We start from the raw sequence: 57,671 nt of genomic DNA on the forward strand, positions 1-57,671 counted from the left end.
TACACTATTTTTTTGTTGTATTTGTTCTGTGAGCTGCTGGTTTTTTTGTTCAAGCGATTTCACTACATCTTGTTGCTGTTTTAACGCCAATTGAACATCATTTTTTTGAGTTTGTGCTAACTTGAAATCTTCTTCTTTCTGCTTTAACAATTCTTCTTGTTTTAGCAGGTTTACATTAAGTAACTTCAATTGCTCATCAGTCTTACCCGAAAGCTGTAGTTGCTGTTGAGCGTCAGACTGTAATTTAGTAATTTCTGTCGTTAGCTGTTCAATTCGCTGATTAGCATCAATGACGTACTTATCTTTTTCTATTAATTGCTGTTTTGCATTAGCAAACTCGGCCACACCATCGCTCAGCTGTTTTTCGAGCTGTTGAATAGTTTCCTTTGACTGTTTGTTCTCTACGCTAAGTTCCGTTAGATTATTTTGCTTTTCGGCAATTTCTTTTCTAACTTTAACTAATTCTTTATTTAACTCATCGACAATTAGTTTGTTATCAACTGATTTAACTACACCCTGCAATTGTTCAATTTGCTGTCTATTTGCAACAAGCTCTTCATTTAATTTATCAATTGCAAACTGCTTTTCGGTAATAATGTAATTTAATTCTGCAACACTCTTATTATGATGTATCAGTTGAGAAACTAGCTGCCCATCCGTTAACAAATTATTGTACGAGATTAATTCACCAATACCTTGGGCAATACCAAACCTATAAAGATTCTTTAATTGCTGCTGCTCAATTAGACTCGCCAATTGCGCAAGATAAGCAGAATTATCTATCCCTGCTTTTTTAGTAAATTTCGTGGAATATAAACCAAGTGGATCAAGAACAACTTGGTATTTAGCAAAATCTTTTGCCAAATATTTAGGATTCCATTGGTTATTTTGGAATATGCTAGGATAGGATGAGAGTATTATTGGTTGATAAGATTGAGTGTTTGTCGCTAATGGATAAACTTCAGAGACAGTACTTATTTCTGTCTCTGAAGGCTTAATTTGTTCTTCGCTTTTTATCTTTAGAGATTCAGATACCACCACTGTGTTCAATGGACGTTTATCGTTCTTTTTCTCTTTAATTTTTTGCTGTTTAACCGTTGAGGTTTGGCGCTTTTCTTTCTCCTTAGCTACAGGAACAGGGGAAAGCGTAGCCAAAACATCATAACCTTGAGCCTGTGTACTAATATTCAGTGGCACTTCTGCTGGTAGTGACTTTGTTTTTTTTCCTTCATTTTCTGATTGAAGGTAAGAATCGAAATCATCAATGACATTATTAAAACGTTCCGCATGGGAAACTTGAGAATAAAATGTCGAAAACAGTGCCAGAGAGACACACAGCCTTAGGTTAAGTCTCATAATCCATTAATTTTCTGCAAAGTAGATTCAGTTGATAGTACAGCGCTATAACGCACTTTTGCGCAAAGTACTTTTGTTTTAGATTCTATCGCCATCTGTAATAGCTCAATAGTATCTGGGCTAGCGGTTGCTTCAATTTGCTTATACAGTTGGTTAATATCACTCACTTCTTTGAATGAACCCACTAAGCGATTGTAATCTTCAGGGGATAATGCTTTTAGTGAACTTAATTCTCTAATACACACATTCAGATTTTCTGATCCTTGCTTCCCTAAACCATTAGGAGAACGCTCCAATGCATTATTTAAAATGTTTTGGGATTCAGGATAAGAATTATCGGATTTTTCTTGCGCTACAGGCTCAGTTTTCACTGCCGCTTGCTTACTTTCACTATTCATTGATGCAGTATTCGTTGAGCTTTGGTTAGCCGTGCAGCCTGCAAGAAATGCTGTACTTACCAAAAGTAAAGATGCAACATTAAATTTATTTAAAAACATATAGTTACCTTAACAGTACTTTTCTTCGCTATTATTATGATGTCCCAGAAACCTAGTGTAAGCTAAAAATCAGCTATTTTCTATAAGTCACAATAGAGAAATAGAGTCGCCGCATAAATTTAGTGTTTTGTTATTTTGCATCAAAATAATTTAATCGCCAGAATTTAGTTATTCCAACACACTAATACCAACAATTACCCTAAATAAGAGATAATTCACCAGAATTTTCTAAATTTATTACGCATTAATTAAGTAAATCTTCTCGAGTGTACTACCAATCTAGAATAACAACAGACCAATAACATACTCTCACTAAAAACTTTCATTTTTTATTTTAGTTTGTTATCTGATCATTAAATATCTGTTTATTTGGAGGAGCTACAAGACTAATAAAATAACATCGTATTAAACTAAAATGAGATACCCATCCGCTTTTATTCGATTTTTATAAGTGCTCGTATTTATGAGCAAGCTATTTCAGTGCAACTATTTTTATAAATAAAAATACTTAGTTATAAAAATAATTCGACACTCAGTAATATACTGAGTGTCGATAGAAAACTGTTATGCTTTGCTAGGACGTAATGCAGGGAATAAAATCACATCACGAATAGTATGGCTATTAGTAAACAGCATAACCATACGGTCAATACCAATACCTAAGCCTGCTGTTGGTGGTAGGCCATGTTCTAAAGCGGTAACATAGTCTTCATCATAGAACATTGCTTCATCGTCACCTTCATCTTTTTGACGAACTTGCTCAGCGAAACGTTCAGCTTGGTCTTCAGCATCGTTTAACTCAGAGAAGCCATTACCAATTTCACGTCCACCAATAAAGAACTCAAAACGGTCTGTGATGAATGGATTATCATCGTTACGACGTGCAAGCGGAGAAACTTCAGCTGGGTATTCAGTGATAAACGTTGGTTGAATTAAGTGGCTTTCCGCTACCTCTTCAAAAATTTCGCACTGAATACGACCCAGTCCCCAGCTCTTTTCAATCTTAATACCAATAGACTGAGCAATTGCTACCGCTTTATCCATATCATCTAAGTCTGCTACATTCGTTTCAGGACGATACTTACAGATAGCTTCTTTCATAGTTAATTTGGCAAATGGTTTACCAAAATCGAACTCTTGTTCGCCATACTTAACAACCGTATTGCCTAACACTTCCTGAGTCAAAGTACGGAATAAATCTTCAGTCAGTTTAATTAAGTCACGATAATCCGCATACGCCATATACAGTTCCATCATAGTAAATTCTGGATTATGGCGTGGAGATAGACCTTCATTGCGGAAGTTACGGTTAATTTCGAATACACGTTCAAAGCCACCCACAACTAATCTTTTCAGATACAGCTCAGGAGCAATACGCAGATACATATCGATATCTAACGCATTATGATGTGTCACGAATGGACGCGCAGATGCACCACCAGGGATAACTTGCATCATTGGTGTTTCAACTTCCATAAACCCTTGGCTTACCATGAAGTTGCGCACTTCTGCTAAGATCTTAGAACGGATGATAAATGTGTTACGAGATTCATCATTCGCGATCAAATCTAAGTAACGTTGACGATAACGCGTTTCTTGATCGGACAACCCGTGGAATTTGTCTGGTAATGGGCGTAGAGCCTTGGTCAGCAAACGAACTTCATGACAGTGAACCGTCAATTCGCCAGTTTTAGTTTTAAACAAACGACCTTTAGCCCCTAAAATGTCACCTAAATCCCATTTTTTGAACTGCTCGTTATACACACCTTCTGGCAGATCATCACGAGAAACATAAATCTGAATACGTCCGCCAACATCTTGTAATGTTGCAAATGAGGCTTTCCCCATAATACGGCGAGTCATCATTCGACCAGCGATGGTAACGTCGATATTTAAGTCTTCCAGCTCTTCTGCTGTTTTTTCACCAAATTCAGCATGCAGCTTGTCAGAAATATTTTCACGACGAAAATCATTAGGGAATGCGATACCCTTTTCACGTAATACAGCAAGTTTTTCTTTACGGACTTTTAGTTCGTTATTCAAATCGGGAGCTTGTTCCACACCCTGTTGTTCCTGAGACATTTTTTCCTCACAGGCCAGCTTTTAAACTAGCTTCAATGAATTTATCCAAATCACCATCCAGTACGGCTTGCGTATTACGCGTTTCCACACCAGTACGTAAATCTTTGATTCTTGCATCATCAAGGACGTAAGAACGGATTTGACTTCCCCAGCCAATGTCCGATTTATTCTCTTCCATCGCTTGCTTATCTGCATTTTTTTTCTGTATTTCCAGTTCATAAAGCTTTGCTTTTAACTGGCGCATGGCTTGATCTTTGTTTTTATGTTGCGAACGGTCGTTTTGACACTGAGTCACAATATTTGTCGGTATATGGGTAATACGTACCGCTGACTCAGTTTTGTTAACGTGCTGACCACCAGCACCAGAGGCGCGGTATACATCGATACGTAAATCAGCAGGGTTAATCTCGATATCAATATCATCATCAACTTCAGGATAAATAAACGCTGAACTAAAGGAGGTATGACGACGACCGCCTGAGTCAAATGGACTTTTACGGACTAAACGGTGAACTCCCGTTTCTGTTCTTAACCATCCGTAAGCATAGTCACCGATAATTTTTATTGTGGCTGATTTTAAGCCTGCAACATCACCATCTGACTCTTCAATAATTTCTGTTTTGAAGCCTTTTGACTCAGCCCAACGTAGGTACATACGCATTAGCATACTTGCCCAATCTTGCGCTTCAGTACCACCAGAACCAGCTTGTAAGTCAATATAACAGTTAGCACTATCGTACTCACCAGAGAACATTCGACGGAATTCAAGTTGCTCTAACTTACCTTGTAGCTGCTCTAATTCAGCTTCCGTTTCATTGAAAGTTTCTTCGTCATCAGCTTCTATCGCTAACTCTAGTAACCCTTCAACATCCTCAATACCTTGCTCTAATTGGTCAATCGTATCCACGATGGCCTCAAGTGAGGAGCGTTCTTTGCCTAGTGCCTGAGCGCGTTCTGGTTCATTCCAGACATCCGGCTGCTCAAGTTCTGCGTTAACTTCTTCTAAGCGTTCTTTCTTGGCATCATAGTCAAAGATACCCCCTCAGAACCATTGTCCGTTCAGACAGGTCCTGAATCTTATTTTTTACTGGGTTTATTTCAAACGTCATTTTCGCTATCTTATAGTTGATCAATAAAGATAAATATTTTCTTTCACGAACCGTTTAGTATAACGGAATTCCTATCAGTTTTATAGGGCGTTGCTACCCTATTTCTGCATGAAATCTGCTGTCATTTTATTCCGGCCAAATATGTTCAATCATTAGCTGGACATTTTTTTGACCTCTAAATTCATTCACATCCAGCTTAAAGGCAATTTTTGCTTTTTTAACACTATTATCTGGCCAGCGGCGAACATCAATATTAAACATTATTCCATCTAACATAGGCCCGCCATTGACGGGTTCTAACATTAATTTTAAATGTTTTTCGCCTACTATTTTTTGCTGTAATAGTTGGAAATGCCCATCAAATATAGGCTCTGGGAACGCTTGTCCCCATGGTCCGCTTTCTCGTAGTAGCTCTGCTGTTTCCAATGAAAATTGGTTGCGCAGCAATTCGCCGTCACTCCAAATAACACCAGATAGTTGCTCTGGCTGAATGAGTTCACCCATTAAACTTTCAAAATGGTATTTGAACGTTTCGAATTTACGCTCTTCCAAACTTAGCCCCGCAGCCATGGCATGTCCCCCAAACTTTTGCATTAACCCTGGCTGTAAAGTATTTAACCGCTCGAGGGCATCACGCATGTGAATACCTTGTACTGAGCGTCCAGAGCCTTTTAGTATGCCATCGCCAGCGGGCGCAAAAGCGATAACAGGCCGGTGAAATTGCTCTTTTATGCGGGAAGCTAATATTCCAACAACACCTTGGTGCCATTCAGGATGATATAGCGCTAAGCCATTCGGTAGTTGGCTATCGCTATAATTAATTTTGTTAAATAATACTAACGCTTCTTGCTGCATACCCGCTTCTATATCGCGGCGAGTTTGGTTTAAGCCATCGAGTTCATTCGCCAATTCACGGGCATATGCCATATCATCAGTCAGCAACAGCTCAATGCTAACAGACATATCATCAAGCCGCCCTGCGGCATTGAGCCGGGGCCCTAGTGCAAAACCAAAGTCATTTGCCACCAATCGTGAAGAATCTCGTTTTGAAACTTCAATCAGTGCTTTAATTCCCGCACAGCAACGCCCCGCTCTTACACGGTTTAATCCTTGGTGAACTAAAATCCGATTATTCATATCAAGAGGAACAACATCGGCAACAGTCCCCAAAGCAACTAAATCGAGATATTCTGCTAAATTAGGTTCACTTATTCCTTGTTGTTCAAACCATTTTACTTGACGAAGATGTGCTCTAAGCGCTGACATCAAATAAAAAGTAACACCCACTCCAGCCAGCGATTTAGAGGGGAATTGGCATTCATGCAAATTGGGATTAATAATCGCATCCGCATTCGGTAAGGTTTCACCCGGCAGATGGTGATCCGTAATAATCACTTTCATACCATATTGATGGGCAGTTTCTACTCCTTCATGGGATGAAATACCGTTATCCACCGTGATGATCAGATCGGTTCCCTGTTTATAAGCTTCGTCTACAACCAGAGGCGTCAACCCATACCCATTTTCAAAACGATTTGGCACAATATAGTTTAAATTCGCATATCCCATTGCCTTTAAAGCACGCATCGCCAGTGCTGTGCTCGTAGCTCCATCCGCATCAAAATCCCCAACAATGGTGATTTTTTGATGTTCGGTTAATGCGCGATAGAGTATGTCTAGCGAATTATCAATCCCAGATAGAGATTGATAATTCAAAAGATGAGAGGCTTTACGCTCCAATTGAGTTCTATCCGTGATCCCTCTGGAAGCATAAATACGTTGTAATAGTTCGGGGATATCAGACAAGGCCCCAGTATTACCCGTTAATTCTCTTTGACGTAAAAAAGTTTCTACATTCACAATAATTGGCTATTTCTGTTCGAGTAATTGAAGTAAATCATCAGGTTTTACAAAACCGGGAAGCACCTGCCCATTTGATAGCACGATAGCTGGAGTCCCTGTCACTTTAAACAATTGTCCCAATTTTAAATGGTTCCCTAAATCAATTTTACAGCTATCAATAATAGCGACTTCATCCCCTTTAAATGCTTTACTCAGCGCATCTTGAGGTAAACCATTACACCAAATTGATGCCATTTGTTTTGCTGTATCACTTTTTAAACCTTGGCGAGGGAACGCAAGGTAACGAACGGTAACCCCCTTGCTATTTAGTTCACCCACTGTTTCATGCAGTTTTTTACAATAACCACAGCTGATATCTGTAAATACAGTAACCACATATTTCTCATTTGGCGCTTTGAATATAATCATTTCATTTTTTAGCGCTTCCATTTTCTTCAAAAGTGGTTGGTTGCTAATATTCAGTGGTACTTTACCGCTCATATCATAGATAGGACCTTGCAGCAGGTATTTACCATCGTCAGTGATATAAATAACCCCGGTATCTGTTTCTACGGTATTTAAGCCAACAATGGGTGATGGCTTGATTGACTCAACCTGCATATCATATTTTGCCAACGTTTCTTTAATCAATTTTTCTTCCGTTGCGCCATATACAGACACCGTGAAAGAGGCAATACAAGCCGCCAATAAGAGTAATTTACGTTTCATATCTGTCCTTTAACATCAACCCCTAGGATGATGTTGCTCATGTAAAGTACGTAGCCGCTCAGTAGCGACATGCGTGTAAATTTGGGTTGTTGAAAGGTCACTATGACCTAATAACATCTGAACTACGCGTAAGTCCGCGCCATGATTCAATAAATGAGTAGCAAATGCGTGTCTTAGTACGTGAGGAGATAACGATTCTCCATCAATATTGGCTAAAACGGCATAATATTTTATACGATGCCAAAATGTTTGCCGGGTCATTTTTGTACCACGTTTACTGGGAAATAGAACATCACTGGCCTTGCCATTTAATAGATCGGGGCGACCATATTCTAGATATTTTTCGACCCAATAGATCGCCTCTTCCCCTAACGGAATCAAACGTTCTTTATCTCCTTTACCCACCACTCGAATAACACCCTGACGTAAGCTGATATCCGAAAATGTCAGTCCGATCAATTCAGAAACGCGTAAACCACAAGCATATAATACTTCAAGCATCGCTTTATCTCGCAGCTCAAGAGAATCTTCTGTTGCTGGCGCATTCAATAAATCTTCTACCTGTTTTTCACTCAAATCTTTCGGTAAACGCTGAGGGATTTTCGGTGCGGCGATGACAGCTGATGGGTCATCAAGCCGAATTTTTTCACGATAAAGGTATTGAAATAGCCTACGCATTGCACTTAATAAACGTGCAGAGCTAGCCGCTTTATAGCCGCTATCAATTCGTTCAGCTAAAAAGGATTGTAAATCAATTGATTGAACATTTTCCAGATGCAACTGTTGCGCATCTAACCAACGATCTAAAGATTGCAGGTCATTACGGTAAGATGCTAACGTATTTTCAGCAAGATCTTGCTCCAGCCAAATTGTATCAAGAAACTGTTCGATTAACGGATTTAGTTGTTTAGTTTCCACTCCAGATCCTACCCCTCATTTCTATTATCACAACAATCTATTATGCCTGATTGTAGCCCCATCTGTTACAATACTTTCCTCGTGATGAAAACCATAGCTGGATATAGTAATAATATATGAAAATAGGTCTTTTTTACGGTTCAAGTACCTGCTATACCGAAATGGTTGCAGAAAAAATCCGTGACATTCTTGGTGATGATTTTGTCACCCTCCATAACGTTAACGATACCCCCCCCGAATTAATGGAACAATATGATGTTTTAATTTTGGGAATACCTACGTGGGATTTCGGTGAGATTCAAGAAGATTGGCTCGCTATTTGGGAAGCGCTTCCCAAACTGAATCTTTCAAACAAAATTGTTGCTATGTATGGCATGGGCGATCAAGTTGACTATAGCGAATGGTTTTTAGATGCTTTAGGCATGCTTTACTATCAGCTCAAACCGACAGGAGCACAATTTATTGGTTTTTGGCCCACTGATGGTTATGAGTTTGAAAGCCCTAAACCATTAACTGAAGATGGCAAAATGTTTGTCGGTTTAGCACTAGATGATGTAAACCAATTTGAGCAAACCGATGAAAGAGTTGCTATTTGGTGCGAGCAGATTCTCCAAGAAATAGAAGCTGCCCTTTAATAATTTAAAACTGAATCACTGCAATATTAAATATCAGGATATTGCAGTAATAATTGGTTCAGGTTACGCCAATTTTCTTCTGAAAGCGCATCTTTCGCAATCCATAAACGCAATTTTCGAGGTTTACCCTGTAGTGCATTCAACGTCAGTAAAATACCAAACCGGCTACACCATGGCGTTTTTACAATTTCCCACTCATTTTTCTTCCATTGAAATTTATTACCATTGACCAGTACAGCGACACCTTTCACTTTACTGATATTTTTTTGACTTTTAGCCCAACTGGCTACAAGTACAACTAATAATGGCAACCAAATCATTGAATTACCAGGCTGCCATGGTGCAACAAGCAATAGAATGCCTGTTACCCCATGAAAACAGGTCGAAAAAAGCTGAGTTTTCCATGAGATGGCGAGATTAGATTTCCACAGGACCACGATTTTTATTTTTTTCCTGAATCAGCTTAATCATATTAAACAACTTTTCGTCATCCGGACGCCCATGATTCATTAACCAATTAAATAAGTCTGGATCTGGACATTCAAGCAGACGCACAAAAGTATATTTATCTTCATCGGTCAGTTGGTCATATTCATATTCAAAAAACGGCATGATAGATATATCTAACTCACGCATGCCACGCCTACAAGCCCAATGAATCCGTGCTTTATTTTTTATATCGATTTGACTATGTCCATTATCCATTTCACTACGACCTTTTGATGCAGTTAACTGATAAGATTGATTATTTTACATACTCTATCAGATTATCAGTCAATAAAACATGTCATACTCTACATAGTTAGCATTTTAGGTTGTAAAATACCGTTTTTCTACAAACTATTTGTGCCCTAATGTTGAATAATAACAGAGTGAGTTTCTTGCGTTTACTTAGATTGCTAGACTCTCACCTAAAGACAGGCAGCTACTGATTGAAGTATAAAGAAAAATTCACAATAACTGCTTGCATTGTTATCTAGCTATTCTACCATTAAGCACCATTATCAGATAAAGAACAACAGGTGAAATCATGACGACCGTAGTAGATAATACACAACAGTTTCCTCTTGCTTCTCAGTTCCTACCACTTGTTTTGATTTCACTGGAAAACTGGGAACTTATTCATCTTCACGGTGCCGACGCCGAGAAATATCTACAAGGGCAAGTCACCGCAGATATCAGCACACTCAGCCATGCTCATACCCTAACAGCCCACTGTGACCCAAAGGGAAAAATGTGGAGTGACCTACGTTTATTCCATCATTTAAATGGCTATTCGTATATAGAAAGACGCAGTGTCAGTGACATCCAGCTGGCTGAGCTAAAAAAATACGCTGTTTTTTCAAAAGTTACCTTTGAAAAAAAACCAGAACTTAAATTGCTAGGTGTAGCAGGGCAAGGAGCAAGACAGGCTTTAGAAGCCGTATTTAATTCCTTACCCGATGACCAAAACCAAGTAGTTGTTGATGGTGAAACGACCATCCTGCACTTTGCTTCACCAGCCGAACGCTTCCTACTCATTACCGATGATGCTACTGCGCTAAAAATTGCAGATACTTTAAAAGCTGTTCAGGTCGCCGATTCTCAATGGTTAGCATTAGAAATTGCAGCTGGTTTTGCCGTTATTGATCAAGAAAATAGCGGGCAACACCTTCCTCAAGCAGCTAACTTACAAGCACTTCCACACGGTATTAGCTTTCAAAAAGGTTGCTATACCGGCCAAGAAATGGTGGCTCGAGCTAAATTCCGCGGTGCCAATAAGCGAGCTATGTATTGGCTAACAGGAACAGGTTCAACACTTCCTGTTATAGGTGAAGGCGTTGAATGGCAGCTAGGTGAAAACTGGCGTCGTACAGGTACCGTACTTGCGGCAGTGCGTTTAGGTAATGGTGAGCTCAGTATCCAAATTATTATGAATAATGATATGGAAGCAGATAGCGTTTTCCGTATTCTTGGTGATGAGCAAAGTAAACTCACCATTGCCCCACTCCCGTATTCATTAGAAGAAAAATAATTGAGGTTTTTATGTCATCAGCATCAGGTACTAAGCCACTAGAGGTTTTGAATTTTGGGGCTTTTACCGAAGTCATCCAATTTTTAATGGAACTCGATAAACTGAAAAGTATTTATCGTAAAAATAAACTATTAAACCGTGAGCGTCATGAAAATACGGCGGAACATAGCTGGCAATTTGCTGTTGCCGCGATGACTTTTGCACCCTATGTGCCCGGTGTTAATGTAGAGCGAGCCATTAAACTTGCGCTGATCCATGACATTGTCGAGATTGATGCTGGCGATGTACTGGTATTCGATAATGCTGCCCGTGAAGCCATTCACGATGAAGAGGTCAAAGCTGCAAATCGTATTTTCAACCTACTGCCAAGCCCACAAAACGCTGAATTTTTAGCTCTTTGGAATGAGTATGATGCAGTTGAAACATTGGAATCTAAGTATGCTAATGCCATCGATAGAGCGATGCCAATGCTATTGAATTTACACAATCAGGGACAAAGCTGGGTTGAAAACCATATTCGCCTTGAACAAGTATTCAGTAAATGCGATTACATCCAGCAAATTCTTCCTGAATTTTGGCTACAGTTAAAATCTCAGTTGGAACAAGCCCATCAGAAAGGATGGCTGTTGTAATTTTTACTTCAAAAAAAACGCCAGATATCAGTCTGGCGTTTTCATATTAAAAGATAAGAATATTAATTACATATAATCTTCAATCGGTACACAAGAACAATGTAAGTGGCGGTCGCCATAGACATCATCAAGACGCTTCACTGCTGGCCAGTATTTATTAACCTTAGTTGCATGAGATGGGAACACAGCTAGCTCACGGCTATAAGAATGGCTCCACTCTTCCGCCAGCTCAGTTTGTACATGAGGTGCATTTACCAACGGGTTATCTTCTAGTGGCCATTGACCTTGGACGACCAGATCAATTTCATCGCGGATCGCTAGCATCGCATCGATAAAACGATCAATTTCAACGATGCTTTCTGATTCTGTTGGCTCAATCATCAACGTACCGGCTACTGGGAATGACATAGTTGGCGCATGGAAACCATAGTCAATTAAACGCTTCGCAATATCTAATTCACTAATTCCCGTGTCTTTCTTAATCGGGCGTAAGTCAACGATGCATTCATGTGCTACATAACCCTCTTGCCCGGTATACAGAATGTCGTAGCGGCTGGATAAGCGCTTCGCAATATAATTCGCGTTTAAAATGGCAACTTGGCTAGCTTTTCTTAATCCATGAGAGCCCATCATGCGGATGTACATCCAGCTAATTGGCAGAATCGATGCACTACCAAATGGTGCAGCAGAAACGGCACCTTGCTCCGTTAACATTTCTTGAGTGACTACAGAGTGACCCGGAACAAACGGTGCTAAATGTTTTTTCACACCGATAGGTCCCATACCTGGCCCACCACCACCATGAGGAATACAAAATGTTTTGTGTAAGTTAAGGTGGGATACATCCGCACCAATAAAGCCCGGAGTGGTGAGTCCCACCTGCGCGTTCATGTTCGCACCATCTAAATAAACCTGCCCACCATATTGATGAATGATCTCACAAACTTCACGAATGCTCTCTTCATAAACCCCGTGAGTGGAAGGATATGTCACCATCACGCAAGATAGTACAACGCTGTGTTCTTGTGCTTTTTCTCGTAAATCAACAAGGTCAATATTACCTTCATCATCACAGCGTACAACCACCACTTCCATTCCAGCCATATGAGCAGAAGCTGGGTTAGTTCCGTGAGCTGAGGCTGGGATCAAGCAAATATTACGATCACCTTCATTACGGCTTTCATGGTAACGACGAATCGCTAAAAGTCCCGCATACTCTCCTTGTGCCCCAGAGTTTGGTTGCATACAAACCGCGTCATAGCCTGTCAATTGCACCAACCAATGAGAAAGCTGCTCAATCATTTGATGATAACCCTGAGCTTGCTCTGGTGGACAGAATGGATGAAGCTCGCCAAATTCAGGCCATGTAATCGGGATCATCTCCGCGGAGGCATTCAACTTCATGGTACAAGAACCCAGTGGGATCATCGCTTGATTCAACGCTAAATCTTTACGCTCAAGGCTATGCATGTAGCGCATCATTTCCGTTTCGCTATGATAACGATGGAAGTTTGGATGAGATAAAATAACATCGTCGCGTAACATGGCCGCAGGAATAGAACTGGTACCTTCAGAAACTTGCTTGTCTAATTTTTCGAAATCAAGTTTTTGCTCATTGCCTGTAATTACCCAAAATAGTTGGTTCAAATCTTGTCGGGTGGTTACTTCACTGAAAGTCACACCAACCGCACCATGGATATCAGTGCGCAGGTTTAGATTGGCTTTCTCTGCACGAGTTAATACTGCGGCTTTATCTGCGACTTCGATTGTTAGCGTATCGAACCACGTTTTGTGGCGCAGAGAAACACCCGCTTCAATTAATGCTTTAGCAAAAATAGAACTGAAACGATGAATACGCCCAGCAATAATTTTTAATCCTTCAGGACCATGGTAAACCGCATACATTGCAGCAATATTGGCAAGTAAAACTTGCGAGGTACAAATGTTAGAGTTCGCTTTTTCACGACGGATATGTTGTTCACGGGTTTGCATCGCCATACGCAGTGCTGTATGCCCCGCAGCATCACGGGAAACCCCGATGATCCGTCCCGGCATTGCCCGTTTGAACTCATCCTTGCAGGCAAAGAATGCGGCATGAGGCCCACCGTAGCCCATAGGTACACCAAAACGTTGTGCAGAACCGAAAACAATATCGGCTCCTTGTTTTGCTGGCGCAGTCAGCAGTACCAATGCCATCATATCCGCAGCAACACAGCTGACAATCTGCTTCTCTTTTAGCTTCGAAAATAATGCACTATAGTCGTGGATATTTCCTGTTGTGCCAACCTGCTGTAGCAATGCACCGAACACCCCTTCATGTTCCAGCACTTTATCTGCGCTATCGACAATAATTTCAAAACCAAATGTACCAGCACGGGTACGAACCACATCTAAGGTTTGAGGGTGTACATCATCCGCAACGAAAAATCGCTCAGCATTTTTCAATTTACTAATACGTTTTGCCATCGCCATTGCTTCGGCAGCGGCAGTCGCTTCATCAAGCAACGATGCAGAGGCTAAATCTAAGCCTGTTAGATCAATTGTAAGTTGCTGGAAATTCAGGAGGGACTCGAGACGACCTTGGGAAACTTCTGGTTGGTATGGTGTATATGCAGTGTACCAACCCGGGTTTTCTAATAAGTTTCGGAGGATTACCGGAGGAAGTATCACAGGAGCGTAACCCATTCCAATATAACTTTTATAGCGCTTGTTCAATGAGGCTATGCCCTTTAATTCAGCAAGCGCTTCTTGTTCTGTCGCTCCACCACCAACTCGTGGTGGCTCGGGCAATAAGATGGCTTTAGGGACAATTTTATCCATTAAGTTATCGAGGGAGGTCGCGCCAACAGTGCCTAACATGGTTTTTATTTGTTGTTCTGAAGACCCAATGTGACGCGATATAAATTCTGAACGGTTCTCTAATTGACTCAGTGACATCGACATATCTGTGTTCCCATCCTGTTTGCTATGCATAGCGTAGGTTATAAGACTCTAGCGATGATAAAACCTATTAATAAACTGCGAGATTGGTGGATTAATCGAAACTAATCCTCAGTCTTGTCTCTATAATTTGCAGGGTAGCTAGACAACAATCAGCTAATCCCTAGGGGCTAAAATCACACTGCGGCTAGGGCTAGCTGACGTAATCGGTATTGCTACTGTGTAAAATTAATAGAAATTTTTATTCTTCAGCAGCAATCATTGAAAGGTAACCTTGAGCATCTATCAAATCTGCCAGTTGCGCATCATCCGTCATCTTAATACGGAAAATCCAACCTTCTTGATATGGAGATTCATTCACCAGCTCAGGAGAATCACTTAATGCATTGTTTACAGCAACAATTTCACCACTGATTGGCGCATAGATATCTGAAGCCGCTTTGACCGATTCAACAACAGCGCAATCGTCCCCAGCATTCACCACATCACCCACAGTCGGCAGATCAACAAATACCATGTCACCTAATGTTTCTTGGGCATGTTCTGTAATACCCACGGTATATTCACCATTACCTTCATCACGCAGCCACTCATGTTCACGGGTATATCTTAATTCTTTAGGAGCATTACTCATCTTTTGCCTCTCTTGTCATTCTGAGAATTTGTTTTTAAGAATATCGTTGTATTGTAAAACTAAACTAAAGGTTTACCTTCGCGAACGAAGCCCGGTTTAACTACTTCAACCGGCATTTCCCGATGGCGAATCTCAACAATTGCACTACTTTGAATATCGTTTGGCACACGTGCTAACGCGATACTAAAACCTAAGGTCGGCGAAAATGTTCCGCTGGTAATAACACCTTGCTGTAACTTGCCTAATTCGTCAGTAAAACGAATGACTTGTTCTGCACGCAAAATACCTTTTTCACGCATCACAATACCGACTAATTTTTCGGTTCCTTGCTCCCGCAGTTTTTCCAGCGCTTCACGACCAATAAACTGTCTATCTTGAGGTTCCCAAGCAATCGTCCAGCCCATGTTGGCAGCTAATGGCGAAATACTCTCATCCATATCCTGCCCATAAAGATTCATTCCTGCCTCAAGACGCAGCGTATCACGAGCACCTAATCCGGCTGGATGAACGCCTGCGTTTAACAGCTTACGCCAAAATTCTACCACCTGTTCCTTTGGCATCGCTATTTCATAGCCTTTCTCACCGGTATACCCCGTAGTTGCCACAAACAGGTCACCCGTTTGTACACCATAAAATGGCTTCATATCTTGAATCGCAGCACACTGTGCATCGGTCAGTAGAGAATGGACTTTTTGTTGGGCATGTGGACCTTGAACGGCTAATAATGCCAAATCATCACGAACGGTGATTTCAACAGCATAACCTTTTGCGTGCTCTTCAATCCATTCTAAGTCTTTTTCACGAGTCGCTGAATTGACCACTAAACGGTAGAAATCATCATCGAGATAGTAAACAATCAAGTCATCAATTACGCCACCGGACGCATTCAGCATTCCTGTATAAAGTGCTCTGCCTTTAATGGTTAACTTTGCAATATCATTTGCGAGGAGATAGCGGAGGAAATCACGGCAGCCTTCGCCATGTAAATCAACAATTGTCATATGAGAGACATCAAACATCCCTGCATCGGTTCGGACAATATTATGTTCGTTGATTTGCGAACCATAGTGCAATGGCATCATCCAGCCATGGAAATCCACCATCTTTGCGCCACAGGCTATATGCTCATCATATAGCGTCGTTTGCTTTACCATGAATACCCTCTTTACATTATTTGTTTGATAGGGTGATTGCGTTGTGAATTAAGCGGCAACATCAAATATCTGATAACTATTCCACAAGACGCAAACCAGTCGATTTGATTCAAAACCAGTGACACTCAAAATAGAATGCTATAAAAAAAAATAGGGTGACTTCCCTTCTGTATTACTGATTGCGCCACCAATTATCCAGCTATTTTTGTTAAATAATTGAGAACGATCACTCAATCCACATATATTCAGCCAATAACTGGTTACATTGTCATCAATAAATTTTTCATATTAAAAAAATCTTCAGGAATATACAGAGCTCCGAATTAGAAAAAGTAATCCGAAAAATGCGTATAATTAGTTTTTTTCAAGTGGAATAATCAGTGAAAAATAGATATGAAGATGAGATATCATCAAATAATGATGACAATTGAAATAAAAAAAACCTGAAAGTTAATATGTGCTTTCAGGTTTTAATCGTTGATGAGAAAAATCTATAGTAGGTTATCAGCCGGTAATTTTTGCAACCATTTCGGCATATCAGATAACCCCATGGCATGGTTCAATAACTGCGGTTTTATACCCGGTAGGCTATCCGCCAGAACCAACCCAATATCTCGCAATAACTTCTTAGCGGGGTTATTGCCCTCGAATAACTCACGGAAACCTTGCATACCTGCCAACATCAATGCTGCGCTATGTTTTCGGCTACGTTCATAATCACGTAAATAGAAATATTGGCCAAAATCCTTCCCTTCACGATGCAATCGCTTAATTTCACCAATCAACATTGCCACATCCATAAAGCCTAGGTTTACCCCTTGTCCAGCAAGAGGATGGATGGTATGAGCCGCATCACCAAGTAATGCCAAGCGCTGGGCTGCAAATTGGCGGGCATAGCGCCCGGTTAATGGGATTGTTAGGCGCTCACTCTCTAATTGACACATTCCCAAATTAGCATCAAAAGCTACGGTCAATTCTTTTTCAAAATCGAGCTTCTCTAAATCTTGGCGACGCGCTGCGGCTAAATTAGGTTGAGACCAAACAATTGAGCATAAATGAGGGTCAGCTAGTGGTAAAAACGCGAGTATGCCTTCCCCATTAAATGCCTGACGAGCCACACCTTCATGTGGACGTTCAGTTCTTATTGTTGCGACTAATGCAGTATGTTCATAATCCCAAAAAGTTAATGGAATATCCGCATGGCTACGCAACCAAGAATTTGCTCCATCCGCACCAACAATTAAACGCGCAGTGAGCATATTGTCATCCTCTAGAGTGATAAATACATCATTCTCTCCCCAGACGACTTTTTTAATAGTTGATGGCGCTAATAATGTGACATCCCGAAGCTGGGATGCTTTATGCCATAAGGCATCACGTACAATATTGTTTTCAACGATGTGCCCTAAATGCGATACATTCTGCTGCTGAGCTGAAAATGAAATACGTCCAAAACTATGGTTATCCCACACTTCCATCCCAGAATAAGGTGCAGCTCTCATCCCTTGAATAGTGGGCCAAACCCCTAAATGGGTTAATAATTTCTCACTGGCAGCATTGATTGCCGATACCCGCAATGAATAAGGGTCTGAGTCTGAAAATCTATGTTTAGGTGGATGGTTTTCTATGATAGCAATACGCAAGCCACTGCCTTCTAAACCGCAAGCTAGAGCAAGTCCAACCATGCCGCCACCAGCGATAACCACATCAAACGATTGCATATTTTTATTCCTCTTTGTTTCGTGGTTATTTGTGTGCAACCCAGCCAAGTGTCTGACGGGCTAAAAGATCACGTACTGGCGGTAACATTTCCATCGCCATCAAGCCAAGATTACGCCCTACCGTCAACGGTAAGCAGCGATTGGCGAATAGACGAACCAAACCATCCGTCATCGTGACTGTTTTGTCGCGATCTTGAGCACGAATTTGTTGGTACTGACTTAATAGTGAATAACAACCAATATCCTGTTGATTTTCATGCGCCTTAACCACCAGCTCTGCAAGTTCTACCACATCGCGGATCCCAAGGTTAAAACCTTGTCCAGCGATAGGGTGCAGTGTTTGTGCCGCATTACCGACTAACACCACTCGATGACTCACGGGATTCAGGGCTTTTCTGAGAATAAGAGGATAACAGTTTCGTTTGCCGGCTTGGGTTATTTCACCTAATCGCCAACCAAACGCTTGTTGTAGCTTATGAATAAAGGTTTTATCGTCCCAAGCATTAATGACATCCGCATGTTCTTGATGATGGCACCATACCAACGAGCTACGACCTTCAGACATTGGTAGTAATGCTAAGGGACCAAATTCAGTGAAGCGCTCAAATGCGCGCCCTTGAGGATCGATCGCAGTTTTAACGTTTGCAATAATAGCGACTTGACCATAATCCTCTTGTTGCCATTGCATCTTACAAGCTTGCCCAATCGCAGAACGACTCCCATCCGCAGCAACCAGCAGCTCACCAGTAAGTTTATTTCCATTATCTAAGGTGACAGTGACACTCTCGAGTGAGCGTTCAACCTGTTCAACTTTAGCAGGGCAATGTACGGTCACGCCTGGCGCTTTACGTAATAAAGAAAATAATCGAGTTCCAGCCTCATGCAGTTCAATCACATTACCTAATTCAGCAATGTGATAGTCTTTCGCTTGAATATTAACAAACCCCGCATGGCCTCTATCCGAAACATGAACGTGATTAATTGGCGTAACGCAGTCAGCGAAAGCAGGCCAAATACCTATTGACGATAGATATTGGCATGTCCCATGAGCGAGAGCAATCGCCCTCGCATCAAACCCTGGATGCATTCCTTCCGGTAATGAGGCTTCAATCAATGATACCGATACCTTGCCTTGGCTTAGCGACGAAATCGCCAGAGCTAACGTCGCTCCCGCCATTCCACCACCAACAATAATCACATTCATAGGTTGTTTATTACCTTCTATTGTTACTCTTACTGCTTCATTTAAGCATTTTTCGCTTGAGCCATTAGGGCTTCAATTTCATCAGGATCTTTAACCACTAAGTCTGTCAGATTTTCATTGCCATTTTCAGTGATCAAAATATCATCTTCGATCCGTACCCCAATCCCTCGATATTGAGGAGGTACATCAGCATCAGGTGCAATATATAATCCAGGTTCAACCGTTAATACCATGCCCGGCTCAAGGATACGGTCTCTTTCAACACCATAAAAACCGACATCATGGACATCTAAACCTAGCCAATGGCTTAAACCATGCATAAAAAATGGCTGATAAGCTTTGTTTTCGATCAACTGATCGACGTCGCCCTGTAAAATACCAAGTTCTACTAAACCTTCGGTTTTAATACGGATGATTTGACGTGTTACCTCATGGATGCTAGTTCCCGGACGGTATAGTTCCAACGCCTTATTTAAGGCGGCCAGAACAATGTCATAAATTTCGCGCTGCTCTTGGCTAAACTTACCGTTGACAGGGAAAGTCCGCGTGATATCGCCGGCATAACCTTCTAGTTCAGCTCCGGCATCAATTAGCACCAACTCTCCATCTCTCATCTCACTCTCATTTTCGGTATAGTGTAAAATACAGGCGTTTTCCCCACTTCCCACAATGGTGTTATAAGATGGGAAGCGCGCACCATGACGAGTAAATTCATACTCAATTTCACCACAAAGCTGATATTCGTACATACCTGGATGGCAAGTTTTCATCGCACGGATATGAGCCAAAGCAGATATTTCACCGGCTTTGCGCATCAATTTTACTTCTTCATCTGACTTAAATAGGCGCATTTCGTGCACTATTGGACGCCAATCAATCAAAGTTTGTGGTGCTTTTAGATTACGGCGACTACCTCGTCGCAAAGTCTCTAATGCGGAAAAAACCAATTTATCAGCATAAGCAAACTCTCCTTGTGCATGGTAGACCACGTCTAAACCATTCAATAGCTGGTATAGCTGATCGCCAACCTCATCAAAAGGCAGCGCTTTATCAATACCCAGTTTTTCAGGAGCTGCTTCTTGCCCTAAACGTCGACCAAACCAAATTTCTGCGGTTAAATCACGGACACGGTTAAAAAGAACAGTATGGCTATGTTTTTCATCACTCTTAATCAACACCAAAACTGCTTCTGGCTCACTAAATCCAGTCAAATACAGGAAGTCACTGTGCTGACGATAGGGATATTCACAATCTGCATTGCGCTGAGCTTCTGGTGCTGAAAAAATTATGGCTGCACTTGCGGGCGCCATTTTTGCCAATAATGCATTACGACGAGAAATAAATTCCTGCTTATTCATACCGTTATTGCCTTATTATCTGAGTGATTAGATTGGTTGCCAACTTGATGTTAAACAAAATAATCAAATAGCAATCGCGTCAAATTGGATGAATCAAAGCCTTGACCATATTGCTCTCTATTAAATAAGAGAACGCTACGGTCAAAAACAATGATGCGATATTTATGGATTAGTGGAGAATAGGTTTCTTGTTCTCAACTACTGTTGGCACTTTATTTGGCTCGACCAGAGCAATGTAACAGAGCTGAACTGCAACTCTAACGTATTCAACAACCTCTTCTAATGCTTGCTCTAGCTCTTCTTGGTCTTCTTCTTCATCATAACCCAGCATGCCAATATTGCGTAAATCAGTGATAACCTCCGCAATTTCTTTTTGCTCCATGAGTTTTGAGTGAGACACTCCAATACCTAACAGAAAGTGATTAACCCAACCTGCAAGAGCGTCTGCATGATCAAACACGGAAGCGTCTTCATGAGGGAATAGCATATTAAAAGCAAATTCACTGTCATCAAGTGCTTCAAATGTAGAATCAAACAGCTCTCGTAGTGGCTGAGCTACAGTTTGAGGAAACGCTAAACCATCATTAGCCAGGTCATGAACTAGCGTTTGCCAGCCATTTTCACGGCTTCCACCACAAATTAATCCCGTAATTAGACCGTGGATTTCTGCGGCAGTGAGTGCGATTGAGTGCTGTTGGAGTAGTTTGTCCAACGAGTCATAATTTGGTAAAGATTTTTGTATAGACATCTGAATTCGTCATGTTAGCTTGTGATTCGTGATATGCTACCACCAAGGATAGCCGCTAGACCAGCCTGCTTTTTTTGTCTGAGTTATTATTAGTTTATTTTTATTCTACACTAATAATATAACGCCACTGCCTATCTCAGTATAAGCTATGCGCAAATTAACAACATTTACGCCAAATTGCCCGTATTTTATTGGCGAAATTGATTTAGTATGGAGGAATCATGTCAGCACAACCCGTTGATATTCAGATTTTTGGGCGCTCTATGCGAGTAAATTGCCCAATTGAGCAAAAAGAAGCACTGCTAGAGTCAGCTAAAGAGTTAGAAAATCGTTTACAAAATCTGAAAGATAGAAGCGGTGTAACGAATACTGAGCAGCTGATTTTTATTGTGGCATTGAATGTCTGTCACGAATTAGCACAAGAAAAGACAAAAACTCGCGATTATGCTTATAATATGGAAGAGAAGATAAAAGTCTTGCAACAGACAATTGAGCAAGCGTTGCATGATCAGGTGAAGATCACTGAGAGGCGAGTATTGCCCCTAGAGTAAATACGCTTATTAATCAATCACTAGTGAAAAAAGAAAACAAAAAATTAGGTTGCATTTCTAATCTAATTTTGTAGAATGAAATCACTGGGTAACGCAAGTACTCAAAACAAATTTCTCTGAGATGCTCGTCAGTGGGTCAGTCCCCTGAGCCGATATTTCATACCAAACAGAATGTGGTTATTGCGCTGGTGAGCATGCCTGATTCGTCAGGAAGCCTAAAGGTTGCGAAATCGCGTTCACCTTGAACCAAGGGTTCAAGGGTTACAGCCTACAACGGCATCTTGGAGACCTCCCTTTTTTATTCTTTGTATTTCTCTGTGTTATCGAATAAAACACCTGCCAACCTATTCATTATCGTCAGTTACGATATACTGATTTTCAGACTTTTTGCCTTTCATCAAAGGGACTGATTATGACTGATACTCTCCAATCTCAGCGCCAACAAATTCGTAAATCAATTCGTGAAGCTAGGCGTAAACTTAGCGCCGAAATACAAAGTGATGCAGCACAGAAAATTATCCAACATATCTTGAACCATCCTAAAATTTCTCAAGCCAACACTATCGCTCTGTTCCTTTCATTTGATGGGGAAATTGATACTCGCCCATTAATTCACACGCTATGGCAAAATGGAAAACAAGTTTATCTTCCTGTCATTCACCCTTTCAGTCCTCACCATTTATTGTTTTTACGCTACACCCCAGAAACAGTGTTAGTTAAAAATAAGTTCAATATTGAAGAGCCACCGCTAAATGTGCTGGATGTTCTCCCCATTGAAAAATTAGATATTATGATGGTGCCGCTAGTGGCTTTTGATACCCAAGGTCAGCGTTTAGGAATGGGGGGCGGGTTTTATGATAGGACGCTAGCCAACTGGCAGAAAACGGGATTTTTCCCTATAGGACTCGCTCACGATTGCCAGCAAGTTGATAATCTACCAACCGCTCATTGGGATATTCCATTACCGGAAATTATTACCCCAAAAAAAATATGGCACTGGTCGATTTAAGGCTAAACCTTAACATGACCAGCACCATATAGACTGAATTAATTAAATTAGATTAAAACAGTAAACGCGCACGAATTGTGCCTGGTAGAGATTTTAATTTCAGCAAGACTTCATCCGCTTGCCCTGGAGATTGAGTCATAACATCAATCACAACATAACCGACATTACCTGACGTACGCAGATATTGTCCAACGACGTTAATATTGTTATCAGTAAACACTTGGTTGATGCTATTCATCATTCCTGGACGGTTTTCATGAATATGCAGTAAACGGTTATTATCATCCGTATGTACTGGCAGAGAAACCTCTGGGAAGTTAACCGCAGATAATGTTGAGCCGTTATCTGAATACTTCGCTAGTTTGCTTGCAACTTCTAAACCAATATTCTCTTGCGCTTCTTCAGTTGAGCCACCAATATGCGGCGTCAGAATGACGTTATCGAATTTAATCAGTTCAGAAATAAATGGGTCATTTGGATCATTATTAGCCGCAGGCTCCGTTGGGAATACATCTACAGCCGCACCAGAAAGTTTCTTACTTTCTAATGCTGCACTCAATGCAGAAATATCTACAACCGTACCACGAGAAGCATTAATGAATATTGCCCCTTGCTTGATTTGATCAAATTGCTCTTTAGCGATCATGTTCTTGGTACTGAACGTTTCAGGTACATGCAAACTAACCACATCACTCATTTTCAGCAATTCAGGTAAAGAACGAACCTGAGTCGCATTACCTAGTGGTAATTTGTTTTCAATATCATAGAAGTAAACATCCATCCCGATACCTTCAGCTAAAATACCTAACTGAGTACCGATATGCCCGTAACCAACTATTCCTAAACGTTTACCACGAGCTTCAAAACAACCTTTGGCTTGTTTTTCCCAGATACCACGGTGAGCCTGCATATTCGCTTCAGGAATTCTGCGTAACAACAGTAATAATTGACCGAGCACCATTTCCGCCACGGAACGGGTATTGGAGAATGGCGCATTAAAAACAGGAATACCGCGTTTTGCCGCAGCCTCTAGGTCAACTTGGTTGGTTCCGATACAGAAGCAACCCACTGCAACCAGTTTTTCAGCGCAAGCAAAAATCTCTTCCGTCAAATGAGTACGAGAACGGATACCAACAAAACGAGCGTCTTTAATTGCTTCTTTTAATTCTTCGTCTGATAACGCGCTTTTGTGATATTCGATATTGGTGTAACCCGCCGCTTTTAGGTTATCCACAGCACTTTGGTGAACACCTTCAAGCAGTAAAAATTTTATTTTGTCTTTCTGCAAAGATACCTTGACCATTTACCTTACCCTATCGCACTTAAATTTATGACAGATTAATTTCAGTATTAACTCAAAATAATTCAAGATGCACGTAAATGATTAAGTAGAGGCACCTTACGGGACTCCTCACATGCAGCTTGAAATAAAGTGAGAATACCAACATAGCAAAATCCAGCACAGTAGCAATACAATCGATTGCTTTAGTCATGCTAAAAAGTGTAAAGAAAAAGAAGTTATGTGGTGGAAAATCTGACGCGGTAACACAAAATAAGGATTTTGCCCATGCAATGGACATTTGTGTGAGATATATCACCAAAATAATAACAAATAAAAAAAATAAAATAATTTAAAAATCGTGAATATTTATAAATATCGCTAGTAACATCCACATCTATATAAAAAATAAGCCAGCCGCTCTATCGCTGACTGGCTTATCCTTAAGTGAGATGAAAATTATAACTTAATGGTTTTTACGCCTTCGGCCGTGCCCATTAAGACAACATCCGCTCCGCGATTTGCAAACAGACCAACCGTCACCACTCCAGCAATGCCATTAATTTTGTTTTCTAACGCAACAGGGTCTAGAATTTTTAAATTATGAACATCTAAAATCACATTACCATTATCAGTAATTACATTCTCACGGTAAACAGGTTGACCACCCAGTTTAACCAATTCACGAGCAACATAACTACGCGCCATAGGAATGACTTCAACGGGTAAAGGAAATTTACCTAAAACATCCACTAGCTTAGATTGATCAACAATACAGATAAACGTTTTGGCAATTGCAGAAACAATTTTTTCGCGTGTTAATGCTGCACCACCGCCTTTGATCATATTCATGTTGTTATCAACTTCATCTGCACCATCAACATAAACATCTAAAGAATCAACGTTATTGCAATCAAAAACAGGAATACCCAAAGATTTGAGTTTTTGAGTTGAAGCTTCAGAGCTAGAAACAGCTCCTTCTATTTGCCCTTTCATTGTGGCTAGTGCATCAATAAAGTGGGAGGCTGTTGAGCCCGTGCCGACACCGACAATGGTGCCAGGTTTAACATATTCGAGTGCTGCCCAACCAACTGCTTTCTTTAATTCATCCTGAGTCATGCTAATGCCTTATGCTGATATATTGAGTCGTCATTAAATGGGGATGGTGAATAGTATATACCGGACATCTGGCAAGTTGCAGTATTGTTATCGGGGTTTGTGCTCTACTTCTTATGAAAAAGTAACCTATAGGAATATTTGCAGTGTTATCCGCAAAAATATGGCATAGTGACCGACAGAATAACAAGAAGGAGAGTTTTTGATGAAGCGCCCTGATTATCGCGCCTTGCAAGCACTGGATGCCGTCATTCGTGAACGCGGGTTTGAACGAGCAGCACAAAAATTATGTATTACCCAATCTGCAGTTTCTCAAAGAATCAAGCAATTAGAGAATCTTTTTGGGCAACCATTACTTGTGCGCACTGTTCCTCCACACCCAACCGAACAGGGGCAAAAACTGCTCGCCTTGCTTCATCAAGTTGAATTACTCGAAGAACAATGGCTTGGTGATGAAAATGGTGGCTCGACACCACTGCTTCTTTCCTTAGCGGTCAACGCCGATAGTTTAGCGACATGGTTTTTACCTGCATTGAATCCTGTATTAGGGAGCACCCCTATTCGCTTGAATATCCAAGTGGAAGATGAAACTCGAACCCAAGAACGCTTAAGACGCGGAGAAGTGGTTGGCGCTATCAGTATTCAACCCCAAGCTTTACCCGGCTGCCTTGTTGATAAGCTGGGGGCGTTAGATTATATTTTCGTCGCCTCCCCTGACTTCGCTGCTAAATATTTTCCTGATGGCGTTACTCGCTCATCATTACTCAAAGCTCCAGCAGTTGCATTTGACCATTTAGATGATATGCACCAAGCGTTTCTCCAACAAAATTTTGGGCTATCACCGGGAAGTGTCCCTTGCCATATCGTTAACTCATCGGAAGCTTTTGTTCAATTAGCAAAGCAAGGCTCAACGTGCTGTATGATCCCGCACCTGCAAATTGCAAATGAATTAGAACATGGTGAATTAGTAGATTTAACGCCAGGGCTATGCCAGCGACGTATGCTGTACTGGCATCGTTTTGCACCAGAAAGTCGGACAATGAAAAAAGTCACTGACGCCCTACTCAAAACTGGGCGCCAGATGTTAAAGCAAGATAATGAAATTCTCGCGGAAGATTAACGCTTAATTTCAAATACCACGTCAACTTGATCGTTAAAATCAATGCTTTGTTGCTCATAGGTCTCATCAACATTGAGATCTTGAGCAGCCGCTTTCATACTTCCTGCAGAACTTCTTAAAGCCATAGGATAAGGTACCGCTGATGGCGCATTATAATTGATACTATAAATTGGGCCTAATTGAGTATTAAAGCCTTTAGCTAACGCTTCAGCTTGCTGCTTAGCATTATTCATCGCTTGGCTTCGAACTTCATCACGATATTTTTGTGGATTATTAACCCCAAACTGCACAGAATTAATCTCATTTAATCCCGCAGATAATGCCCCATCCAATAATGTATTAAGTTGCTCCAGCTTAGTAACCTTGACCTCAACAGAACGCACTGCAGTATAACCAGTCAATGTTGGTTTTGACATTTTACCGTAATCATAACGAGGTTGAATACGCACATTTGCTGCATTAATATCCTGCTTTTCAATACCATTTTTCTTTAAAAATTCATAGTATTGTGCGACTCGTTTGTCTGCTTCAGCCTTAGCTGCCGCCGCATCTTTATTTGTGACTTCAACATTAATATTTAATGTCGCCATATCTGGAGCCACTTTAATTGCTGCATTGCCGGATGTCGAGATATGTGGTCCTTCAGGTACCGCATTCGCCAGAGACAAGGTAGGAACCGCAAGACCCGCTAATAGGGCAGCAACAACGATAGATTTTAATTTCACAGAACCTCCCAATGGTATTTTTCTCTACAATATAAAGAAAGTTCATCATAAACTTCCTTTGAATAGTTTTTACATTATCACACTCAACTTAAACTTCGACTCAGAATAGTGCTAATTAATATCCCAACCCATGTTTTGCTAATTGGAATGCAATAAACCACATTACGCATCCAACGAAGAGATTAATAATCCGCTGGGAACGAGGCTTATTCAGTATAGGAGAAAACCAAGCTGCTAACATTGCCAATAGGAAAAACCAAATAAATGATGCCGTCAACGCTCCAGCTGTAAACCATGGACGTAATTGGCTTTCAAGCTGACCACCAACACTACCCAATACAACAAACGTATCTAAGTAGACATGGGGATTTAGCCAGGTTACAGCAAATAACGTCGCAATCACTTTCCATCGAGTGATCACTCTACCCTCTAGCTGTAACACGGAATCATCGGGAGTTATTGCGGTACGAAATGCGCCGTAACCGTACCAAACTAAAAATACAACTCCAGCCCAAGTAATCAATGTCATTAATAATTCAGACTGACTTAATAATGCACTTCCCCCAAAGACACCTGCGATGATTAAAATCGTGTCACTTAATGCGCATAATAATGCACTCATTAGATGAAATTGCTTACGGCTACCTTGCTGCAACACAAATGCATTTTGTGGACCTAATGGCAATATCATTGCAGCCCCTAACAGAGCCCCCTGAATATAAATCGTAAACATGCAATTTTCCAAAATAATTATTCATTTAATTTTAAGGAATAATATCGATAAAAAATTATTAGCGAAAATGATTAAATCTAATAGACCATAAGCAATACTGATAAGAATGACTGTCTGAACGGGGATAAATACAGATAAAAAAATGGCGCTATTTAAATTAGCGCCATTTTCTATTTAAACCATGATAGTTTATTCAGCTGAAATACTTTTTACGGTCGTATTGGCTTGATGTAAATGTACATCCATTTGAGGGAATGGAATACCAATATTATGCTTGTCTAACGCACGTTTAAAGTTTTCCATTAAATCCCAATAAACAGGCCAAGTATCACCGTTAACAGTCCAAAAACGAACAAGGTAGTTTAATGAAGATGGCGCCATTTCATTTAAACGAATGGTCACACCTAAATCGTGCATAATTCGTTTGTCTGCTGCAACAATGTCACCTAATATTTTTTTAACTGTATCAATATCAGAATCATAAGCTACACCAACAATGATATCTTGACGGCGATTCGGTTCACGAGTGACGTTGATGATACTGTCACCAATAATTTTACCGTTTGGGATAACGACAATACGGTCATCCGCCGTTTTTAGTGTTGTTGAGAAAATTTGTACACTTTGTACTGTACCGTCAATCGCACCAATTTTAACAAACTCACCCGCTTTTAGCGGTCTAAAGACTACGAGTAGAACGCCAGCTGCAAAGTTACCTAATGAGTTTTGTAATGCTAAACCAACGGCTAAACCGGCAGCACCCATGACGGCAATGACAGACGCTGTTTGTACGCCAATTTTGCCCAGAACAGCAATCAAGGTGAAAGCAATAATCGTGTAACGTGCAATAGCAGACAAGAATTCGCTAACTGTTGCGTCAATTCCTCTTAAGGTCATTACACGATTTAATCCGCGACTAACCCACTTCGCTATCATCATACCTACAATCAGAATCACGACTGCAGAAACGATATTGACGATATACTGGATTAACAGATCTTGATTAGCAACAAACCAACTTGTGGCATCATTCAAGGCACCTGTAACATCATCAGTATTCATATACTTATCCTTTTTAATTTAAAATTTAGCCTAATCAGGCTCTTTCAATTAGATTCTTCATCCAAAGAACTCTTATTAACTCATTGAGCAATACATTCAAAATAATAGCTATAAAATGTAAAAATATAAAATAAATTGATACTGAAATGTAATTTCACCGATTTTCAACAACAAATTCTCGATAGTCATCTAACATTCCGAAGAAGTCATCAACGCCACAAAATGCAATGCTTTCATTGTCATAGTAGCTCATACCCTCTTCAAGTCCCTCGGTTTCAAAAACCAGTTGGTTAGCACGGATCATCACTTCTTCGTCGTCTAAAATCAAAGTGTACTCGTGCCCAATAAATTCCCACTGATTTTCCGTGCCTTTTATCAATTCATAATTTTCTGCGATGGTATCCAATAAACTGAGGTCATTTTTAATTTCCTCATTTAACCAATAGCCAATAGCTTCATGATCCATTGAAAATTTGGCTGTAATACTTCCTGTAATGTCTTTCAAAAATTGATAGTCCATATGCAATACCTCACACTTTGCGTCTTTATTTCAGTATAACGCGAGATAAGGAATATAGGAGAGTGGTTTTATTGCCTTAAAAAAGCAAAAGGCTCCACAAGGGGAGCCTTTGAGTAGTTTTACTGACTAATTAAACTGTGGTCTGAAAAATCACACCATCGGCTTTCTCAGTGTATTGATCCAGTCGGTCAAAATTCAGATAACGGTAGGTATCTTCTGCCGTTTCATCGACTTTATTCATAAACTGTTGGTATTCTGCAGGTGTTGGTAAACGACCTAACAGAGATGCAACCGCTGCCAACTCCGCTGAGGCCAGATATACGTTAGCGCCTGTTCCTAAACGGTTAGGGAAGTTACGGGTTGAAGTAGAAACTACTGTCGCACCGTCGGCTACTCGTGCTTGGTTCCCCATACACAAAGAGCAACCTGGAACTTCAATGCGTGCTCCACTCTTACCAAATACACTGTAATAACCTTCTTCAGTTAACTGTGCTGCATCCATCTTCGTTGGTGGCGCAACCCATAACCGCGTCGGTAATTGACCTTTATGCGTATCTAATAATTTACCTGCAGCACGGAAGTGACCAATGTTAGTCATGCAAGAACCGATAAAGACTTCATCGATTTTTTCATTTTGAACATCAGACAGTAAGCGAGCATCATCAGGGTCATTAGGTGCACACAGAATTGGCTCTTTGATCTCACTCAGGTCGATTTCAATCACAGCGGCATATTCTGCATCAGCGTCACCTTCCAGTAGTTCCGGATTCGCTAACCAATTTTCCATGCCTTTAATACGACGTTCCAGCGTACGACGGTCACCGTAACCTTCCGCGATCATCCATTTCAACAGAACGATGTTAGATTGTAGATATTCAATGATTGGGTCTTTATCCAGCTTGATCGTACAACCAGCCGCAGAGCGCTCCGCTGAAGCATCCGCAAGTTCAAAAGCTTGTTCAACTTTCAGCTCAGGTAAACCTTCAATTTCCAGAATACGACCAGAGAAAATGTTTTTCTTACCTTTTTTCTCAACCGTCAGCAAACCATCTTTGATGGCATACAGAGGGATCGCATGAACGAGGTCACGTAATGTGATACCCGGTTGCATTTGACCTTTAAAGCGAACCAATACAGATTCAGGCATATCCAGTGGCATCACCCCTGTTGCGGCAGCAAAGGCTACTAGGCCAGAACCCGCAGGGAAAGATATACCAATAGGGAAACGAGTATGAGAGTCTCCACCAGTACCGACCGTATCTGGCAACAACATACGGTTTAACCATGAGTGAATAATACCGTCACCGGGACGCAGAGAAACCCCACCACGATTCATAATGAAATCAGGTAAAGTATGGTGCGTGGTCACATCAACAGGTTTTGGATACGCGGCAGTGTGACAGAATGACTGCATGACAAGATCCGCAGAGAACCCTAAGCATGCTAAGTCCTTCAATTCATCACGCGTCATTGGACCGGTTGTATCTTGAGAACCGACTGAAGTCATTTTTGGCTCGCAATATTCACCAGGACGAATTCCCTGACGACCACAAGCACGACCTACCATTTTTTGTGCTAATGAGTAGCCACGATTGCTTTGTGCAACCGGTTTAGCTTGACGGAAAATATCTGTTGCGCCCAAACCTAATGATTCACGCGCTTTGGTTGTTAACCCACGACCGATAATCAGAGGGATACGACCACCAGCACGGACTTCATCAATTAATACGTCAGTTTTTAACTCAAATGATTCTAGTAATTCGTTAGTTTCGTGGTTACGAACTTCGCCTTTATACGGATAGATATCAATGACATCACCCATATTCAACTTAGAAACATCAACTTCAATTGGTAATGCTCCCGCATCTTCCATAGTGTTAAAGAAGATTGGTGCAATTTTTCCACCAAGCACCACACCGCCACCGCGTTTATTTGGCACGAATGGAATATCGTCGCCCATAAACCACAGTACGGAGTTAGTTGCTGATTTACGTGAAGAGCCAGTACCGACAACATCACCAACATAGGCTAGTGGGAAACCTTTTTTAGCCAGCTCTTCAATTTGCTTAATCGGACCTACATTGCCAGCCTCATCAGGGACGATACCCTCACGCGCGTTTTTCAGCATCGCTAAAGCATGCAGAGGAATATCTGGACGAGACCACGCATCTGGAGCTGGTGACAAGTCATCGGTGTTGGTTTCACCCGTCACTTTAAAGACGGTTACTGTCATTTTTTCAGCTAATGCTGGACGTTCTTTAAACCACTCTGCATTAGCCCATGATTCGATAACCTGCTTCGCATAGGTATTTCCAGCTTTAGCTTTTTCTTCTACATCATAGAAGTTATCGAACATCAATAAAGTGTGGGAAAGTGCTTTTGCTGCGATAGGCGCTAATTTAGCGTCATCCAGTGCATCGATCAGTGCGTGAATATTGTATCCACCCTGCATGGTGCCTAGCAGTTCGATTGCTTTTTCAGGGGAGATAAGAGGGGAGGATGTTTCGCCTTTTGCAATTGCGGCTAAAAATCCAGCTTTAACGTACGCGGCTTCATCAACACCTGGGGGAACTCGGTTGGTGAGCAGGTCTAACAAGAAATCTTCTTCACCTTTGGGTGGGTTTTTCAGTAACTCTACCAGTGCAGCTACCTGTGACGCATCTAATGGCTTAGGGACAATCCCTTGAGCGGCACGCTCGGCTACGTGCTTACGGTATTCTTCTAGCACGACGTTCTCCTCGCTTCTTTGTTATTTATATACCCGGCTGTCTGCACCATTCTGACAAAATTATCATCCGGTGCCAGGTCAGAGGAATTTGCTCACATAATCTCAATGGCGATAAAATTATGTCCAGCTTCGGGCGATCAGCATAGCAGAATTTAAACGTAATGTTAATTCATTCACAATAAAGCAACATTCATCTACTAACTTTACCCGTTAACATCAATTTCGGGTGATTTTTAAGCTTGAAATATCATAATCCATCATAAAAAACTCATAAAACCCTACTTTTTATAATCCATTTTACGACTTAAAGCACCCTAATTAGTGTTTTTTTCCATCTCTTATCACAAATTATATTTAATAACTCATTTTTATTTATCTTACTAATTGATAAGGCAAATCATTGCGATTGGTTTAAATTTTCTTAAAGGATTTTATGGGGTTAATTGGTCTTTTTAGTTCAACCAGATTATTGAAGGGAAGTAATAAAAAAGAGCCTACGAAGATCTAGGCTCTGAGTCATAACTAATGTTAATTAGTTAGGTTCATTTTCAGCTAAGTAGCGAAGAATCGCTGAGATATTTTTTAAATTGTAGCGGACTAAAATATCTTTTTCTTTAGCCTCGCATAGCATCTTATAGTCATCTTCTAGCTGCCCTATATCTAGCTGCTGTGGATCATTATAAATGTTATAAAGAGATTCAGATGGTACATTCCAATAAAAATCAGAATCCAGCTTAATGCTCTCTATTCCATGCTTTTTCATTTCATCGAAGATTGTATTGATTATCTCTTCAAGTACATTGAGGTTTATATTCATGAAAAATCATCTATTAAGAATATAGAACTCTATAATAAAGTTAGAATATATCTCTCACATTCTAATATCTGAAGTATTCTATCCTTGATAATCCTCATATTCCCAAAAGCTAAAGCGACTTAATTTTAGTGATGCTTTTGACCAATCAGAATCATCACATAACCTAATTTTTTGTTCTAGCTGAGTTAATATTTGATCATAGTCATATTCTGCAACGATAATCATCCCTTTTCCAAATAATACATTATTCTTGATTAACTCTTGTTGAAGCCAATTTGGAGTGCATATAAACCAATCAAATGATTCAGCACCTTCATGATTTTCGGGCCCAATCATCGTACGAACCCAACTACCAAAGTTTTTAGGATTGTCTGGCCAATAACAAACTAGGCTATCTTCTAATTCAAGAGATCTAAGTGATTTCAGTTTTATGTTCATTTTATGATATCCAAGTGTCCATTACTAATAGGCCTACCCGTTGGTGTTAATTTTTGCTCAAAATTTGCTTGAATACCCGTAGTTGAATACTGACTATTAGGCTTAAATGAAGGTGGGCGATAAATTCTAAGTCCATCTGAGCTAACCCAAGAAGTACCATCCCTAGAAACTCTGAATCCATTACCTACCCATGCTTCTCCAAGAATGTTGGCATTTTCAGATGTTGCCTGTCCTAAGTTAAAATTTCCTTTATTACCTCTAGCTGCATCTCTTAATATACCAATTCCTTCTTCTATAGGCATTACATTACGATTTAAATTTATTTTTTCGTGGGCATAATTTTGAACTCTTGAATGAGCTTCATCCTCAGGCCCCCAGCCATCCGGTGTGCCTGAACCAGTGCCACCTAATTCAACTTTATCTGAATTTGAAAGATCTTTTCCAAGATTGGGATTTTTAGCTCCCTTATCCAAATCCGATGCACAAGCAAATCCAAAGGTACATTCAAATGTTTCTGCTAGTTTATCGCCAGCCGCATTAAGCTTATTTTCAATTGCTTGAGCAAAATTGGCATCTATTCTTATTTTTTCATCAGATACGGAGCTTCCATTGTGTACAGGGATTACCGGTGTTGGAATTGTTAATAGACTGCTTTCAGTAAAGCTAATTTTAATGTTTCTTAATTCACTTTCATTAGACTGAATTTCTTTTGTTAGTCTAGTATGTCTTTCCTGAGTTGCTAGCAGATAATTTCTTGCTGATAATTCTGCATTTCTCTCAATGGCATTATAAAAAGGTTTAGGATCAAAAAAATTTAATTTTGGTATATCTATAGGTCTATCATCAAAATTATCTGAAAGTAAGCGATCTCTATCTTGTATTGAACTAAATCTAACATTTGTAGTGATATTAAGATCTGACGCTTTAAAAACCCATTGATAATTACATGGGTATCTCTCCGGGTCAGTCATAAATTTCCATTCATAGCTTTTCTCTAAATTACTTTTTTCTTCTTTTAGCTCGCTTATTTTATTTGAAATCTCCTGATGATTTAATATTAATTTTTTCTGAAGAGATAGTTCTTGTGGTGATGGCAATGGTGTATTTACTGTATCTTCTGATACTATATTTTCTCGATTTACATCTCTATCTCTAGATATCTCCGGCCTATAATTATCATTTTCTATAAGCCTTGTGATAGTCTTCAAATGGTCATATTGATCATTTATACTATTATTATTAAAAGCATAATCACCATTAAAAAAATCATCATTCGTTATATCAGTAAAATTAAAAGGGGCTGGATTAGCATAAACAGTCATTGTATCTATATAGAGCATAATTAACATCCTTGTTGTTATTTAAAAAACAGCAAAGAAGTTAAATTTAAAATTTCTTATAGTCAACTAAGTGTAAATACTAAAATTATAGCAATTATAATATTTATATAATTAAGAAAATAAGTTAATACTGTTTATTCATTAAAATAAAAAAGACCAAAACATTTCTGCTTTGGTCTTCGATTCGCTTACTTTTCGCTAAAAAAGAAAATTACTTTTTCTTTTTCGCTTTCGCGTTTGGTAAGTCAGTGATGCTACCTTCGTAGATCTCTGCTGCCATACCAATTGATTCATACAGTGTTGGGTGAGCATGAATAGTTAATGCTAAATCTTCAGCATCACAACCCATTTCGATCGCTAGGCCGATTTCGCCAAGTAATTCGCCACCGTTAACACCAACAACTGCACCACCGATAATACGGTTAGATTGCTTATCGAAAATCAGCTTAGTCATACCTTCAGAGCAGTCAGATGCAATTGCACGACCTGATGCAGCCCATGGGAATGTTGCTGTTTCGTAGCTGATGTTTTTCTCTTTCGCTTCTTTCTCAGTTAAACCAACCCATGCAACTTCTGGTTCAGTATAAGCGATTGATGGAATCACTTTTGGATCGAAGTAGTGTTTTAGACCAGAGATAACTTCTGCTGCAACGTGGCCTTCGTGAACACCTTTGTGAGCCAGCATTGGTTGACCAACGATGTCACCGATAGCAAAGATGTGCGGTACGTTAGTACGCATTTGTTTATCAACATGGATGAAACCACGATCATCAACTTCAACGCCTGCTTTACCTGCGTCTAAGTTCTTACCGTTAGGTACGCGACCAATTGCAACTAACACAGCGTCGTAACGTTGTGGCTCTGCTGGCGCTTTTTTACCTTCCATAGAAACATAGATACCGTCTTCTTTTGCTTCAACAGCGGTAACTTTAGTTTCTAACAGTAAGTTGAATTTTTTGCTGATTTGTTTTGTGAATACTTTAACCACATCTTTATCCGCCGCAGGGATAACTTGGTCAAACATTTCAACCACATCAATTTGAGAACCTAGTGCATGGTAAACAGTACCCATCTCTAGTCCGATGATACCGCCACCCATAACCAGCAGACGCTCAGGAACTTCTTTCAGTTCTAATGCATCAGTTGAATCCCAAACACGTGGATCTTCATGAGGAATAAATGGTAATTCAATTGGACGTGAACCCGCTGCAATGATCGCATTATCAAAATTGATAGTGGTGCTGCCGTTTTCACCTTCAACAACCAGAGTGTTAGCGCCAGTGAATTTACCTAGACCGTTAACAACATTAACTTTACGGCCTTTAGCCATACCAGCTAAACCACCTGTCAGTTGGGTGATAACTTTTTCTTTCCACAGGCGAACTTTGGAGATATCCGTTTTTGGCTCACCAAACACGATACCGTGCTCAGCTAATGCTTTAGCTTCTTCGATAACTTTAGCAACGTGTAATAATGCTTTAGAAGGGATACAACCTACGTTTAAACAAACTCCACCTAGAGTTGAATAACGCTCTACCAAAACAGTCTCTAAACCTAAGTCAGCGCAACGGAAAGCCGCAGAATACCCTGCAGGGCCTGCACCAAGCACAACGACTTGGGCTTTAATTTCAGTACTCATCATGACCTCTTTTTGTTTTGTCCAGCGGGGCCGCCGAATAAACGAATTTTCCACTGGTAAAGTACACACCGCAAGCAGTTTACAGAATTGTTAACATCCTGAAAAGGCTGAATACGTGATGTAACTCCCAACCTTTCGTTGCAACAGCGAAAAACTCCGCCCCAGCCTAAATAAAACAGACCGGTCAATTGACCGGTCTTATTAGTTACATTACCAGACGGCGAATATCGCTCATCAGTTGTCCAACTAACGTGATGAAACGCGCACCATCAGCGCCATCAATCACACGGTGGTCAAATGACAGAGACATTGGCAGGATCAGGCGTGGAACAAACTCACTACCATTCCAAACTGGTTTGATAGAAGAGCGAGACAGACCCATAATTGCCACTTCTGGCGCATTCACAATTGGTGCAAAACCGGTAGTTCCGATACCACCTAAGCTAGAGATAGTGAAGCAACCGCCTTGCATATCAGCCGCAGTCAGTTTACCTGCACGCGCTTTCTTAGACACTTCACCCAGCTCACGAGATAACTCCATAATACCTTTTTTGTTCACGTCTTTGAAAACAGGAACCACTAAGCCATTTGGTGTATCTACAGCGATACCGATGTTGATATATTTTTTCAGGAACAAACGCTGTGCATCTTCTGAAATAGAGCTGTTGAAGCGTGGCATTTCTTCCAGAGCACGAGCAACCGCTTTCATCACGAAGACCAGTGGAGTGATTTTCACATCCAGTTTTTTCTTCTCAGCTTCTTTGTTCTGCTGCTTACGGAACTCTTCAACTTCAGTAGTATCCACTTCTTCCATCAGCGTTACATGAGGGATCATGACCCAGTTACGGCTCAGATTAGCGCCAGAAATCTTCTGGATACGACCCAGTTCAACTTCTTCAACTTCACCAAATTTGCTGTAATCAATTTTCGGCCATGGCAACATACCCGGTAAACCGCCACCCGCTGCTGCTGGAGCTTCAGCACGCTTGATAGCATCTTTAACGTAAGCTTGAACGTCTTCACGTAAGATACGACCTTTACGACCTGTACCTTTAACTTTCGCCAAGTTAACGCCAAATTCACGCGCTAAACGGCGAATAACTGGTGTTGCATGAATATATGCATCGTTCTCAACAAATTCATTTTTGCTATCAGCGGCTTTAGCTGGGGCAGAGGCTACCTGCGCTGCTGCTGGAGCTGCAACTGGTGCAGAAGCAGGAGGCGCCGTAGGTGCAGGTGCTGCACCCGCTACCTCAAAGGTCATGATTAATGAGCCAGTTTTGACTTTATCGCCAGTCGCAATCTTGATTTCTTTAACTGTACCTGCGAATGGTGCTGGTACCTCCATTGAAGCCTTATCGCCTTCAACAGTGATTAAAGATTGTTCAGCCGTTACGGTATCGCCAACTTTTACCATCACTTCAGTGACTTCAACTTCATCGCCACCGATATCAGGTACATTAACATCTTTGATTGCAGATACTGTTGGTGCCGCTGCAGGTGCTGGTGCGGAAACCGCTGCCGCAGGTGCTGCGCCAGCAACTTCAAATACCATGATCAACGAGCCAGTTTTGACTTTATCGCCAGTCGCAATCTTGATCTCTTTAACCGTACCAGCAAATGGTGCAGGTACTTCCATTGACGCTTTATCGCCTTCAACGGTAATCAGAGATTGTTCAGCCGTGATTGCATCACCAACTTTAACCATGATTTCAGTAACTTCAACTTCATCACCACCAATATCAGGTACAGCGACTTCTTTCAGTGCTGCCGCAGTTGGTGCTGCTGGTGCTACCGCAGGGGCTGCTGCCTCTACAGCTGGCGCAGATGCGCCCTCTGCAGAATCAAAAATCATGATTAGTTTGCCTGTAGTGACTTTGTCACCTACTGCAATTTTAATTTCTTTAACCACACCCGCTTGTGGAGATGGGACTTCCATAGAAGCTTTGTCACCCTCAACAGTGATCAGCGATTGCTCAGCCTCTACTTTATCACCAACTTTAACCATCACTTCGGTGACTTCAACTTCATCAGCACCGATATCTGGCACTTGAATTTCAATAGACATTGATTATTACCTCTTATGCCAAACGTGGGTTAACTTTATCTGGGTTGATGTTGTATTTTTTAATCGCTTCTTCAACGACTTTAACATCAATCTCACCACGTTTAGCCAATTCACCTAACGCTGCAACGATGACATAGGTTGTATCCACTTCGAAGTGGTGACGCAGATTTTCACGGCTATCAGAACGACCGAAACCATCAGTACCTAGTACACGGTACTCCGTTGCAGGAACGTAGGTACGAATTTGCTCAGCGAACAGTTTCATATAGTCAGTAGATGCAACAGCAGGTGCATCATTCATAACTTGAGCAACATACGGTACACGTGGAGTTGCTGATGGATGCAGCATATTCCAACGCTCACAATCTTGACCATCACGAGCCAATTCAGTGAATGAAGTTACGCTATATACGTCAGAACCGATGCCATATTCGGCAGCAAGAATATCTGCAGCTTCACGAACATGACGCATCATTGAACCAGAACCTAACAACTGAACTTTACCTTTGCTGCCTTCTACAGAAGCCAGTTTATAGATACCTTTACGGATACCGTCTTCCACACCTTCAGGCATTGCGTGCATGTGGTAGTTTTCGTTCAGAGTTGTGATGTAGTAATACACGTTCTCTTGTTTCTCACCATACATACGCTCTAAACCGTGTTGCATGATAACGGCAACTTCATAGGCATAAGCTGGATCATAAGAGATACAGTTAGGGATTGTCAGTGATTGAATATGACTATGACCATCTTCGTGCTGTAAGCCTTCACCGTTCAGTGTTGTACGTCCTGAAGTACCACCAATCAGGAAGCCGCGAGCTTGTTGGTCACCTGCTGCCCACATTAAGTCGCCAATACGTTGGAAACCAAACATTGAGTAGTAGATATAGAATGGGATCATTGGCAGGTTGTTAGTACTGTATGAAGTCGCAGCTGCTAACCATGAAGAACCAGCACCTAACTCGTTGATACCTTCCTGTAGAATTTGACCTTTAGAGTCTTCTTTATAGTAAGCAACTTGTTCACGATCTTGTGGAGTATATTGCTGACCTTTAGGACTGTAGATACCAATTTGACGGAATAGGCCTTCCATACCAAAGGTACGAGCCTCATCGGCAATAATTGGTACTAAACGCTCTTTGATCGAATTGTTTTTCAACATCACATTCAGAACACGAACAAATGCGATCGTTGTTGAAATTTCTTTTGATTGTTCTTCAAGCAGTTGGCTGAAATCAGACAGAGCTGGAATATCCAGTTTCTCTTCAAATTTAGCGCGACGAGCTGGTAAATATCCACCCAATGCTTGACGACGCTCATGCAGATATTTGTATTCTTCAGAATCTTTTTCGAACGTGATAAATGGCAGTTTTTCGATTTGATCATCAGCAACTGGCACATTGAATTGATCACGGAAGTGACGTACGCCATCCATGTTCATTTTCTTAACTTGGTGAGCAATGTTTTTACCTTCTGCAGTTTCACCCATACCATAACCTTTGATGGTTTGAGCTAAAATAACAGTTGGTTTGCCTTTGGTTTCTTGTGCTTTCTTGAATGCTGCATACACTTTCTTCGGATCGTGACCACCGCGGTTCAGTGCCCAAATTTCATCATCAGTCATGTCTTTAACTAATGCGGCAGTTTCTGGGTAGCGGTTGAAGAAGTGTTCACGAACATAAGCACCATCGCGTGACTTAAATGTCTGGTAATCACCATCAAGTGTTTCGTTCATCAATTGAACCAGTTTACCGCTGGTATCTTTACGTAGCAGCTCATCCCAACGGTCGCCCCACATAACTTTGATAACTTGCCAGCCAGCACCGCTGAAGATACCTTCTAATTCGTTAACAATTTTACCGTTACCTGTTACTGGACCATCCAGACGCTGCAAGTTACAGTTAATCACGAATACCAAATTATCTAATTTATCGCGAGTAGCAATCGTAATTGCACCTTTAGATTCAGGCTCATCCATCTCACCATCACCTAAGAACGCATATACGCGCTGTGCTGAAGTATCTTTCAGACCACGGTTATCCAGATATTTCAAGAATTTCGCTTGATAAATCGCATTTAGAGGACCTAACCCCATAGATACAGTTGGGAATTGCCAGAAATCAGGCATTAATTTAGGGTGAGGATAAGAAGACAGGCCTTTACCACCAATTTCTTGACGGAAATTATTCATCTGCTCTTCAGTTAAACGACCTTCTAAGAATGCACGTGCGTAGATCCCCGGAGAGATATGACCTTGGAAGAAGACTAAGTCTCCACCGTCATTATTGTTGTGAGCACGGAAGAAGTGGTTAAAGCAAACTTCATATAGCGTTGCTGCGGACTGGAATGATGCCATGTGGCCACCCAGTTCCAAATCTTTTTTAGAGGCACGCAGAACAGTCATTACTGCGTTCCAACGAATTGCAGAACGAATACGGCGTTCTAAATCCATGTTACCTGGGTATGCGGGTTCATCTTCAACAGAAATAGTGTTGATATAATCAGAACTACTCGATGCACCAGCGGCAATGCTAACACCGCCTTTACGCGCTTCGCTTAATACCTGTTCGATAATAAACTGAGCACGATCAACACCTTCTTCACGGATGACCGATTCAATCGCCTGTAGCCAGTCGCGAGTTTCAATCGGATCCACGTCATTTTTTAACATATCTGACATGGTGTATTCCTTATCTGTTATCTATTTTATATGTTTAATATGGAGCCTATCTTCCAGCTATTTTGCTGTAAAAACAGCTGGAAGATAGGCCCTGATGTAGTTGCCGCTTTAACTCTCAGAAGAGCATTCAGAGTAATGTAGACGCAGCAGTCAGGATCTACATTACTAATTTAAATCAGGATGTTGCTGTAATCGGCGTAAAGAACGCTCACGACGAGTTTGCTCTCGACCAATATCCAACAGTAGGTCTTCAATAAATGCGAGATGGCGGTGTGATGCCTCACGCGCTTTTTCTGGCTCTCTAGCAACGATAGCCGAGAAAATTTGTTCCCTATGTTCACTCACCGCGTTATACATCTCTTTGCGGGTATATAAGAATTCAAAATTTTGACGAATATTTTGTTCTAACATTGGTACCATACAACGCAACAAATGCAGCAGTACTACATTATGAGCTGCTTCCGTTACAATCAGTTGATACTGTAATACTGCATCTGACTCAGCATTAAGATCACCACTTTGCTGCGCTGTTTTAATAAGTTCATAGCTTTGACGAATACGCTCTATATCCTCTTCTGTACCGCGTAAAGCAGCGTAATAAGCTGCAATACCTTCCAGTGCATGACGAGTTTCAAGGAGGTCTAATTGAGATTCAGGATTACCAGTAAGTAACTCTGCCAATGGGTCACTAAAACTTTGCCACATCTGTTTTTGAACAAATGTACCTCCACCTTGCCGGCGAGATAAGAGCCCTTTAGCTTCTAATGTTTGAATTGCTTCACGCACTGACGGTCTTGAGACATCGAATTGTTTTGCTAGTTCACGTTCAGGGGGCAGCTTTTCGCCAGGGCGTAAAGTCCCCTCGAAAATAAGATGTTCGAGTCGTTGCTCTATTACATCAGATAACTTTGGTTGGCGAATTTTACCGTAAGTCATAATCTGCCATTTCAATGAGTGAGTAATTATTGATTATCTAGTACCCAGTGTTAATTGGTAATACCAATTTATTTATGGCTTAATAAAGTAACAAAGTATTCACTATCTGTCCATAAAGACCTTGCGCTAAATCATAAAATCCTGCAAGTTTTAACGAAAAATTTTAAAAAAAAGCATTAATTAATAACCAAACTCTGACCAAGCTGTACGCAGTTTTAACATCAATTTAATTTTTTATGCTTCAAAAATAAAAACTGAAGCGTTACAGCCAACCATGGTTTGATTTTTTATCTTAATTATTTGAATAATAATTCACTCATTATTGTTGTCTTATATTTAGACAAAAAGCACATTAATTAATGTTGCTAGCTTGTTAAGTTCATTGATGAAAAAATGTTCTTATTCTCAGCATGTCATTTTTACAATAACTATTGAGTTAATAAACACTCTAGTAGAAACCATCATCATTGAATTCATAACTAAATATGGGCCAAGCTACTGCATCACTCAGTTTAAAGAAGCAGGGAATATCAAAATGTGATTTATAATCTTATTACCCCTGCTACCTTGAGCCATACTTTTTAAAATTAAGCGGCTAATGCTTTAGTTCTACAAAGCGCATAGAGAGGTCCATCGCATGAATGTGCTTTGTTAGTGCCCCGACTGAAATAAAATCAACTCCAGTTTCTGCGTACTCTCTAATAGTTGTTAATGTGACATTTCCCGAAACTTCAAGAGCCGCTTTACCATCAGCAAGAACCACTGCATCTTTCATCATATCTGTTGTGAAATTATCAAGCATAATAATATCGGCATTAGCTTTAATGGCTTGAAGTAACTCATCTAAATTTTCAACTTCAACCTCAATGGGTACTTCAGGGTGAGATTCTCGAGCAAAAGAAATTGCTTGTTTTACTGATCCCGCAGAAATAATGTGATTTTCTTTAATGAGATAAGCATCAGATAAACCTAAACGGTGGTTATATCCTCCCCCCATTAAAACAGCATATTTCAATGCACTTCGTAATCCTGGAATAGTTTTACGGGTATCTAATAATTTAGTTCTTGTACCTTCAAGTTGCATGACATATTTTGCGGTCACCGTCGATACCGAGGAGAGTGTCTGTATAAAATTTAATGCGGTTCTTTCACCCGTTAATAAGATTTGTGATGGTCCTTGCATTTCGCATAGTACTTGGTTTGGTGAAACCTTATCCCCATCTTGAACTTTCCAATCAATTTGAACTTGATTACCCAATTGGTAGAAAACTTCCTCTAACCATTTCTGACCACAAAAAATCCCTTCTTCTCGCGTGATAATCCTTGCAGTAGCCTGTGTTTTTTCATTCAGTAATTGCCCTGTAATATCTTTTTTATAGTCAACAAATTGCCCCAAATCTTCCTTTAGAGCAACCGTGACCATAAAAGGAATATCTACAATTAATCGTTCTATCAATATCTTGCGTCGTTCTTGTTCATCATAACGTCGTATACTCATTACTAGCTCCAAAATATATCCCCGCAACATTTCATCTATGCTAATTCTTCTCAATAACAACTACGGGTACTTACAGAAAAAGAAAAGAGCATACTATGGATACTGATATGAAAATACATGAAGGATGGCTAAATAATGTGACTCATATCCCTTCCCCACACTGCGATTCGCGTCCTACGGATGAACATCCATCACTTTTAGTTATTCACAATATCAGTCTTCCACCAGGTCAATTTGGTGGCCCATATATTAATCAGCTATTTATGGGTACCTTAGATCCTAATGAACACCCCTTCTTTCAAGAGATCCAACATTTAAAAGTTTCAGCCCATTGTTTGATTCGCCGTAACGGTGAAATTATTCAATATGTTCCTTTTAATAAACGTGCGTGGCATGCGGGTCAATCTAGCTATCAAGGCAGAGAAAAATGTAATGACTTTTCTATCGGCATTGAGTTAGAAGGTACTGATTTTGAAGCTTTTACAGAATATCAATATATAGCACTAACTAAACTAACTAAGCTGTTAATTTCACAGTACCCACAAATTAAACACAATATTACAGGTCATAGTAATATTGCTCCCAGCCGTAAAACTGACCCAGGTCCTTACTTTGATTGGAAACAATATAAAAGTGCCCTATAAAATTAAATTTCCATCCTACTTTATTGGCTAATAATCATAATGGTTGATTAGCCAATCCCTTCACCATTCTTTTATTTATAGCAATATTTAATACCTAAGTTAGTATCAAAAAAATTTCTTAATCTAAATTTGCGAACCGCTTCGAAAAAAAATGTCACCGATAACAAATTACAAAATAAACTTACCAAGCTACTCGTAATCTTAATTTTCAATAAATAAATTTACTAAATAAGTAGATTATTATAGAGCCTCAATTAACTAAGGAGGCGTTATTCATGAATCAAAAAGGATTTTCACTTATCGAAATAATGATTGTGATAGCAATAATTTCAATATTAAGCGCGATCGCAATTCCAGGATATCAAGGTTATATGCAAAAAGCAGCAATGACAGATGTGCTACAAACGCTCCTATCTTATAAAAATAGTGTGGAATTATGTAGTTTTAATCAAGGGAGCTTCCTTGGATGTAATGGAGGGAAAAACAATATTCCTAGTGGAATTAAAGGAAAGTATTTAAAAAATATTGACGTCAAATCTGGTGTTATTCATTTTTCAGGGGATAAAACATTAACAAAGCTTTCTGGGACATTAACTCCTTTAGATTCAACAAATAACACTCAATTTCAATGGTCTACTGAGTGTAAGTCTGATAATGATGCGGATCTAAAAGCATTATGTGAAAAAACACTCAGTTTTTAATTAAGGGATTAATATGAACTCTGCAAAAGACAATCAATATATTTTTAAAGAGTTAAAAATATTATGTGATAAGAATTATATAGTTATTATTGATTACAATGAAAAAAGACTTTCTATTGCTACCTTAGAAAAGCCTAGTGATAACTTACTTTCCACATTAAGATTTATTGCAAGCGTACCTGTCTGCTATGAAATATGGCAAAAACAAAAAATTGACCATTACTTTAATCGCCAAGTTATAGAGATTAATGAAGAAGAAAAAGAGTATCAAGTCAATAATGAGCCTGTCAATGCAACGTCTCCAGCGGTTGGTTTTGTAGAGGACTTGCTAAAAATGGCAGTACGTAAGCGCTCATCTGATATTCATATTGAACCAACAAAACTAACAGTTAAAATTCGCTTACGCGTTGATGGTAAATTATATGTTGTACCATCTCCACCACATGAAATTAATAATGAAATAATTGCTCGTATAAAAATACTGGCAAAAATGAATATTGCAGAAAAGAGAGTTCCTCAAGATGGCCAAATGAGTTGGTTTTTTGAAGGACAAAATTTCAGTATCCGGCTATCGAGCATGCCAACAATCTACGGAGAAAAGTTGGTGCTTAGGTTACTTAATACACAACTTAAATATTCTATTGAAAACTTAGGTATGTGCTCATCTCTATTACCATTACTAAAAAGTAACTTGCAAAGGCCTCAAGGATTAATACTCGTTACTGGTCCTACCGGAAGTGGGAAAACAGTTACCTTATACAGCGCCCTAGAATATCTTAATCAGTCTTACAGAAATATTTCAACGATAGAAGATCCAATAGAGATCCCTCTTTCAGGAATAAACCAAACTCAAGTTCATGAAAAATATGATCTGACTTTTGCCTATATTTTACGAGCACTTCTACGTCAAGATCCTGATGTCATTATGATTGGTGAAATCAGAGATGAAGAGACTGCACAAATAGCCACTAGAGCAGCACAAACTGGTCATCTAGTATTATCCACGTTACACACTAATTGCACTATCAGTGCAATTACTCGAATGGAGCAACTGGGTATTGATAAAACACAACTTCAAGCTTGTTTAAAAATGGTTATTGCCCAACGACTAATACGAAAATTATGTCCTCATTGTAAACAGTCAAATAGTGTAAAAATTCAAATTGATGACGTTCACTCTGTTAATGAACAGCAAGCAAAAGGATGTGAGCGCTGCTTTTCTGGATTTATGGGGCGTACAGCTATTTATGAATATCTTAGTCAGCAGCAATTAGAACAGTTATTTCTAAAATCAAATAAACCTCTAAGTAATTTCAAATTTTTATTTCAATCCGGATTAGAACTTATTGACTCAGGGGAAACAACTTTACAAGAACTTTACTCGGTAATAGGTACGGAGGCTAATTACTAATGTTCGTTTATAATTATCAATCTATAAATAATAATAATCATTATACCCATAGCACGCTCATTGCTAAAAATAAAAAACAAGCTTTTTTATATCTATTGGAACAAGGAGAAACACCAATTATAATAAAATTAAAATCTATTTTCATCTTAGATAAAGTTAATTTAGATTTTAGAATCCATTTCTTTCATCAATTAAGCATATTAAGTTCGTCAGGAATCAGTCTACTTCAATGTTTTCATCTTCTACAAACTAATTGTCAACTTCCTTTATGGAAAAATATTATTCGGGAAATTATTAGGAACCTTGAAAATGGAGAAATGCTGACTAAAAATTTAAGTGAACATCCAAAGATATTTGATAGCACAATTATTAGCCTAATATTACTTGCGGAAAATACTGGAAAATATGAGGAGAGTTTCCTCATCATTAAAGGTATGCTTGAACACAAAAAAGAAACAGCTTTGATAATCAAAAAAGCATTACGTTACCCTATAACTTTACTTATTTTCTCAAGCCTAGTTTTAGTCATTATGCTAATTTTCGTCATTCCTCAATTTGCAGAAATTTATACTAGCTTTCAACATCAATTACCATCGATCACTCTTATTTTAATTTCTATCTCTCATTTTATTAGTACAAAAATAGAATTATTATCTATCATATTTTTCACCGTTGGATTGCTAGCAGCCCATTTCAGAATGAAGTTATCAGAATGCATAGTAGCTATAATAAGTAGAATTCCATATATTAATTGCATAATAAGATTGAATAATTTAAATTTATATTTTTTAACCGTATCCTCCACATTGAGCTCTGGGCTACCACTCTCTGAATGTTTAAAATGCTCAATTAAGACTATCACCAATAAAAGATACAATAATGATTGCCAGTTTATTTACCAATCCATCATTAAAGGTGAGTCATTATCAGAGTCGATGAAAAAAACAAGTTTATTCCCTAGCTTAGCTATTCAACTTATTTCAATTGCAGAAGAATCTGGAAAACTTGAACATTTTACATTATATTTATTTAATTATTACATGGAGCAATATATATCTATTACCGAGCAACGTTTAAAAAGTATAGAGCCAATCTTACTTATTCTGATTTCGAGCTTTATCTGCTTAATTATGCTAGCTATGTACTTACCAATATTTAACTTAGGAAATGCCATTTCTGGTGTTTAAGTTATTACTTAATTGAGATTATAAATTTTAGATGATAAAAAATAGCGCGATGTCACATATATATATTAATCCTATAATTCAGATTGAATTGTATACAGACAAACTTAAAGTTTCGGTGTAACCTGTTTTATTTCTAATTAGTTAATGAATCAATTTATGCCTTATATAGTTGCTCTCACTGGTGGTATTGGTAGTGGTAAAACAACGGTTGCCAACCAGTTTTCTAAACTTGGAGTCCCTATTGTTGATGCGGATGTTATTGCTCGGCAAATTGTCGAGCTTAATACTCCGGCATTAGGCTACATTACGCAACATTTTGGACAAGATATCTTGAACTCTGATGGTATGCTGAATAGAGCTCGCCTAAGAGAGATCATCTTCTCTCAACCTAAAGAAAAAAAATGGTTGAATGCATTACTTCATCCATTGATACAGCAAGAAACCAAGAAACAGCTACAGCAATCTAAATTTCCATATGTCTTATGGGTTGTACCTTTATTGATCGAAAATAATATCTCTCATTTAGCTAATCGAGTTTTAGTTGTTGATGTCACCAAAGAAGAGCAAATTGAGAGAACAGTAAAGCGAGATAACATCAGTCAAGAGCAAGCTATCAAGATATTAGATGCTCAAGTCAGTCGAGAAAAAAGATTGTCTTATGCTGATGATATTATTTCGAACCATACAAATGATACAAACATCACTGATAGAGTTATAGAGCTGCATAAAAAATATTTAGCACTCGCAGAAAGACAAGAATAGGAATACACATGGGCGAACAAACAGATACAAACTTGGTCACTTATGAATACCCAATGAATGAAAAAATTCGTTCTTGGTTACGCCTTGAAACCCTGCTATTACAAATTTATGAGCAGAGTAATATTACTTCCTATGCATCTGGGATTGCCTTTTTTCGCTCAGTTTCCGAGCTCATCGAAATTTTAGATAGAGGCGAAGTCCGTACTGACCTAATAAAAGAATTAGAGAAATATAAAACAAAGTTATTGAATTGGGCTGAATCCCCCAATGTGGATAAGCAACTACTCACATCCTTAACCGATGACTTATCCAATAAGCTATCTATTCTGACTTTAGCACCACGATTCGGTCACTTGCTCAGAACAGATAAAATTATCAGTATGGTTCGTCAACGTCTTAGCATTCCTGGTGGCTGCTGTAATTTCGATCTTCCTACCCTGCAGTTATGGTTGCATATCCCTCAAACAGAGCGGAGTGATGAAATCAAAATGTGGCTAACAAGTATCGACCCTTTACATGAAGCACTACAGACTGTTCTCTCACTTATTCGCCAGAATGGTCACTTTGAAGATAGGCAATCTCATAATGGTTTTTACCAAGGTAATGTGGAAGGTAAAGAATTACTACGTATTAAGCTCAGCCCCGACGATTTGCTCTATCCACAAATTTCTGGGCACAAAAATCGTTTTGCACTACGTTTCCTGCACATTGATAGTGAGAATGGTATACTCCCCGAAGTGATTAATTTTCAGCTAGCCTGCTGTTAGTTTTGGGAATAGAAGTATGAGCGAAGTGATTGAAGTAAATTGTCCAACTTGCCAAAAAGTAGTGATTTGGAATGAAAATAGCCCTTATCGCCCATTTTGTTGTAAACGCTGTCAATTAATTGACTTAGGTGAATGGGCCGCTGAAGAGAAACGAATTGGAAGCCAAGGGGATATTTCCGATAGCGATAACTGGAGTGAGCAACCTGATCATTAATGGTTAAATAGGCTATCAACCGTGGAAAATAGTCTTCCGTGTCTATTTTCCACAAGTTAAACATTGATCCTGAGTAATTAGACTGCTTTTGTCAGCATATCAACAATAACTCGATTCGCTGGTGGGAATTCATCAGCAATTAAGTCTTCCTGATCAATCCAGCGAAATTTTTGTCCCTCTCTTCCATAAGGTTCATTCCGCCAATCAGAAACCATAAAGAAATAGAGTGTAATAAACCTATCGTCAAATTCATGGTCAACTCGATGAAACAAACTACAATCAGTTACTATGATCCCAACTTCCTCTTCTAACTCCCGAATCAAAGCATCTTCCGGTAGCTCGCCTTGTTCTAGCTTCCCACCAGGAAACTCCCAAAAGCCTGCCATATGAGTACCTTCAGGACGTTGGGTTATAAAAATATGTTGCTGAGCAGTTCGAATAATTCCCGCTGCAATATGTAAATGTTTTTTTTCCATAATTTCTTCGTTAAAAAGGCGGGAATTCCCGCCTTTATTTAATAATCAATGAATCTCTATTAATTCAAACGTCCATGACACTGTTTGTATTTTTTACCTGAACCACAAGGACATGGGTCATTACGACCAATCTTATTCCCTTGAGTTGCAATTTTTGCTTCAGCTTCTGTCATTAATGATTCAGTTTCAGTCGCATGACTTAAATGCTGTTTCTTAGCTAGACGTTCTGCTTCTTCACGGCGCTGTTGTTCTAATGCTTCAACTTCTTCAGGTAAGCGAACTTGCACTTTAGACAAGGTACTGATCACTTCATACTTCAGCGCTTCCAACATACTTGCAAACATACTGAAAGATTCACGTTTGTACTCTTGTTTTGGATCTTTTTGTGCATAACCACGTAAATGGATACCTTGGCGTAAATAGTCCATAGAGGCCAAATGCTCTTTCCACAATGTGTCCAGAGTTTGTAACATAACCCCTTTTTCAAAGTTACGCATAGCTTCTTCACCAACGATTTCCTCTTTACGTTGATAAATTTCAATCGCTTTTTCCATAATACGTTCACGCAGAGTTTCTTCATGTAACTCAGGCTCTTTATCTAACCACTCTTTGATTGGTAGATCGAGGTCGAAATCACTCACTAAGCGTTTATGTAGACCATCAATATCCCACATTTCTTCAAGTGATTGAGGTGGAATATAAGCATCCATTGTCGTCGACAATACATCTTCACGAATGCTATCAACTGTTTCTTTGATATCACCGCCATCCAACAATTCATTACGCTGAGAATAAATAGCACGGCGTTGGTCACTTGCAACATCATCATATTCAAGTAACTGTTTACGAATATCAAAGTTACGACTTTCAACTTTACGTTGTGCGTTTGCGATAGCTTTAGTTACCCAAGGATGCTCAATAGCTTCACCCGGTTTCATACCCAGCTTTTTCATCATGCCAGTGACACGATCAGAAGCAAAGATACGCATTAATGCATCTTCCATGGATAAATAGAAACGTGAAGAACCCGCATCCCCTTGACGACCCGCACGACCACGTAACTGGTTATCAATACGGCGAGATTCATGGCGCTCAGTACCAATAATATGTAAACCGCCCGCAGCTAAAACTTCATCATGACGAATTTTCCAATTAGCCTTGATTTCATCAATTTGTTCTTGAGTTGGCTCTTCTAATGCCGCAACTTCTGACTGCCAGCTGCCACCTAATACAATATCAGTACCACGACCAGCCATGTTAGTTGCGATAGTTACTGCACCAGATTGCCCCGCATTAGCAATGATATCTGCTTCCATTGAGTGGAATTTAGCATTCAAGACATTATGAGCAATTTTTGCTTTATTCAGCGCATTAGAAATCATCTCAGATTTTTCAATTGAGATAGTACCAACCAGCACCGGTTGACCTTTCGCTGTTCTTTCACGGATATCTTCAATAATGGCTTCAAATTTATCTGCTTCTGTCATATAGACTAAATCAGGTAAATCTTTACGCACCATTGGACGGTTAGTTGGGATAACAATGGTATCAAGCTTATAAATAGAGCTAAATTCAAATGCCTCAGTATCCGCAGTACCCGTCATACCAGCTAATTTTTCATATAAGCGGAAATAATTCTGGAATGTTATTGAGGCAAGAGTTTGGTTCTCATTGTGGATCTCAACACCTTCTTTCGCTTCAACTGCTTGGTGTAAACCATCGGACCAACGGCGACCGTCCATTGTACGACCAGTATGCTCATCAACAATAATGACTTGATTGTCTTTAACAATGTAGTCAACATCACGGGTGAATAATGCATGGGCACGTAAACCTGCCATGACATGGTGCATAAGCATGATATTCGATGGTGAATACAAAGATTCGCCTTCATCCATAAGACCGGCATTCACTAGTAACTCTTCAACCAAGACTAAACCACGCTCAGTGATAGTAACTTGACGAGATTTTTCATCTACGGAGAAGTGACCTTCACCTTGGAAAGTATCTGAATCTTCCTTCTCTTGACGAATTAATTTTGGAATTAATTTATCAACTTGAGTATACAGATCCGAACTATCTTCCGCAGGACCAGAAATAATGAGTGGTGTACGAGCCTCATCAATTAAAATTGAATCCACCTCATCCACTAACGCATAGTGCAATTTGCGTTGAACTCGCTCTTCAGGGCTGAATGCCATGTTGTCACGTAAATAGTCGAAACCAAATTCGTTGTTAGTACCATAAGTAATATCTGCCGCATATGCTTGACGTTTCGCTGGCGCAGCCATACCGGATAAATTGATACCAACTGTTAAGCCTAAGAATTCAAATAGTGGACGGTTATTTTCAGCATCACGTTTTGCCAAATAATCGTTCACGGTAACAACGTGAACGCCCTTACCAGATAACGCATTCACATATGCCGGTAATGTAGCCGTTAATGTTTTACCTTCACCTGTACGCATCTCTGCGATACAACGCTCATTAAGCACCATACCACCAATTAATTGGACGTCGAAATGGCGCATTCCGAATACACGTTTACTGGCTTCACGCACAGTAGCAAATGCTTCAGGAATAATATTTTCAATGCTTTCACCTTGCTTAATACGCTCACGAAATTCTGTTGTTTTTGCTTTTAGTTCTTCGTCAGATAGTTTTTCAAACTCAGGCTCTAGACGGTTAATTTTTTCTACTTCTTTGCGTAAACGACGCAGTGTACGCTCATTACGGCTACCAAATACTTTGGTTAATAATTTAGTTAACATATTTTTTCTCAGGTAAATCAGTTAATTATTAGAATAAATTCGTGATAAAAAACAATAACATCCCATCATAAAGTATGGAGATACAATCGTTAAATAGACTTAAGCGCAGAGAGGACCGGCTCTAATCCCATGAACCTGAGCAACCCAAATTGCAGGTTGATAGACCGTAAAGGTTGGATAGATATGATGGCTACTCTGTAAGCTTGCCACATCTCGTTGAAGTGAACGTTGTGCCAGCATGGCATACAACGTATCAATCATTAACTGTGGTGCAAAATGCTGCTCTTTTGGCAGCACTCTTTTACCGGTATCCTCATCTTCATTGGTTGAAAATGCAAAAGTCAGTTGCCGGATAACATTACGAACAGCATGCTGCTGCCAATAGTTAACTGAATAGGAAGATGAAGATGAAGATGAAGAACGTTGAGAACTCTGTTGGGCAAACAAGTTATCGAAAGCATTTACAGCCTGGCTTTGGCGATTAACTGGTGTAGAGTTAATTTGAGTTTGTTGGGATTGGGACAAGGCATTTAGAATTGTAGGCAAGCCGACACCAGTAGCCACAACACCTAATAATAGGTGGGACCAAAAGTATCTTCTACCTAAATGTCGCCAAAAATTTAAAATACCCATCAAACTCTTATATAATCTGTATATTGAAGTATTATTGCTTCTCAGTTATGTTCCCACACCTTTGGCTATAGCGAAAAATGAGAGTTCACAATGAGAGATAGTCATCCGCAACCGCTTTTTAATGTACTCGAAGAGTCGTTGTCAAAAACATCCAATACATTACAAACTATTCAGCGGAATGCAAAAGCGATTCTCAAACTGAACCAAGTTGTAAAAAATTTGCTACCAGCAGAAATAAAGCCTATGTGCCGTGTGGCAAACTATCGCAATAATATTATGGTTCTCGAAGTGGCTAACGCCAGTTGGATGACCCGTCTTAATTATGAAAAATTAAATCTTCTTTCCGCATTAAGAACTTCCATTCTACCATCTTTATCGTCTATCGACATCAGAATCAATCCCGATCTTATACGAAAAACTAAGCAAAATAGCTCACTGAATAAGCAATCAGTTTCAACTAAGACAAATCGTAATCAAAGACAGATAAGTGTACAGACGGCAGAACAATTATTGAAATTGGCTGAAAGAAGCCCAAAAGGATTAAAGGAGAGATTCGAGCGGCTGGCTGCATTAGCCGGAGAGGGTACTAATGCAACCAACAGAAAAGGCTAAACCTGAGTATTACAATTCAGAAATAGCAGCATAATAGAAACTATTATGCAAATACAGCCGAAGGCGCTTTGAATGCCAGAGGTAGTTCAGCTTCATCTTCATAGGTAACCAAATCCCAAGCAGATTCTTTAGCCAGAACAGCTTGTAGAAGCTTGTTATTCAGTGCGTGACCCGATTTGAATGCAGTGAATGCACCAATAATATTGTGTCCACACATGAATAAGTCACCAATTGCATCAAGCATTTTGTGACGAACGAATTCATCTTCAAAGCGTAAACCATCTTCATTGAGAACTTTGTAGTCATCAACCACGATAGCACAGTCAAAACTACCGCCTAAGCATAAACCTTTCGATTGCAGATATTCAATATCACGCATAAAACCAAATGTACGCGCACGACTGATTTGGTTCACAAAAGATTCCGCAGAGAAATCCATTGCATAACGCTGAGTGCTGGTATCAATCGCAGGGTGTTGGAAGTCGATAGTGAAATCTAAGCTAAAGCCATTATAAGGTGACATCTCTGCCCACTTATCACCATCTTCAACACGTACTGTTTCTTTAATGCGTAAGAATTTCTTCGCACAATTTAATTCTTCAATACCGCCATCTAGCAGTAAGAAAACAAAAGGTGCAGCACTGCCATCCATAATAGGGATTTCAGGCGCGTTGACTTCAATAACAATGTTATCGATACCTAATCCTGCTAATGCAGCATTCAAATGCTCAACAGTAGAAATACGCACGTTATCTTCATTGACTAAGCAAGTACATAACATGGTATCGCGAACTGATTTCGCATCTGCCGGAAAATCAACCGGTGGATTAAGGTCAGTACGACGGTAGATGACCCCGGTGTTTGCCGGTGCTGGACGTAAAGTAAGCGTAACTTTTTTGCCGGTATGTAAACCAACACCAGTCGCTTTAATAATACGTTTTAGTGTCCGTTGTTTGATCATCGTATTTTCTCGCAATGTTATAAGTCCTACTGACTATCATAAGGGATAGTCAGTAGAAAATTTTAGCACAAAAAGCGGAAAAACCAATTAAATTAAAAAATTAATCAGCCTGTTTACGCAAGAACGCTGGAATATCTAAATAATCCGGTTCTTTGTTTGTCTGCGTATTTTGGTCATTAACTGCTTTTGCAGCTGGTTTTTCTTCATTTAATGAAGACATGCTATTTTGCATTTGCTGATAGCGCTGCTCCATTGAAGCTTGCTGAGACATTTTATTACTGACCAATGTGATTTCTGGACGTTTATCCATACCAATACCGGTAGCAACAACTGTTACACGCAGCTCTTCATGCATTTCTGGGTCTAAAGAAGTACCAATTACGACCGTTGCATTATCAGATGCAAATGCACGGATGGTATTACCCACAGTTTCGAATTCATCCAGACGCAGGTCAAAACCAGCCGTGATGTTAACCAGCACACCACGCGCGCCAGACAAGTCGATATCTTCCAGAAGTGGACTAGAAATTGCCATTTCTGCCGCTTCTTCAGCTCGATCTTCTCCACGTGCAACACCGGAGCCCATCATCGCGTAACCCATTTCTGACATCACAGTACGCACGTCAGCAAAGTCCACGTTCATTAAACCTGGGCGAGTAATCAGCTCTGCGATACCCTGAACTGCACCTTTTAATACGTCATTTGCCGCACCAAAAGCATCCAGTAAAGAGATACCTCGACCAAGAACTTTTAATAATTTGTCATTCGGAATAGTAATCAATGAGTCAACATGCTTAGATAACTCAGTGATACCCGCTTCAGCGAATGCCATGCGTTTTTTGCCTTCAAAATTGAATGGCTTAGTCACGACAGCAACTGTCAGGATACCTAATTCTTTAGCAACTTCAGCAACAACTGGCGCTGCTCCGGTACCTGTACCACCGCCCATACCAGCGGCGATAAAGACCATGTCTGCTCCATCAAGAGCATTGCGTAATGCTTCACGGTCTTCTTCAGCAGCATTGCGACCCACTTCTGGGTTTGCACCCGCACCCAGACCTTTAGTAATACCGGTCCCGATTTGGATAGTTTGTCCTACTGCGGTTTTACGCAGAGCTTGTGCGTCTGTATTCACAGCAAAGAATTCAACGCCTTCAATTCGCTCGCGTACCATGTGTTCAACGGCATTTCCGCCGCCGCCGCCAACGCCGATGACCTTAATCACCGCATCATTGGTTAGCTCCATTGGTTCAAACATAATGTCTCTCCGTTTTGTGCTTAAATCGAAGCTAATAATATGCTTCTAAATAAAAATTAAAATTCTTTTCTCAACCAGCTGGTTAGCTTACTAAACCACCCGCTAACTGAAGCACGTTTTTCCGTTTCGGTATCATCGCCAAGATGGCTTTCTTTACCGTAATGCAGGAGCCCTACAGCAGTGGAGTAGTACGGCTCCTGAGCATAATCCGTTAATCCTGTTATATTAAGTGGTGTACCAATTCTTACCTGCGTATGGAACACTTTTTGAGCACATTCGACGAGGCCATCAATTTGAGCCGCACCACCAGTCAGGACAATACCTGCGGCTAAGTGGTGTTTGACACCTTGTAAGCGTAACTGTTCCTGTAAATTTAAAATTTCTTCATTTACTAAATTTAACAGCTCAGTATACCGCGGCTCAATGACTTCTGCTAAGGTTTGGCGTTGCAAACTTCTTGGCGGACGCCCCCCTACACTTGGCACTTCAACCGTCTCATCTTTACTAACAATAGAGCCGACCGCACAACCATGGCGTATTTTAATCGCTTCTGCATCTGTTGGTGGTGTACCAAAGGCATACGCGATATCACTCGTGACCACATTACCCGCATAAGGGATAACTTTAGTATGTCGTAATGCACCACCAGTATAGACTGCCATATCCATCGTGCCGCCACCGATATCAACGACACACACACCTAATTCACGTTCATCTTCAGTAAGTACGCTGTAACTTGCGGCGAGACCAGCAAAAATAAGCTGATCAACTTTTAACCCACAACGCTCTACAGCCTTCACAATGTTCTTCGCCATATCATTATGGCAAGTAATTAAATGCACTTTAGCTTGCATCCGAACACCCGATAGACCCACTGGATTTTTAATACCTTCTTGGTAGTCAATCGCGAATTCTTGCGGAATCACATGCAGAATTCGATGTTCGTCTTTAACTCTGACTGATTTAGCCGTGTGAACCACACTGTCCACATCTTCTTGAGTCACTTCTTCTTCTGAAATTGGCACCATACCAATTTCATTTTGACAGCTTACATGCTTACCTGATAATGCAAGGTAAACAGAGGAAATCTGGCAATCAGCCATTAATTCAGCTTGATCGATCGTTCTCTGGACGCATTTAACGACGGATTCAAGATCGTTAACGCCACCTTTGTCCATTCCACGAGATGGACAGCTTCCCACCCCAATAATATTAACCATACCATCGGGCAGAATTTCGCCTACCAGGGCTGATACCTTGGAAGTTCCAATTTCAAGGCCTACCACTAATTTTCTGTCCGTTGCTTTAATCATTTGCTTCTGCCTATCTGCCTAATTTGAGTTATTAGCAATCTGCCCTATTGGAAACCCTGTGGAGCATCGACTAAAACGGGAGCCCATCCTACCGCGGCACCACTGGTATAACGCAAGTCGACATAATCG

General features: G+C 40.1%; 52 protein-coding genes and 1 other RNA gene (1 of these 53 running past the window's edge). 15 read left to right on the forward strand and 38 right to left on the reverse strand.

Annotated elements, in window-relative coordinates; genetic code table 11:
* The 7 genes from PR761_RS12930 to xerD form a co-directional block, all read right to left on the reverse strand.
* A partial coding sequence (locus PR761_RS12930) for a hypothetical protein (RefSeq protein WP_272519363.1) occupies positions 1–1,356 on the reverse strand: 1,356 nt, incomplete at its 3' end.
* A complete protein-coding gene (locus PR761_RS12935) occupies positions 1,353–1,853 on the reverse strand; it encodes a hypothetical protein (protein ID WP_006814948.1) in 501 nt (166 codons plus the stop codon). The genes PR761_RS12930 and PR761_RS12935, both read right to left, overlap by 4 nt.
* A gap of 564 nt (positions 1,854–2,417) precedes the next feature.
* Positions 2,418–3,935: a lysine--tRNA ligase gene (gene lysS / locus PR761_RS12940; RefSeq protein WP_154610652.1), complete on the reverse strand. Its 1,518-nt coding sequence runs from the start codon at positions 3,933–3,935 to the stop codon at positions 2,418–2,420.
* Between the two features lie 7 nt (positions 3,936–3,942).
* Positions 3,943–5,044, reverse strand: a protein-coding gene (prfB, locus tag PR761_RS12945; RefSeq protein ID WP_112837205.1) for a peptide chain release factor 2 whose coding sequence is annotated in 2 segments (ribosomal slippage) — positions 3,943–4,965 and positions 4,967–5,044 — 1,101 coding nt in all. Because the reading frame shifts where the segments join, the coding sequence is not laid out codon by codon here.
* A gap of 126 nt (positions 5,045–5,170) precedes the next feature.
* Positions 5,171–6,904, reverse strand: a complete 1,734-nt coding sequence (recJ, locus tag PR761_RS12950) for a single-stranded-DNA-specific exonuclease RecJ (protein WP_265524238.1) — start codon at positions 6,902–6,904, stop codon at positions 5,171–5,173.
* A 9-nt stretch (positions 6,905–6,913) separates the two neighbouring features.
* Positions 6,914–7,615, reverse strand: coding sequence for a bifunctional protein-disulfide isomerase/oxidoreductase DsbC (dsbC, locus tag PR761_RS12955; protein WP_006814952.1), 702 nt, complete (start codon positions 7,613–7,615; stop codon positions 6,914–6,916).
* 15 nt (positions 7,616–7,630) lie between these two features.
* A complete protein-coding gene (gene xerD, locus PR761_RS12960) occupies positions 7,631–8,533 on the reverse strand; it encodes a site-specific tyrosine recombinase XerD (protein WP_006814953.1) in 903 nt (300 codons plus the stop codon).
* A gap of 116 nt (positions 8,534–8,649) precedes the next feature.
* Between xerD and fldB the strand changes: the two genes are divergently transcribed.
* Positions 8,650–9,168 (forward strand): flavodoxin FldB, encoded by a 519-nt coding sequence (gene fldB, locus PR761_RS12965; protein ID WP_006814954.1) that lies wholly within the window; start codon positions 8,650–8,652, stop codon positions 9,166–9,168.
* 26 nt (positions 9,169–9,194) lie between these two features.
* Here fldB and PR761_RS12970 read toward each other — a convergent pair whose 3' ends face one another.
* Both PR761_RS12970 and sdhE read right to left on the reverse strand, forming a co-directional pair.
* Positions 9,195–9,605: a protein YgfX gene (locus tag PR761_RS12970; RefSeq protein WP_006814955.1), complete on the reverse strand. Its 411-nt coding sequence runs from the start codon at positions 9,603–9,605 to the stop codon at positions 9,195–9,197.
* Positions 9,586–9,852, reverse strand: a complete 267-nt coding sequence (gene sdhE, locus PR761_RS12975) for an FAD assembly factor SdhE (RefSeq protein ID WP_039855432.1) — start codon at positions 9,850–9,852, stop codon at positions 9,586–9,588. Before sdhE ends, PR761_RS12970 begins: the two co-directional genes overlap by 20 nt.
* 346 nt (positions 9,853–10,198) lie before the next feature.
* Between sdhE and ygfZ the strand changes: the two genes are divergently transcribed.
* A complete protein-coding gene (gene ygfZ, locus PR761_RS12980; protein ID WP_112837207.1) occupies positions 10,199–11,182 on the forward strand; it encodes a tRNA-modifying protein YgfZ in 984 nt (327 codons plus the stop codon).
* Between the two features lie 11 nt (positions 11,183–11,193).
* Positions 11,194–11,814: an HD domain-containing protein gene (locus tag PR761_RS12985; RefSeq protein WP_006814958.1), complete on the forward strand. Its 621-nt coding sequence runs from the start codon at positions 11,194–11,196 to the stop codon at positions 11,812–11,814.
* Between the two features lie 66 nt (positions 11,815–11,880).
* On the opposite strand, the gene gcvP is transcribed toward PR761_RS12985, so the two are convergent.
* The 7 genes from gcvP to PR761_RS13020 all read right to left on the reverse strand — a co-directional run bounded on the left by gcvP (position 11,881) and on the right by PR761_RS13020 (position 21,573).
* Complete coding sequence (gcvP, locus tag PR761_RS12990) at positions 11,881–14,757, reverse strand: aminomethyl-transferring glycine dehydrogenase (RefSeq protein ID WP_154610653.1); 2,877 nt, start codon at positions 14,755–14,757, stop codon at positions 11,881–11,883.
* A gap of 238 nt (positions 14,758–14,995) precedes the next feature.
* Positions 14,996–15,388, reverse strand: coding sequence for a glycine cleavage system protein GcvH (gene gcvH / locus PR761_RS12995; RefSeq protein ID WP_006814960.1), 393 nt, complete (start codon positions 15,386–15,388; stop codon positions 14,996–14,998).
* A gap of 59 nt (positions 15,389–15,447) precedes the next feature.
* On the reverse strand, positions 15,448–16,542 hold the full coding sequence (gene gcvT, locus PR761_RS13000; RefSeq protein WP_006814961.1) for a glycine cleavage system aminomethyltransferase GcvT: 1,095 nt from the start codon (positions 16,540–16,542) through the stop codon (positions 15,448–15,450).
* Between the two features lie 491 nt (positions 16,543–17,033).
* A complete protein-coding gene (gene ubiI, locus PR761_RS13005) occupies positions 17,034–18,263 on the reverse strand; it encodes an FAD-dependent 2-octaprenylphenol hydroxylase (protein ID WP_006814962.1) in 1,230 nt (409 codons plus the stop codon).
* Positions 18,264–18,288: 25 nt separating this feature from the next.
* Positions 18,289–19,467, reverse strand: coding sequence for a 2-octaprenyl-6-methoxyphenyl hydroxylase (gene ubiH / locus PR761_RS13010; protein WP_154610654.1), 1,179 nt, complete (start codon positions 19,465–19,467; stop codon positions 18,289–18,291).
* 41 nt (positions 19,468–19,508) lie between these two features.
* Positions 19,509–20,825, reverse strand: a complete 1,317-nt coding sequence (pepP, locus tag PR761_RS13015; RefSeq protein WP_154610655.1) for a Xaa-Pro aminopeptidase — start codon at positions 20,823–20,825, stop codon at positions 19,509–19,511.
* 169 nt (positions 20,826–20,994) lie between these two features.
* On the reverse strand, positions 20,995–21,573 hold the full coding sequence (locus tag PR761_RS13020) for a YecA/YgfB family protein (protein WP_006814965.1): 579 nt from the start codon (positions 21,571–21,573) through the stop codon (positions 20,995–20,997).
* Between the two features lie 221 nt (positions 21,574–21,794).
* Between PR761_RS13020 and zapA the strand changes: the two genes are divergently transcribed.
* The 3 genes from zapA (at position 21,795) to PR761_RS13035 (ending at position 23,133) form a co-directional block, all read left to right on the forward strand.
* Complete coding sequence (zapA, locus tag PR761_RS13025) at positions 21,795–22,124, forward strand: cell division protein ZapA (protein WP_006814966.1); 330 nt, start codon at positions 21,795–21,797, stop codon at positions 22,122–22,124.
* Between the two features lie 110 nt (positions 22,125–22,234).
* Positions 22,235–22,416, forward strand: a non-coding RNA gene (gene ssrS, locus PR761_RS13030) — 6S RNA.
* Positions 22,417–22,536: 120 nt separating this feature from the next.
* Complete coding sequence (locus PR761_RS13035) at positions 22,537–23,133, forward strand: 5-formyltetrahydrofolate cyclo-ligase (RefSeq protein ID WP_006814967.1); 597 nt, start codon at positions 22,537–22,539, stop codon at positions 23,131–23,133.
* 52 nt (positions 23,134–23,185) lie between these two features.
* Here the strand turns inward: PR761_RS13035 and serA are convergent, their stop codons facing one another.
* Complete coding sequence (gene serA / locus PR761_RS13040; protein ID WP_006814968.1) at positions 23,186–24,436, reverse strand: phosphoglycerate dehydrogenase; 1,251 nt, start codon at positions 24,434–24,436, stop codon at positions 23,186–23,188.
* Positions 24,437–24,871: 435 nt separating this feature from the next.
* On the reverse strand, positions 24,872–25,531 hold the full coding sequence (rpiA, locus tag PR761_RS13045; protein WP_154610656.1) for a ribose-5-phosphate isomerase RpiA: 660 nt from the start codon (positions 25,529–25,531) through the stop codon (positions 24,872–24,874).
* A 202-nt stretch (positions 25,532–25,733) separates the two neighbouring features.
* Here rpiA and PR761_RS13050 point away from each other — a divergent pair, with 202 nt between their 5' ends.
* A complete protein-coding gene (locus tag PR761_RS13050; protein ID WP_006814971.1) occupies positions 25,734–26,648 on the forward strand; it encodes a LysR family transcriptional regulator ArgP in 915 nt (304 codons plus the stop codon).
* On the opposite strand, the gene PR761_RS13055 is transcribed toward PR761_RS13050, so the two are convergent.
* From PR761_RS13055 to nadC, 13 genes are all read right to left on the reverse strand, one after another.
* Positions 26,645–27,373 carry an oxidative stress defense protein gene (locus tag PR761_RS13055; RefSeq protein ID WP_006814972.1) on the reverse strand — a complete coding sequence of 243 codons (729 nt, stop codon included), beginning with the start codon at positions 27,371–27,373 and terminating at the stop codon, positions 26,645–26,647. The two genes, PR761_RS13050 and PR761_RS13055, sit on opposite strands and share 4 nt — an antisense overlap.
* A gap of 115 nt (positions 27,374–27,488) precedes the next feature.
* A complete protein-coding gene (gene argO / locus PR761_RS13060) occupies positions 27,489–28,106 on the reverse strand; it encodes an arginine exporter ArgO (RefSeq protein WP_006814973.1) in 618 nt (205 codons plus the stop codon).
* A 189-nt stretch (positions 28,107–28,295) separates the two neighbouring features.
* A complete protein-coding gene (mscS, locus tag PR761_RS13065; protein ID WP_006814974.1) occupies positions 28,296–29,168 on the reverse strand; it encodes a small-conductance mechanosensitive channel MscS in 873 nt (290 codons plus the stop codon).
* A 154-nt stretch (positions 29,169–29,322) separates the two neighbouring features.
* Entirely contained in the window at positions 29,323–29,688 is a 366-nt protein-coding gene (locus PR761_RS13070) for a YacL family protein (protein ID WP_112837210.1), read from the reverse strand.
* Between the two features lie 130 nt (positions 29,689–29,818).
* Positions 29,819–32,416, reverse strand: a complete 2,598-nt coding sequence (gene acnB, locus PR761_RS13075; RefSeq protein WP_126437261.1) for a bifunctional aconitate hydratase 2/2-methylisocitrate dehydratase — start codon at positions 32,414–32,416, stop codon at positions 29,819–29,821.
* Positions 32,417–32,948: 532 nt separating this feature from the next.
* On the reverse strand, positions 32,949–33,233 hold the full coding sequence (locus PR761_RS13080) for a hypothetical protein (RefSeq protein WP_006814977.1): 285 nt from the start codon (positions 33,231–33,233) through the stop codon (positions 32,949–32,951).
* A gap of 78 nt (positions 33,234–33,311) precedes the next feature.
* Positions 33,312–33,671 carry an immunity 8 family protein gene (locus PR761_RS13085; RefSeq protein ID WP_006814978.1) on the reverse strand — a complete coding sequence of 120 codons (360 nt, stop codon included), beginning with the start codon at positions 33,669–33,671 and terminating at the stop codon, positions 33,312–33,314.
* The gene (locus PR761_RS13090) at positions 33,668–35,011 is read right to left on the reverse strand and encodes an adhesin (protein WP_230083546.1); all 1,344 of its coding nucleotides are present in this window, start codon (positions 35,009–35,011) and stop codon (positions 33,668–33,670) included. Before PR761_RS13090 ends, PR761_RS13085 begins: the two co-directional genes overlap by 4 nt.
* Before the next feature lie 211 nt (positions 35,012–35,222).
* Positions 35,223–36,650, reverse strand: coding sequence for a dihydrolipoyl dehydrogenase (gene lpdA / locus PR761_RS13095; protein ID WP_039855129.1), 1,428 nt, complete (start codon positions 36,648–36,650; stop codon positions 35,223–35,225).
* A gap of 205 nt (positions 36,651–36,855) precedes the next feature.
* Positions 36,856–38,718: a pyruvate dehydrogenase complex dihydrolipoyllysine-residue acetyltransferase gene (aceF, locus tag PR761_RS13100; RefSeq protein ID WP_115164581.1), complete on the reverse strand. Its 1,863-nt coding sequence runs from the start codon at positions 38,716–38,718 to the stop codon at positions 36,856–36,858.
* 13 nt (positions 38,719–38,731) lie between these two features.
* Complete coding sequence (gene aceE / locus PR761_RS13105; protein WP_006814982.1) at positions 38,732–41,398, reverse strand: pyruvate dehydrogenase (acetyl-transferring), homodimeric type; 2,667 nt, start codon at positions 41,396–41,398, stop codon at positions 38,732–38,734.
* Positions 41,399–41,563: 165 nt separating this feature from the next.
* Complete coding sequence (gene pdhR / locus PR761_RS13110) at positions 41,564–42,334, reverse strand: pyruvate dehydrogenase complex transcriptional repressor PdhR (RefSeq protein WP_006814983.1); 771 nt, start codon at positions 42,332–42,334, stop codon at positions 41,564–41,566.
* A 595-nt stretch (positions 42,335–42,929) separates the two neighbouring features.
* Positions 42,930–43,832 carry a carboxylating nicotinate-nucleotide diphosphorylase gene (gene nadC / locus PR761_RS13115; RefSeq protein WP_039855130.1) on the reverse strand — a complete coding sequence of 301 codons (903 nt, stop codon included), beginning with the start codon at positions 43,830–43,832 and terminating at the stop codon, positions 42,930–42,932.
* A gap of 107 nt (positions 43,833–43,939) precedes the next feature.
* On the opposite strand from nadC, the gene ampD reads away from it, so the two are divergent.
* From ampD to yacG, 7 genes are all read left to right on the forward strand, one after another.
* Positions 43,940–44,476, forward strand: coding sequence for a 1,6-anhydro-N-acetylmuramyl-L-alanine amidase AmpD (gene ampD / locus PR761_RS13120; protein ID WP_272519364.1), 537 nt, complete (start codon positions 43,940–43,942; stop codon positions 44,474–44,476).
* Positions 44,477–44,751: 275 nt separating this feature from the next.
* The gene (gene ppdD, locus PR761_RS13125) at positions 44,752–45,177 is read left to right on the forward strand and encodes a prepilin peptidase-dependent pilin (RefSeq protein ID WP_006814987.1); all 426 of its coding nucleotides are present in this window, start codon (positions 44,752–44,754) and stop codon (positions 45,175–45,177) included.
* Between the two features lie 13 nt (positions 45,178–45,190).
* A complete protein-coding gene (locus PR761_RS13130) occupies positions 45,191–46,588 on the forward strand; it encodes an ATPase, T2SS/T4P/T4SS family (RefSeq protein ID WP_154610658.1) in 1,398 nt (465 codons plus the stop codon).
* Complete coding sequence (locus PR761_RS13135; RefSeq protein WP_006814989.1) at positions 46,588–47,775, forward strand: type II secretion system F family protein; 1,188 nt, start codon at positions 46,588–46,590, stop codon at positions 47,773–47,775. The genes PR761_RS13130 and PR761_RS13135 overlap by 1 nt, the downstream gene beginning before the upstream one ends.
* Before the next feature lie 156 nt (positions 47,776–47,931).
* Positions 47,932–48,537, forward strand: a complete 606-nt coding sequence (gene coaE / locus PR761_RS13140; RefSeq protein ID WP_112837215.1) for a dephospho-CoA kinase — start codon at positions 47,932–47,934, stop codon at positions 48,535–48,537.
* An 8-nt stretch (positions 48,538–48,545) separates the two neighbouring features.
* On the forward strand, positions 48,546–49,304 hold the full coding sequence (gene zapD, locus PR761_RS13145; protein WP_115164586.1) for a cell division protein ZapD: 759 nt from the start codon (positions 48,546–48,548) through the stop codon (positions 49,302–49,304).
* A 16-nt stretch (positions 49,305–49,320) separates the two neighbouring features.
* A complete protein-coding gene (yacG, locus tag PR761_RS13150) occupies positions 49,321–49,518 on the forward strand; it encodes a DNA gyrase inhibitor YacG (protein WP_006814992.1) in 198 nt (65 codons plus the stop codon).
* 77 nt (positions 49,519–49,595) lie between these two features.
* Here yacG and mutT read toward each other — a convergent pair whose 3' ends face one another.
* From mutT to secM, 3 genes are all read right to left on the reverse strand, one after another.
* Positions 49,596–49,994 (reverse strand): 8-oxo-dGTP diphosphatase MutT, encoded by a 399-nt coding sequence (gene mutT / locus PR761_RS13155; RefSeq protein WP_006814993.1) that lies wholly within the window; start codon positions 49,992–49,994, stop codon positions 49,596–49,598.
* A 59-nt stretch (positions 49,995–50,053) separates the two neighbouring features.
* Positions 50,054–52,765, reverse strand: a complete 2,712-nt coding sequence (gene secA, locus PR761_RS13160; protein ID WP_006814994.1) for a preprotein translocase subunit SecA — start codon at positions 52,763–52,765, stop codon at positions 50,054–50,056.
* Between the two features lie 99 nt (positions 52,766–52,864).
* Entirely contained in the window at positions 52,865–53,398 is a 534-nt protein-coding gene (gene secM, locus PR761_RS13165) for a secA translation cis-regulator SecM (RefSeq protein ID WP_154610659.1), read from the reverse strand.
* A 90-nt stretch (positions 53,399–53,488) separates the two neighbouring features.
* On the opposite strand from secM, the gene PR761_RS13170 reads away from it, so the two are divergent.
* Complete coding sequence (locus PR761_RS13170; protein ID WP_112837218.1) at positions 53,489–54,010, forward strand: DUF721 domain-containing protein; 522 nt, start codon at positions 53,489–53,491, stop codon at positions 54,008–54,010.
* A gap of 43 nt (positions 54,011–54,053) precedes the next feature.
* On the opposite strand, the gene lpxC is transcribed toward PR761_RS13170, so the two are convergent.
* The 4 genes from lpxC to ftsQ all read right to left on the reverse strand — a co-directional run.
* Positions 54,054–54,971, reverse strand: a complete 918-nt coding sequence (gene lpxC, locus PR761_RS13175; protein WP_006814998.1) for a UDP-3-O-acyl-N-acetylglucosamine deacetylase — start codon at positions 54,969–54,971, stop codon at positions 54,054–54,056.
* Positions 54,972–55,071: 100 nt separating this feature from the next.
* Positions 55,072–56,229, reverse strand: coding sequence for a cell division protein FtsZ (gene ftsZ, locus PR761_RS13180; protein WP_006814999.1), 1,158 nt, complete (start codon positions 56,227–56,229; stop codon positions 55,072–55,074).
* 56 nt (positions 56,230–56,285) lie between these two features.
* Positions 56,286–57,542 carry a cell division protein FtsA gene (gene ftsA / locus PR761_RS13185; protein ID WP_006815000.1) on the reverse strand — a complete coding sequence of 419 codons (1,257 nt, stop codon included), beginning with the start codon at positions 57,540–57,542 and terminating at the stop codon, positions 56,286–56,288.
* Positions 57,543–57,586: 44 nt separating this feature from the next.
* Positions 57,587–57,671, reverse strand: partial view of a cell division protein FtsQ gene (ftsQ, locus tag PR761_RS13190; protein ID WP_006815001.1) — the end only. 722 nt of this gene lie beyond the right edge of the window; 85 of the gene's 807 nt are visible here — the last part of the coding sequence; its start codon lies beyond the right edge, outside the window; its stop codon occupies positions 57,587–57,589.

Origin of the sequence: Providencia sp. PROV210 (assembly GCF_028479445.1) — a bacterium.
GTDB classification, from domain to species: Bacteria; Pseudomonadota; Gammaproteobacteria; order Enterobacterales; family Enterobacteriaceae; genus Providencia; species Providencia rustigianii.

What these genes read in the sequence shown, in the direction of transcription:
- pdhR (WP_006814983.1), bottom strand. Translation starts at nt 42,334, where the DNA reads ATGACTTACGGTAAAATTCGCCAACCAAAGTTATCTGATGTAATAGAG.
- ftsZ (WP_006814999.1), bottom strand. Translation starts at nt 56,229, where the DNA reads ATGTTTGAACCAATGGAGCTAACCAATGATGCGGTGATTAAGGTCATC.
- lpxC (WP_006814998.1), bottom strand. Translation starts at nt 54,971, where the DNA reads ATGATCAAACAACGGACACTAAAACGTATTATTAAAGCGACTGGTGTT.
- PR761_RS13050 (WP_006814971.1), top strand. Translation starts at nt 25,734, where the DNA reads ATGAAGCGCCCTGATTATCGCGCCTTGCAAGCACTGGATGCCGTCATT.
- PR761_RS13130 (WP_154610658.1), top strand. Translation starts at nt 45,191, where the DNA reads ATGAACTCTGCAAAAGACAATCAATATATTTTTAAAGAGTTAAAAATA.
- PR761_RS12985 (WP_006814958.1), top strand. Translation starts at nt 11,194, where the DNA reads ATGTCATCAGCATCAGGTACTAAGCCACTAGAGGTTTTGAATTTTGGG.
- PR761_RS13170 (WP_112837218.1), top strand. Translation starts at nt 53,489, where the DNA reads ATGAGAGATAGTCATCCGCAACCGCTTTTTAATGTACTCGAAGAGTCG.
- PR761_RS13135 (WP_006814989.1), top strand. Translation starts at nt 46,588, where the DNA reads ATGTTCGTTTATAATTATCAATCTATAAATAATAATAATCATTATACC.
- gcvP (WP_154610653.1), bottom strand. Translation starts at nt 14,757, where the DNA reads ATGTCGATGTCACTGAGTCAATTAGAGAACCGTTCAGAATTTATATCG.
- PR761_RS13070 (WP_112837210.1), bottom strand. Translation starts at nt 29,688, where the DNA reads ATGGACTATCAATTTTTGAAAGACATTACAGGAAGTATTACAGCCAAA.
- coaE (WP_112837215.1), top strand. Translation starts at nt 47,932, where the DNA reads ATGCCTTATATAGTTGCTCTCACTGGTGGTATTGGTAGTGGTAAAACA.
- PR761_RS13035 (WP_006814967.1), top strand. Translation starts at nt 22,537, where the DNA reads ATGACTGATACTCTCCAATCTCAGCGCCAACAAATTCGTAAATCAATT.
- PR761_RS13085 (WP_006814978.1), bottom strand. Translation starts at nt 33,671, where the DNA reads ATGAACATAAAACTGAAATCACTTAGATCTCTTGAATTAGAAGATAGC.
- PR761_RS13080 (WP_006814977.1), bottom strand. Translation starts at nt 33,233, where the DNA reads ATGAATATAAACCTCAATGTACTTGAAGAGATAATCAATACAATCTTC.
- ampD (WP_272519364.1), top strand. Translation starts at nt 43,940, where the DNA reads ATGAAAATACATGAAGGATGGCTAAATAATGTGACTCATATCCCTTCC.
- zapD (WP_115164586.1), top strand. Translation starts at nt 48,546, where the DNA reads ATGGGCGAACAAACAGATACAAACTTGGTCACTTATGAATACCCAATG.
- aceF (WP_115164581.1), bottom strand. Translation starts at nt 38,718, where the DNA reads ATGTCTATTGAAATTCAAGTGCCAGATATCGGTGCTGATGAAGTTGAA.
- zapA (WP_006814966.1), top strand. Translation starts at nt 21,795, where the DNA reads ATGTCAGCACAACCCGTTGATATTCAGATTTTTGGGCGCTCTATGCGA.
- gcvH (WP_006814960.1), bottom strand. Translation starts at nt 15,388, where the DNA reads ATGAGTAATGCTCCTAAAGAATTAAGATATACCCGTGAACATGAGTGG.
- PR761_RS13020 (WP_006814965.1), bottom strand. Translation starts at nt 21,573, where the DNA reads ATGTCTATACAAAAATCTTTACCAAATTATGACTCGTTGGACAAACTA.
- secA (WP_006814994.1), bottom strand. Translation starts at nt 52,765, where the DNA reads ATGTTAACTAAATTATTAACCAAAGTATTTGGTAGCCGTAATGAGCGT.
- argO (WP_006814973.1), bottom strand. Translation starts at nt 28,106, where the DNA reads ATGTTTACGATTTATATTCAGGGGGCTCTGTTAGGGGCTGCAATGATA.
- rpiA (WP_154610656.1), bottom strand. Translation starts at nt 25,531, where the DNA reads ATGACTCAGGATGAATTAAAGAAAGCAGTTGGTTGGGCAGCACTCGAA.
- serA (WP_006814968.1), bottom strand. Translation starts at nt 24,436, where the DNA reads ATGGTCAAGGTATCTTTGCAGAAAGACAAAATAAAATTTTTACTGCTT.
- yacG (WP_006814992.1), top strand. Translation starts at nt 49,321, where the DNA reads ATGAGCGAAGTGATTGAAGTAAATTGTCCAACTTGCCAAAAAGTAGTG.
- aceE (WP_006814982.1), bottom strand. Translation starts at nt 41,398, where the DNA reads ATGTCAGATATGTTAAAAAATGACGTGGATCCGATTGAAACTCGCGAC.
- fldB (WP_006814954.1), top strand. Translation starts at nt 8,650, where the DNA reads ATGAAAATAGGTCTTTTTTACGGTTCAAGTACCTGCTATACCGAAATG.
- ppdD (WP_006814987.1), top strand. Translation starts at nt 44,752, where the DNA reads ATGAATCAAAAAGGATTTTCACTTATCGAAATAATGATTGTGATAGCA.
- mutT (WP_006814993.1), bottom strand. Translation starts at nt 49,994, where the DNA reads ATGGAAAAAAAACATTTACATATTGCAGCGGGAATTATTCGAACTGCT.
- secM (WP_154610659.1), bottom strand. Translation starts at nt 53,398, where the DNA reads ATGGGTATTTTAAATTTTTGGCGACATTTAGGTAGAAGATACTTTTGG.
- gcvT (WP_006814961.1), bottom strand. Translation starts at nt 16,542, where the DNA reads ATGGTAAAGCAAACGACGCTATATGATGAGCATATAGCCTGTGGCGCA.
- ubiH (WP_154610654.1), bottom strand. Translation starts at nt 19,467, where the DNA reads ATGAATGTGATTATTGTTGGTGGTGGAATGGCGGGAGCGACGTTAGCT.
- lysS (WP_154610652.1), bottom strand. Translation starts at nt 3,935, where the DNA reads ATGTCTCAGGAACAACAGGGTGTGGAACAAGCTCCCGATTTGAATAAC.
- ubiI (WP_006814962.1), bottom strand. Translation starts at nt 18,263, where the DNA reads ATGCAATCGTTTGATGTGGTTATCGCTGGTGGCGGCATGGTTGGACTT.
- pepP (WP_154610655.1), bottom strand. Translation starts at nt 20,825, where the DNA reads ATGAATAAGCAGGAATTTATTTCTCGTCGTAATGCATTATTGGCAAAA.
- PR761_RS13090 (WP_230083546.1), bottom strand. Translation starts at nt 35,011, where the DNA reads ATGCTCTATATAGATACAATGACTGTTTATGCTAATCCAGCCCCTTTT.
- dsbC (WP_006814952.1), bottom strand. Translation starts at nt 7,615, where the DNA reads ATGAAACGTAAATTACTCTTATTGGCGGCTTGTATTGCCTCTTTCACG.
- PR761_RS12935 (WP_006814948.1), bottom strand. Translation starts at nt 1,853, where the DNA reads ATGTTTTTAAATAAATTTAATGTTGCATCTTTACTTTTGGTAAGTACA.
- mscS (WP_006814974.1), bottom strand. Translation starts at nt 29,168, where the DNA reads ATGAATACTGATGATGTTACAGGTGCCTTGAATGATGCCACAAGTTGG.
- ftsA (WP_006815000.1), bottom strand. Translation starts at nt 57,542, where the DNA reads ATGATTAAAGCAACGGACAGAAAATTAGTGGTAGGCCTTGAAATTGGA.
- lpdA (WP_039855129.1), bottom strand. Translation starts at nt 36,650, where the DNA reads ATGAGTACTGAAATTAAAGCCCAAGTCGTTGTGCTTGGTGCAGGCCCT.
- ygfZ (WP_112837207.1), top strand. Translation starts at nt 10,199, where the DNA reads ATGACGACCGTAGTAGATAATACACAACAGTTTCCTCTTGCTTCTCAG.
- nadC (WP_039855130.1), bottom strand. Translation starts at nt 43,832, where the DNA reads ATGAGTATACGACGTTATGATGAACAAGAACGACGCAAGATATTGATA.